The organism is Actinocatenispora comari (genome assembly GCF_017312725.1).
GTDB lineage: Bacteria > Actinomycetota > Actinomycetes > Mycobacteriales > Micromonosporaceae > Actinocatenispora > Actinocatenispora comari.
In genome coordinates, this window is the sequence record NZ_BOPO01000016.1 from 1 (window position 1) to 57,671 (window position 57,671).

Sequence of the window (57,671 nt, forward strand, 5' to 3'; positions counted from 1 at the left end):
CGACCGGCCGCACCGCCTCGACCGGCGGCACCGGCGCGCCCGGCGCTGTCGGCGCTGCCGTCCCGGCCGACGCTGTCGGCGCTGCCGCCCCGGCCGACGCTGCCGGCGTGACCGGTGCTGCCAGCGTGACCGTCGCTGCCGGCGGGGTCGAGCTCCACCGGCCCGAGCAGGCTGATCTGCACGGCACCTCCTCCCGGCCGTCGATTCTCCCCCGCCGGGGCGGCCGGCGGCGGCACCGGGGCGGAACGGACGGCCGGGCCGGGCGCGAAAACGCTCGATGTCCCGTCATATCGAACAGATCTTGACATCTCCGGCGGTACGTGAGCTGATGGGACCCGACCCGGCGTCGATGCCGCGCGTACGTTGTGTCGCATCGCCCCTCGCGCCGGGCGCCGCTGTCGCAGGAGGTCCCATGCGTGTGTTCCGCGCCCTGCCCGCTGCCGCCGCGATCCTGCTCGCCGCGGCGACCCTCTCGGCGTCGGTGGCCGGCACGTCCGCCAGCGCGGCACCGGCCGCGGTCCCCCGGATCGCGCCGACGCCGCAGCAGGTGACACCCGGCCGCGGCACGCTCGCGGTGCCGTCGACGGTGACCGTGGTCGCCGGTACCGGCACCGACTCCGCGGCCCGCACCGCGTTGCGCGCGACGCTGCGGTCCGCCGGGGTGCGGCACGTGCGTACCGTGTCGCCGGCGCAGGCCGCGCCGGCCGGCGCGCTGACGGTGTACCTGGGTGGGCCGGCGGAGAACCCGGCGACCGCCGGCGCGCTGGCCGGGCTGCACGCCGACGGCCCGGCCGGGCTGGCCGCCGAGGGGTACGTGCTGGCCAGCGGGCTGGAGCGCGGGCACGGCGTGGTGGCACTGTCCGGTGTGGACGGTGCCGGCACGTTCTACGCGGTGCAGACGCTGCGGCAGCTGATCGGCCACCACGCGCTGCCGGCGGTGACGGTGCGCGACTGGCCGGCGATGCCGATCCGCGGCACCATCGAGGGCTTCTACGGCACGCCGTGGTCGCACGCCGACCGGCTCGACCAGCTCGACTACTACGGCGCGCACAAGCTCAACACGTACGAGTACTCCCCCAAGGACGACCCGTACCTGCGGGCGCAGTGGCGGGACGAGTACCCGGACGCGCAGCTGGCGGAGCTGTCCGAGCTGGTGGACCGGGCGAAGGTCAACCACGTGCGGTTCACCTACGCGCTGTCGCCGGGGCTGTCGGTGTGCTACTCGTCGGCCGACGACCTGGCGAAGCTGGTGGCGAAGTTCGAGCAGGTGTACGCGATCGGGGTGCGCTCGTTCAACATCCCGCTGGACGACATCAGCTACACGAAGTGGAACTGCGACGCCGACGCGCAGAAGTTCGGTACCGGCGCGGCCGCCGCGGGCGCCGCCCAGTCGTACCTGCTCGACGCGGTGAAAGACGCGTTCATCGGCAAGCACGCCGACGTGACGCCGCTGCAGACGGTCGCCACCGAGTACTACGACGTCACCGAGTCGCCGTACAAGAAGGCGCTGCGCGAGCAGCTCGATCCCGACGTGGTCGTGATGTGGACCGGCATCGGGGTGATCGCGCACGAGGTCACCGTCGAGCAGGCGCAGCAGGCCAAGCAGGTGTTCGGCCACGACATCCTGCTGTGGGACAACTACCCGGTCAACGACTACCTGCGCGGCCGGCTGGAGATGGCGCCGTACCTGCACCGGCAGGCCGGGCTGTCCGGCGTGCTGGCCGGCGACACCGCGAACCCGATGAACCAGGCCGCGGCGAGCAAGATCGCCCTGTACACGGTGGCCGACTTCTGCTGGAACGACAGCGGCTACGACCCGCAGCGCTCCTGGGCCGCCGGCATCGACGAGTACGCCGGGGGCAACCATCGGCTCGCCGCGGCGCTGCGCGCGTTCGCCGACGTGGAGTACCAGGTCCCGAAGATCACCGGGGAGCAGGCGCCGGAGCTGTCCGCGGCGATCAAGGACTTCTGGACGGCCTGGGCGGCGCACGACGCGCACGGCATCGCGACGTTCGAGCGGCGGGTGGCCGGGTTCGCGGCGGCGCCGGGGGTGATCCGGCAGCACGCCGAGCCGTCGTTCGTCACCGAGACCGACCCGTGGCTGACCTCGATGGCCGCCTGGGGTCGGGCGATGACCACCGCGCTGGACCTGCTGCAGGCGCAGCGCGACGGCGACACCGACCGGGCGGCCGCCGACCGGGCCGCGATCGCCGACCAGGTGGCGGCCGCGACCGCACCGGTCGACCCGATCGACGGCAAGACCCCGGTCAAGGTCGGTGACGGTGTCGTCGACCAGTTCGTCACCGACGCCCTCGCCACGAACTGACCAGGCGGACGGGGCCGCCCGGAGCGGCCCCATCCGCTTACGCCGCAACGGTTTCGCGACCGGGTACGCCGCGCCCGATGCTCCGCCGGGCTACTGCGACGACACCGTGAACCCGGTGAACCGCACCGTGGCGGGGCTGCCGGTGGCGTGCGAGGTGACGAACATGCCGGCGTCCTGGACGGCACCCTGACCGGGCACCGTCGCGGTGCCGACCGGATGCCAGCTGGTCCCGTCCAGCGAGTAGTAGCCGGCGTAGGTGTCGGCCGCGGTACGCACCAGCCGCAGGTGCACCGGCAGCGTGTACGGGATGGTGCCGTTGGGCGGCGTCACCGCGTTGATCCGGGTACCGCCGGTGGAGTTCCACTCCAGCTGGATGCCGCCGGACGGGGAGACGAGCAGGATCACGCCCTCCGGGCCGGTGTCGGAGGCGGTGGCGTCGTCGCGTACCAGGATCCCGGCCTTGCCGAACCCGGACAGCCGGTCGGCGCCCGTCACGGTGGTCTCGACCGTGGCCGAGCCGGTGACGGCGCCCGGCCGGTAGACCGTGGTGTACGCGTCGGCGTTCTTGTACAGGTCCGACCCCGCGCCGGAGATCCCGAACGTGTCGTCCAGCTGGGCGTACCGGGCGGGTGCGTCGGTCGCCGACGAGTACGTCCGGTACGGCGCGCGCACCGGCGGGCTGGTCATCGGGACCGTGACCGTGGTCGAGGTGCTCCACCGCAGCCGACCGTGCCAGCGGCCCTCGGCGGTCGCGGTGAGCTCGTCGACCGGGAACAGCCGGTCCGGTTCCGGTGGGGTGAGGCGGAACGTCGCCTGCACGCTCCGGCCGCTCGCGACGGCGGGGAACGAGGTCGGCGAGGTCGCCCGCACCTGCCAGCCCTGCGGTGCCGACACCCCCAGCTCGGCGCTCTGCACGGGCAGCACCCCGTGGTTGGTGAACGTGGCGGTCGCCGTCACCGGCTCGCCGCCGGTCACCGTGCCGAGGCCGGTGAGTTGCAGCCCGGTGTGCGGCGGCTCCTGCGTCGGGTTGTCGATCGGGGTCACCCGGTACAGCGCGACGCCGTGCGCCGGCACGTTCGCGCCGACCACCCCGGCGGTCTCGGTGCTGTCGTGCGCCCACAGGTCGCGGACCCGGTACCCGGTGGTGTCGCCGGCCAGTCCGACCGCGGCGGCGGTGGTCGACATCGATCGGCTGGTCGCCGAACGGTTCAGCAGCGCCACCGCGACGCTCCCGTCGGCCAGCGGCTTCGCCCACACCTCCTGGTCGCCGTCGTCGCGGATCCTGCTGCCCTCGATCCCGGCAGGATCCTGGTCGACCGCGATCACCTCGCGGTTGGCGAGGATGTCCCGCGAGGTGGCGTCCAGGTCACGGATGTCGGCGCCGGCGATCAGCGGCGCGGCCAGCATCGCCCACATGCCGAAGTGGGCACGCGCCTCGGTGTCGGTCAGCCCCGGATACCCGGCGGTGTAGCCGCCGGGTACGACGCCGACCTCCAGCATGTCCGGGTCGTTCCAGTGCCCCGGGCCGGCGAACCGAGCGAGCCCGACCTGCTTGTCGAGGATGTTCACCACTCCGGCGGCACCCTGGTCCCACACCGGCTTGATGTCACCGGTGGTGCGCCACTGGGTGGCCACGTCGCCCCAGTACCCCGTCGCGCCCAGCGCGTTGCCGTCGGAGGGGTTGATGCTGTACACGATGTCGCGTCCGGTGGCCCGCAACGCGTCCCGCATCTGGGCGAAGGCGGTGGCGCGGTCCACGCCGTACTCGTTGGCGCCGCACCAGTCGTACTTGAGGTAGTCCACGCCCCAGGAGGCGAAGGTGTCGGCGTCCTGCTGCACGTGGCCCAGCGACCCGGACAGCCCGGGGTATCCGCGGTTGCGCTGGGCGCAGCTGCGCTTGCCGGGGTTGCCGTAGATGCCGAGCTTGAGGCCGAGCGAGTGGACGTAGTCGGCGAGCGGCTTGATCCCCTGCGGGAACCGGGTCGGGTCGGCCTGCAGGGCACCCTCGGCGCTCCGTTCCGGCGCCTGCCAGCAGTCGTCGATGTCGACGTAGACGTACCCGGCGTCGCGCAGCCCGGTGGACACCAGCGCCCGGGCCTCCTGCCGGATCACCTGGTCGCTGATGTCGCAGCCGAACTGGTTCCAGCTGTTCCACCCCATCGGCGGGGTGGCGCCGACGACGTCGGTCGCGGTGCCGGCGGCGGGGTCGTCGGCGGTGGCTCGCGCGGGCCCGGCGAACGCCAGGACCAGCAGTACCGACAGCGCGGCGGCCGCGGCGAGTCCCGGGCGGCGCCGTCGGCGCGGGTGTGCAAGGTGCATGGGGTGGCTCCCTCGCAATGTGTGATTGTGTTGAATCACCGAGCCACTGGGCACCGTCGACCCCGACGGTCGCCCGGATGCACAGGTACGCTCACCTCGATGTGCAGGTGGGCCACGGCTCGGGGTAGCTGACACGACGCACGGGCGGAGGGAAGAACATCTCCGCATCGGACAGCTTCAAACTCAAGCACACAGAACACGACAGGTCAACGGCCGGCCGGACACACGAACCGACCGGCCGACCACGACCGGGCGCCACCGACCGAGAGAACGACGCCGGCGTGGCCGGCGGCCGGGACGTCCGTCACCGGCACGGCCGGCGGCCGGGCGTCAGTTGCCGACGCGGCGCAGGAGGCCCTCCTGCACGACGGTGGCGACGTGGTGGCCGTCGATGGTGAAGATGCGGCCGGTGGCGAGGCCGCGGCCGCCGGACGCCGACGGGCTGGAGCAGTCGTACAGGAACCACTCGTCGGCGTGGAACGGGCGGTGCAGCCACAGCGCATGGTCCAGGCTGGCGCCGGCGAACCCGTCCGGGCCCCACACCTCGCCGTGCCAGGACAGGACGGAATCGAGCAGGGTCAGGTCGGAGGCGTAGGTCAGCGCGCAGGCGTGCAGCAGCGGGGTGTCCGGCAGCCGGCCGGCGACCCGCAACCAGGCCCGCTGGTGTACCTCGGCGGGCCGGTCACCGCTGCGCACCCACCCGGGCTCGCCGACGTAGCGCACGTCGACCGACTGCGGCACCCGGGACCAGATGCCGAGCCGCTCGGGGTAGCGCGCCATCCGCTCGGCCAGCGTCGGCACCGACTCCGGTGGCGGCACGTCGGCCGGCGGCTGCGCCTGGTGGTCCAGGCCCGCCTCGGCGCGCTGGAACGACGCCGACATGAAGAAGATCGGCCGGCCGTGCTGGATCGCGGTCACCCGGCGCACCGAGAACGACCGGCCGTCCCGGATGACCTCCACCGAGTACACGATCGGGATCGACGAGTCGCCGGCCCGCACGAAGTAGCCGTGCAGTGAGTGCACGGTGCGGTCGGCGTCGACGGTACGGCCGGCGCCGACCAGTGCCTGCGCCGCGACCTGGCCGCCGAACACCCGCTGCGGGGCCACCGCGGGGCTGCGTCCCCGGTACAGGTTGACCTCGATCGTCTCCAGGTCGAGCACGTCGAGCAGGTCGTCGACCGCGGCCTGCCCGGTCAGCTGCCCGCCGCCCGGATCCGACCGGCCCGCCGGACCGGTCGGGTCGTCCGGGTCGTGCTGGTCGGGCACGACGCTCAGACGGTGTCGGCGAGCGAACCGAGCCGGTGCACCCGGACCGTGTTGGTGGAGCCCGGGGTACCGGGCGGGCTGCCCGCCACGATCACCACCGAGTCACCGGACTGGCCCCGGCCGACCTCCTGCAGCGCCTGGTCGACCTGCCGGAACATGTCGTCGGTGTGGTGCACGAACGGCACCAGGAACGTCTCCACGCCCCAGGTCAGCGCGAGCTGCCGGCGGACCTTGTCGTCCGGGGTGAAGGCGAGCAGCGGCAGCGACGAGTGCAGCCGGGACAGCCGCCGCACCGTGTCGCCGGTCTGGCTGAACGCCACCAGCGCCTTCGCGCCGATCACCTCGGCGGTGTGCGCCGCCGCGGCGGTGATCGCGCCGCCCTGGGTACGCGGGTCGTGCTGCAGGCCGGGGCAGCAGAACTCGCCGGACTCGGCGTACTCGACGATGCGGGCCATGGTGCGCACCGTCAGCACCGGGTACCGGCCGACCGAGGTCTCGGCCGACAGCATCACCGCGTCGGCGCCGTCGAGCACCGCGTTCGCCACGTCGGAGGTCTCCGCACGGGTGGGACGCGAGTTCTCGATCATCGAGTCGAGCATCTGGGTGGCGACGATGACCGGCTTGGCGTTCTCCCGGCACAGCTGCACCGCGTGCTTCTGCACCATCGGCACGCGCTCCAGCGGCAGCTCGACGCCCAGGTCGCCACGGGCCACCATCAGCCCGTCGAACGCGTCCACGATCGCGTCGAGCCGGTCGACCGCCTCCGGCTTCTCGATCTTGGCGATCACCGGGACCCGGCCGCCGAGCTCGTCCATGATCTCGTGCGCCGGCTTGATGTCGTCGGCCGAGCGGACGAACGACAGCGCCACCAGGTCGACCCCGAGGCCCATCGCGAACCGCAGGTCGTCGGCGTCCTTGGCGGACAGCGCCGGAACGCTGATCGCCACGTTCGGCAGCGACAGACCCTTGTGGTCGGACACCGGGCCGCCCTCGACCACCAGGCAGCGGATGTCCCGGCCGTCGACGTCGGTGACCTCCAGCGCGATCTTGCCGTCGTCGACCAGCAGCCGGTCGCCGAAGTGCACCTCGGCCGGCAGCTTCTTGTACGACACGGAGACCCGCTCGGCGGTGCCCTCGACGTCCTCGGCGGTGATGACCACCGAGTCGCCGGTCTTCCACTCGACCTTGCCGTCGGCGAAGGTGCCGAGCCGGATCTTCGGGCCCTGGAAGTCGGCGAGGATGCCCACCGCCCGACCCGCCTCGTCGGCGGCCTGCCGGACCATGTGGTAGACGGCCTCGTGGTCGGCGTGGGTGCCGTGGCTGAAGTTCAGCCGGGCAACGTCCATGCCGGCCTCGACCAGGCCACGCATCCGGTCGGGCGTCGCCGTCGCTGGCCCGATGGTACAAACGATCTTCGCTCGACGTGTCACGGCAGCCAGGCTATACCCGACGCCGGATCCACTGTGGCGCCCGTCCCACCCTGTCCGATCAGCGGAAAGAGGCATCCGCGGGACTTCGCAGCGAGGACCGGAAATCGTTTGGCGACAGCGCCGAAACGGCGAAGATCCCACAGTCTGGGGCGGCCCACGGCGACGGATCACGGGTAGGTCACCGGTACGCCCGGGACTTGTCCGCCATGGCTACCGTTGCGACGTCGGTACCGGAACCGCCTGACGATCCCCGGGACGGTGCGCATGCCCAGCGAGTACGACTACGCCAGCCAGTCGAGCGGCTCCAACCCGGGCACCTGGCTGGGGCTGTCGATCGCCTCGACGGTGTGCTGCTGCACCCCGTTCGGCATCGTCGGCATCGTCTTCTCCGCGCTGGCGATGGGCGCCCGCGACCGCAACGACATGGACGAGATGGAGCGCCAGCTCTCCCGAGCCCGCGGCTGGACCATCGCCGCCATCGTCTGCGGCATCATCGGCGGGATCATCGTCTTCGCCGTCCGCGGCACCTCCGACCTCAACTGACCACGGCTTCTCGTCCGGGCGACCGGGCGGCTCGCAACCGGCGGTCGTGATTGCACCATTGCGCTACGTTCCTCCCCGTACCTGATCTCCGGGGAGGAAACGTCGATGGGCGACCACACCGCCACGGTCGGTCCCGCCCACCGCCACGAGGACCCACCCGGCGGTCCGTCGCACGCCCCGGACGAGGCGGGATGGGTGCGGGCGTGAGCTACGAGGTGCCGGAGTGGCTGGAGTGGCTCAGCTGGGTCGTGGGGGCGGACTGGCCGGGCGGCGACGAGGACGCGATGCGCCGGCTGTCCGACGCGTGGACCGCGATGGGTACCGCCCTCGGCGACGCCTCCGACAACGGTGACCAGGCGGCCGACCTGGTCGTGACGGCGCTGGACGCCGCCGACGGACGCGCGTTCGACAGGACCTGGTCGGCCTACTCCGGCGACGACGAGGCGTACCTGTCGAAGCTCAGGGAGGCGTGCGACGGGCTCGCGAAGCTGTGCGAGGGCTGCGCCGAGGACATCGAGTACGCCAAGTACACGTTCATCGTCATGCTGATCCTGCTGGCGATCGACATCGCCATCATGATCTCCGCGGCGGCCGCCACGTTCGGCGGCTCGCTCGTCGAGATCGCCGTCGAGGAGGGTCTGACCCAGCTCGCCGCCCGCCGCGTCGCCACCATGGTGGTCGAGAAGATCGCCGAACGCACCGCCGAGAAGGCCGCCGAGTTCTCGGTCAAGCAGCTGGTCAAGGAGGGCGTCAAGAGCACTCTCAAGGGCGAGCTGCCCGACTTCGGCGCGCAGCTGCTGATGACCGCACAGGGCGACGAGAAGGGCGGCTGGAACTTCGCGCGTACCGGCAACAGCGTGCTCAACGCGGGAGCCGGCGCCGTGCTGGGTGGTGGCGCCGATCTCTTGGGCAACAAGACCGGGCTCGGTCGCGTCGTCTTCGGCGACAACCTGTTCGGGCAGACGGTCAAGGGCGCGGTGGTCGGCGGTGCGACACCGTTCGCGGTCGGCGCGGTGACCGGTGAGCCGGCGTCCTGGCACGACGTCGCGGAAGGCGCGACCGGTGGCGCGGCGGGCGGCGCGATCGGCTTCGCCAGGGGCAAGGCGGAGGAATGGGCCAGTTCCCCGCCGCACGGCGACCACGTCGCGATCCCCGACGCCGATCCGCCCGAGACGCTCCTCGCCTCCTCGTCCCGACCGGCCACCGACACGTCCACAGTGGACACGTCCGCGACGGTGGATGCGGCAAGGCCCCCGGGAACACCGGACACCGGCACGACGTCGGCGACGGGCGTCGTCGCGCACGGCAGTGCCGCCGCCCAGGTGGATTCCGGTGCGACCACCACTGGACGAACGGAGTCCGCGCGGTCGACCACCCACGCGGCGCCGGATCGTACCCGCACCGCCGCCGAGCCCACCCGGCACGCGGGCGGCGATTCCTCCGCCGCCGAGCGTCCACGCCGGACCATCGAACGCCCCCTCGCACCGAACCCGGACGAGACGCACGCGGGCGCAACGCACGACGACCGGGACAGGCAACGCGCGGTCGGTGGCGCCGCCGACCGCACTCGGCCCGGCGGAGCCGAACAGCCCGCCGTACGACACGGTGGGGGTGACCACGCTGGTTCGCGGCAGGGCGGCGATGGCGGCGCCTCAGTCGACCGCTCCCGGCCGGCGGCCGACGATGGCGGCGCCGCGGCCGATGGTTCGCGACAAGCCGGTGGCCCCACCACCGATCACTCACGGCAGTCGGGCCCGGACGACACTCGTCATGCGGCCGACCGTGTTCGGACAGCGAACGAAACGCAGGCCTCGCCGGCACGCGAGGAGGTGCACGACCGCACCGGACGAGGCTCGACCACCGCCGTCAACCGCATCGATGCCGTACTCAACCCGCCCGCACGCCCTACCAGCAACGCACCCGCCGCCGACTCCGACACGACCGACACGACCGGCACGACGGCACGCCGCGCCGACGCTGACACGCCGGGCCCGGACAGGACAGCCGTACCAGCCGGCCCGGAATCAACTCAAGACGCCGCTCGCACCTCGACTCCAGCGCACGTCGATCGGCGCTCCACGCCAGGCCGCGACGCGGCTGAAGGGCCTCGCGACGACAGCGACGCCGGTCGGACTTCTGTTGAGGACCGTGCGGCCCCCGAGGATCGTGACACGGCGAGTGCCCAGCGGCCGACGACCTCACCGGAGACGATCGAGAAGCTCGGCTACGACCCGCACCGCCCCGGCTTCCCCGACCCCGGCGACGGGATCAACACCGTTCACCACGAGGGCCGTGAGTGGGTTCGTCTCGAGGACGATGCTGGCTGGCACCGCGTCGAGTTCCGCTCAACCGACGAGCGTTACGCCGGCAAGGGTTTCGCGGCACGCCTCAAGACGTTCGTCGACAAGTACTTTCATGGCCATGACGGCCGCACCGCCGAGGACCTCTTCAACGAGGCCCGCGGCAAGGTCGACACCCCGATCCCGGATGGACGGAAGTCGGAGTTCGAGTCCATGAGCGATGCCGATCGCGCGCCGCTCGATGCCATACGCAACGAGTCACGACTCATCGAGCCCGACGACACCAACGGCACCCACCGCGTCATCCAGAAGGTCTTCCCGAAAGAGGACATCCCTCAATACGTGAGCGGCCTGTTCGGTGGCATTACGGGATTTATCACCAAGCTCGTCGATGTCACGCACCTGAGGACACCGCGAGACATCGTCGAAGGACTGCGCCTTGATTATGAGGAGACGCCGTATTCTCCGGACCAAGGCGAAATATATGCAATCCGCATGAGAGTCACCGAACAACAAGCGCAACACGAGATCGTCATACCCAGCAGTCAAGGAATGATGAGGGTCGCGGGCGAGCGCGGCGACGCTACTCCCAGAAAGCTCTACGACGGCAAAGCCCCCTTCTCTGGCAGCGGGTTCAGCGCCGAGGCCAGAAAAGGAGCACCGGAGCTGCTGACCGACAACCAGAACGACACGCACCACGCCGTGGCGCTACAGGAAGGCGCCGAGATGTGGCGCATCACGAGCGATGGGCATGAAGAGCTTTTCGCGGTCTATCATTCGGGCACGTGGCAGAGCACCGCGCCCTCCGCTTGACGGTCGCCGGATGTGCCGCTTCAGACGATCAAGAAGAGCCCGTTGCCCATCTGCGCAGGGCCGCCGGATCGACAGGCTCGCGTGCGTCATCGCCCATCGGGTGTCGCATCGGGAGGAGTACGAACTGCGATCCGTCCGGGTTCTTGAAGATCAGCTCGGTGTACTCGTAACTGATCAGCGCGGTGAGCGACCTATCCTTTCGCAGGCCGAGACGCTCATACGATTCGCGCCAGCTTTCTCGATCCTTCCAGAGGATCGCTGACAGCAGGACGGCACCGGGCGCAGGCTGGACGCCCGGATCTTGCCGCGGCGACATCCTGAGGCCGAGTTCGGTGAAGGGCACCCCGCCATAAAGCATCACCGAGCTGCCGTCGACGGTGCGAAGCTCCAGCTCAACCAACACATGCCCGGACATGTTGTAGTCCATTGCCTTCGACACCGTATCGAAACGAGCCGGTCCCGCATACTTGTCGGGTTCGTTCCACCAATAGATGGCCGTCACGGTCGCACCGATTGGAACTAATCCGTCGACCGGTGGCGATTCGTCGGAACTCACAGCCGGGATCCTCCTCCGTCGGAGAACGTAACGCGTCAGCCTCAGGTCAGGGCAGTTTCGTGGAGGTCGGGGAGGTCGGTGCGGGGGGCCCAGGTCTGGTAGACGCCCTTGTCGACGCGGTCCATGCCGAGGGCTTCGGCGACCGGGGCCTGGCCGCCGGTGTACTCGATGCGGACCTGCTCGCCGTCGTCGTACAGCGCCTTGACCGGGACGCCGCGCCAGGTGCCGACGGTGGAGAGGTAGGCGCCGGCGACGTCGTCCTCGTCGGTGACGTCCCGCTCGTACCGGCCGGGTGCCGTCTCGCGGAAGCCGTCGGTGGCGTGGTCGGTGTAGATGAAGACCCGGTACCCGTCGGTGTTCGCGGGGTACGGCTCACCGTGCCAGATCAGGTAGAGCCCTTCGCGGATCATCGTCCCCCTCCCGCCAGCCGGTTCCAGCGTGCACTCGACGAGCTGTACACGGCGACCAGATCCTGCCGGCCGTCCTGGTCGATGCGGTACAGCTCGGCGCCGGAGGTGATCCGGGTGCTGTCGACCTTCCACTCCGGGATCGGGATCGATGGATGGACGGCGAAGCCGTTGCCGGCGAACGGCGGGTGCTCCACCACCCAGCCACGGTCGCCCCAGGCGCCGAGCGCGGCGGTGTCCGTACCGCCCCACGGCACCCGGAACACGCTCGTGATCACCGGCCGCCAGCGGATCACCCACACGTACTCGTCGTCGCGGCTGAACGGCGATCCCGCGTAGTCGAGGCCGAGCCCGGCGACGAGGTCGGACACGGTGCGCAGCGGTTCCACGTCGGCGAGCTTGTACACGTAGCCGGCCACCAGGTCGTACCCGTCGTCGAGGTAGCGGTCGAGCTGGTCGGGCGGCACCACCTTCTGCATGACGCTCGGCGCCCCGCCGCTCTCCGGCGGAGACGACGCGGCGCTCGCCTCGACGCCGTCCGATGACGAGGGCAAGCCACTCCCCTCGGCGGATGCCGAGCGGGAGGACGTGCCGCGCTCTCCGACAGCCGGGTCGCCGGCGAGGCCGGGCCCAGCGGTCGCGGCCGCAGGTGGCGGGGAGCCGATCGACGGGCCGGCCGCCGACGGGGACGCAGCCACGGACGGGCCGGCCGCGGACGGGGACGCCGTCGCGGACGGGGACGCAGCCGCGGACGGGGACGCCGTCGCGGACGGGGATGCCGCCGCGGAAGGCGCCACTCCGGACGCAGACTCCGTCGCGGAGGGCGTCATGCCGGACGGGGACACGGATGGTGCCGCGATGCCGAGGGCCGCGCGCAGCTGGGTGAGGTCGAAGATCGCGCCGATCGGCAGGCCGACGTCGACGCCGAGCCGCCAGCGCTCGTCCGGCCAGTGCGCGACCAGGTCGGCGAGTGACTGCTTGCGGAACAGGGTGAACCTGCCGTTGGTCCCGGCGGTCAGTGCCGCACCGGAGGTGAACGACGCGATCGCGTGCGTGTCACCGGAAGCGAAGGTGATCCAGTTGTCGTGGCGGACCACGTCGTCGTCCACCGGCAGCACCAGCTCGCCGCCGACCAACACGTCGAGGTAGCCGGCCAGGTCGCGCGCCTCGACGGTGGCGGCGAGGGCACGCTCGAACTCGGTACCGGGGGTCCAGTCGGTCATGTACGTCCTGTCAGGTGGTGAAGGTGTTGGCATCCTCGGTCTGGTCGTAGTTGTCCGCCGCGGTGACCAGGTTCGCCCGCATCTGCCGGATGCCGTGCACGACCTGCTTGATGCTGTGCGCCGTGGACTTCGCCGGCTTGCCGTAGTTCTTGAGGAACGCCTGCCCGTACTTGTCGTCGCCCCACGCGCCGTCGTCGGCGTCGAGCGCCTCCTTCAGGGTGGACAGGGCATCCGCGAGGTCGCTCGCGACGTCGCCGAGCCCCGGCGCGTACCGCCGGACGGCGTGCGTGTCGATCTCCATCCGGCTCATGGCCGACGCTCCTGGTACGGGTCGGGAAACATCCGGGCGAGGTCGAGCCGGCCGTGCTCGTCGCGGACCGCGTCGAGCCGCTCGCGTACCTCGTTCGGGACGGCCGGGGCCAGCAACTCGGCGCGCTGGGTGTCGATCTTGGCGGCCGCGGCGCGGCTGGCGGCGACGATCAAGGCGCCCAGCTCCGCGGCGGGCAGCTTGGTCGCCGCGGGCCCCAGCTCGACGGCGGTGAGCCGGCCCTGGTGGTCGACGGTGACGCCGAGTCGCCCGTCGGCGTCGCGGGCGGTGGCGGTCAGCTCGGCGGTCCGACGTTGCGCCTCGATCAGACCGCTGCGCGCCTGCGCGAACTGTTCGGTCAGTTCCGCGATGTGCTCCCGCCATTCGGGTCGCACCGCCGCTCACCCCCTGCCCACCGGCCGATCGCCGCCGGCACGCAAGCCTACCGACGACTCGCCAGCGCCCGCCGCGGCCACGGTGACGAGCCGAGTCACCACCGGTGCTCGACGCGGGCGATCGGCGCAGGCACGGCACCAGATCGCTGGGCCGGGGCGGGCGCGGTCAGGCCACGACGACCTCGACGCCGGCCGCGCGGAGCCGGTCCAACTCGCCGCGATCGGCCGACGAGTCGGTGACGAGCGTGTGCACGCCGTCGATCGGCACCATCTGGGCCAGCGTCACCCGTCCGACCTTGGAGCCGTCGGCGACCACGATGACGCGCTGCGCGCTGGCGGCCATCGCCCGGTTCGTTCGCGCCTCGGTCTCGTCGTGCGTCGTCACTCCCGCCCCGGCAGCGATGCCGTCGGCGCCGAGGATCGCGGTGCCGACGTTCAGGGCGCCGAACGTGCGCTCGGCCAGGGCGCCGACCATCTCCAGCGACTGGGTGCGCAGCGAGCCGCCGGTCGTGACGATCCGCAGGTCCGGATGCGTGTGTACCAGGTCTGCGATGGTCAGCGAGTTGGTGACGATGGTCAGCAGCGGGTGGCGGGACAGCTCCATGGCGACGCGCGCCGTCGTCGTACCGCCGGACAGCGCGACGGCGTGCCGGTCCCGCGGTACCCGCGCGGCGACCGCCCGGGCGATCGCGAGCTTGGCGACCGGGCACTGGGTGTCGCGCAGATCGACCGGAAGTTCGCCCCCGGAATCGATGGCTCGAACGCCGCCATGGGTGCGCCGGACGAGTCCGTGGTCGGCGAGTTCGGCGAGGTCTCGGCGCGCCGTCGCCGCCGACACGCCGAGCATCGCGACGAGTTCGGGCAACGTCATCGCGCCGCGGTCGGCGACCGCCTCCAGGATGCGTACGAACCGCCGGCCGCGCTTGCGCGACCCGAGATCGGCGAGGGGCATGCCGTCTGTCATGGACCACTCTCCCTTGCCCACGGTCACCGGATTCCGGCGGCCGTGTCCAGCGTGTTCGCCGGTGCGACGCGGGCCGCGCCGCCGCCGGACGTCGGCGGCGACGCGGCCCGATGGCGCCTACCGGCCGGCATTCCCGTGCAGCGCGGACATCAGCATCCCGGTGTCCCGGGTACCGAGCCGGACGAACATCGGGATCTGCGAGAGGTCCGCGCCGTACGAGCGCAGCGTGGTGGGGCCGCGCAAGGTGCGGTGGTGCAGCACGTCGTACCACCGGCCGGCGGGGATGTCGATGTCGCGTGCGGTCGTGTCGGTGTCGACCGGCGCGGCCAGCAGCGAGCCGCCGAGCATCCACTCGTTGGCGAGGGTGTAGCTGGCCCGATCTGCCGGGAAGTCGAAGAAGACCGGCCGCATGATCGGATCACCGGTGTGCACCGCCGCGTGCACCTGCCGCAGGATGTAGGGCGTCAGCCGCTCGTGCAGCAGCATCGCGTCCCGGTACGCGCCGATGGTCTGCTGGTCGTAGCGCGGGTTGACCGGCGAGGTCGAGGCGTACTCCAGCGGCATGAGCGCGGCGGCCTGCGCCCACCGGATCAGTACCTGCTTGCTCGGCGGATCCTCCGGCGCGCCGGACGAGCCCCCGATCATGTCCGTCTCGACGAACGGGTAGCCGATGGTGCTCAGCGACAGCACCTGGGACAGGGACGCCTGGAAGGAGTGCCAGTCGGTGCCCTTGTCGTTGTCGCGCATGGCAAAGCCGTACTTCTGGGTGCCGGTCCAGGCGGCGGTGAGCCCGAGGCCCTCCATGTCGAAGTCGTCGGCGTACTCGTGGGCGAGCTCCAGGTAGTCCCGCGTGCTGTACCCGGCGTCGGGCGCGCAGGAGGGGTCGTAGAACCGGGTGTCGAACTTGAACCCCTGCACGTCGTAGGTGTCCATCAGGTGGTGCATGATGCCGCTGAACCAGGCGCGGGCCTGCGGGTTGGCCAGATCGACGATCCCGGCACCCTGTTCACCGTTCCACCACGGCACCAGGCACACCTGGTCGGGGTCGGCCTTGGACCTGAAGAAGTAGCCGTGCTGCTTCGCGTAGTCGAAGTTCTTCGTGCCCTTGTTGATCCACATCGTCATCCACAGCCCGAGGTCGTAGCCGAGCTGGTGGACCTGCGCCGACATCGCCTTCGGGTCGGGAAACCGGACCGGGTCGAACGTGTAGTCGCCGTAGTTGCTGTTCCACCCGTCGTCGATCTGCACGGCGTGGCCGGGGATGCCGTTGGCCCGCAGCTTCCGCACGTAGTCGAGGAAGCTCGCCTGGGTGACGTCGGTGTTGAACTCGGCCCAGCTGTTCCAGGTCGGGGTGGCGAAGGCGGAGTCGGGGTCGTCGACGGTCTGCGGCGTGCCGGCGATGGCGACGTAGTCCTCGTACACCGCGCGCGGCGTCGACTCGACGAACACCGTACTGGCGAAGCGGTCGGTGCGGGTGACGGTGAAGCTGCCGAGCCCGCTGCGCTCGTGGTTGATCTGGACGTTCATGTCGTCGTTGGTGTCGACCCACAGCCCGCTCGCGCTGGAGGTGTACCAGAACGGGTTGTTGCGGTCGTGCGACGAGGGGCCCATCGCCGTGTTGTCGACGTCGCCGGCGTTGAGCGGCCACGGCTGGTCGTGGATCGGACCGCCCTGCGGCGTGCTGGTGAGCCCCTGCCCGTACCAGTAGCCGGCCGAGGACAGGTCGAAGTTCTCTGCAACGGTGTCCACCGGGCCGGCGCCGGTCCCGGTGACCGTCCACGCCATGTCGTACTGGCCGGCGTGTGGGGTGAGCCGCAGCGTGATCAGGTCGCCGGGGCTGGTCGTCGCCATGGTGAGGGTGAGCGTGCCGGCGGCCCACTCGGCGCCGGTGACCCGGCTCGCCGCGTACGTCGAGCCCCCGGCGGTGAACGTCAGCGGCGCGGTCGCCGGCGACGCGGACCGACCGGTCGTGGCGAGCACGGTACGGCCGCCGCGGCTGGTCGTGATCTGGACCGGATCCTTGCGGATGGTCACCGTGTAGGCCGGCGCACCGGCGGCGGCCGGTTCGGTGAGCGTGACGGCGGCGCCGCCGGTCGTGGTCCGGGCAGTACCGGCGGCGACGACCGTGGTCGGGACGAGTGCAGTGGCCAGCAACGCGGCACCGAGCCCGGCGATGGCGGCACGGGCGATGCGCGCGGATGCGTGGGACATGGATCACCACTTCCTGTGCGAACGGGAGAGCGGGGAATCGGGCGCAATGCGTCTCGGCACCCGACATCGAGCAGCGTAAACAATTGTTGCGCGACTGGTCCATGCATTCTTGGGATCAGGCATCGGCACTGATCGAATGCACAAGCATATTGATCGACCGACTCGACCACTCTTATTCCTGCACACAAATATGGGCACGTCGGGAAGCCGGGCGACCATTGCTCGATCAGCCTACCGGCGGATTGGAGGAATCAGGACTGGTGGAGTTTGATCGCCTCGACAGAATGGTGGACGTGTTCGAGCATTCGCCGGTACGCGAGATCGGCGTCGGAATCGGCCAGCGCATGCAGAATCGCCCGGTGCTCCACCCAGGAATCGGGCGCGCGGTCCACCACGATCTGGGTCAGATGCCAGGCGATCCGCCGCTGGAGCCGCTCGAGGAGTTCGAACGCGGCGTTGTTGCCGCCGATGCGGGTGATGGCCCCGTGGAACGTGCCGTTGAGATCGATCAGCCGCCGCGTGTCCCGGTCGGCGAGCGCCGCCTCCCCGTCCGCGCAGATCGCGTCCAGCCACTCGACGCCCGCCTCGTCGATGGTACGGGCCGCGAGGGCGCAGCTGTCCGCCTCCAGGATCGCGCGCACGTGGAAGACCTCGCGGATCTCTCGCATGGTCGGCGCGTGCACGGTCGCGCTTCGCCCCGGCGACAGGTCGACGAAACCGTCCGACGCCAGCGCCCGAAGCGCCTCCCGTACCGGTTGCCGGCTGACGCCGAGACGGGCCGCGAGCGCTCCCTCGGCAAGCCGCTCACCGGGCGCGAGCACGCCGAAGACGATCATCTCCTCCACCGCGTCTCGCACCTGCTCCTGCAGGCTGGAGCGCTGAATGGTAGGGATCGCAGGGGAAGCGGACGATCCGGCGTCGCCTCGGTCAACCGCCACGGCGCGTCCTCCTCAGTCAGCCAGCTGCGCAACGAGCTTCCCCAGATCGGTCCGCGTCTGCCCCGGCAGCCAGAGCGCCTCGAGCTGCACGCCCTCCGCCGCAAGCTCCCGCCAGATCGCGATCTCCTCGTCGGTGGCGTGCACCTCCTTGGTCAGCCGCCGGCGCCCCGGACCGGTGTGCACGTTGCCGACGTTGACCTCCGTCATCGGCACACCCGCCCGCTTGAGGGTCTGGAGTTCACGGGGACCCTTGACCAGAACCATGGTAGGGATGCGCGAGGTCGACGCTGCGATCACCTTCGCCGCGTCGTCGATCGACAGCACATCGGCGACCACCCCGGTCGGTACGGCAAGCAACAACAGATCGCGTTGGGTCGGATTGGCGGCGGTGGCATCGTCGGCCACCAGAATCTGTTCGATGCCCAACGCCTGCGTCCAGCCGAAGACGACCTGACCGTGGATGAGACGGTCGTCGACCCGGATCACGGTGATGTCCATGTGACTAGCTCTCCTCACGCCGCACGACCCCGTGCAGAATCGTCGTTTCGATGTCGAGTGTCTCGGTGAGCACCAGCAGGTCGGCCCACTGGCCGGGGGCGATCCGGCCACGGTCGGTCAGCCCGAGCGAGTCGGCGGGGACGTGCGAACCGGCCGCGAGCGCCACCTCGACCGGCACCCCTTGGTCGACCGCCAGCCGGACGCCGTCCAGCACGGTGCCGGTGCCGCCCGCCACGGCGCCGGCCAGCGTCGTCGCGGCTCCGCCCCTGATCACCACCGGGGTACCCTCCCACCGCCGGTGCGGGCCGTCCGCAAGCCCTGCCACGTCCGTACCGTCGGAGACGAACATGACCCGGCCGCGCAGGTCCGGTGCCCGCAGCAGGACGCCGACCAGCTCCGGCGCGACGTGTACCCCATCCGCGACCAGCTCCACCCGTACCCGCGGATCGGCGAGCAGCGCCGGCACCGGCCCCGGCTTGCGGTGGTGGACCGGGGGCATCCCGTTGAACAGGTGAGTGGCCCGCGTGACCCCCTCCGCCACCGCCTCGGCGGTGCGCGCGTAGCTCGCATCGGTGTGCCCCGCCGCCACTCGTACCCCGGCGGCGACCAGCCGCTTGATCGCCTCGCTCGCCCCGTCCAGCTCCGGGGCGAGCGTACAGATGCGCAGGGCGGCACCGGCCGCCTCGAGCAGCGCATCCAGCCGCTCCGGTGTCGGCGCGACCAGATGCGCCAGCGGATGGACCCCGCGGCGCACCGGGCTCAGGAACGGGCCCTCGAGGTGGATGCCCAGCAGTTCCGCACCGGCCTCGACCGGGCCGACGAGCCCGGCGAGACCGGTGACCGCGCCGAGCAGCCGCCCGTACTCGACGGTGGCGGTTGCGGCGACGAACGACGTGGTGCCGTGCGCGAGCAGGGCGCGGCCGATCACGTCGACGGACGCTCGCGTCGCGCTCATGACGTGGTGGCCGAGCCGGCCGTGCACGTGCGTGTCGATCATCCCGGGTGCCACGATCCGCCCGGCAAGGTCGTACCGGATCCGGCCCGCCGTCGCCTCGGCGCCCTCGACGACCCGGGCGATCCGGCCATCCTCGATCTCGATCGACGCGGGTTCGAGCCGGCCGTCGGAGCGCAGCACGCGCGCGCCGACCAGCGCCACGCCGTCCAGGTTCTGCACCGCCACCTCCCCTCCCCCACACCTCAGCCGAGCACGCCGAGGTAGCCCAGGACCAGGCCGACCACGAGCGTGCCGAGCAGCACCCAGACCGGGGAGACCCGGCGGCGCAGCAGGACGAACACGAGGAGGGTGACGGCCAGCGGCAGCATCGCCGGCAGTACCGCATCGAGCTGGTCCTGCAGCTTGATCTTCTGGTGACCGTTGGTGTAGGTCCACGGCGTCTGCACCTTGAGCAGCGTTGCCACCAGCGCACCCGCCACCGCCAGCCCGACCATCGTGGCGCCGCGCCGGATCCGGTCGATCGTCTCCGGCGAGATCCGGTCGAAGAACCGCACCCCGGTGTGGTAGCCGGCGGACGTGGTCCAGAACCGGATACCGAACTGGATGGCCAGCAGCCCGAAGAAGAAGATCAGGGCGCCGGCGATGTTGCCGGTGACGGCCATCGCCGCGCACACCGCGCCCAGGATGGGGCGCAGGGTGCCGAACACCAGCGAGTCGCCGATGCCGGCCAGCGGGGCCATCAGGCCGATCTTGACCGAACTGATCGTCTCGTCGTCGATGTTCTCCGCGCGGTTGGCGCGCTGCCGTTCCATCACGGCGGTCACGCCGGCGATCGGGCCGATCAGCCACGGGTGGGTGTTGAAGTAGACCAGGTGTCGTTGGTACGCGGCGGCCCGCTCCGCCTTGCCCGGGTACAGCTTGTCCAGCAGCGGGCGCATCATCCACCAGAAGCCGAGGTTCTGGTATCGCTCGTAGTTGAAGCCGGCCTGCACCAGCAGGCCACGGAAGGTGAGCCGGCGGATTTCCCGCCTGGTCTCGGCGGTGTCCGGCTGCGACGCCGGGGTGGCCTTGGGGTCGCTCATGGTTTCCTACCCTCCGCTCAGACGAGCCGTGTGGTGACCGGGGCCGGGGCACTGTCGGCGTCCTTCTCGGCCGGCGCGGGCGGCGCCGTCGGTGCCGGTGGCGGTGCGGCAGCCGACGAGGAGGGACGGCGCATGATGACGGCGACCAGCGCCGTCGCGAGGATCGCGATGCCGATGACGCTGAAGTCGGTGTAGGCGGCGACCGCGAAGCCGACGAAGAACAGCGGGAAGAGCATCTTGTTGTAGAGCACCGAGAGCAGGATCGCGAAGCCCACCGCCGGCAGCAGCGCCGCCGCGGTGTTGAGCGCGGCCTGGACGTGCTCGTTCAGGCCGGACAGCAGCGACTGGATCGCGCTCTCCCCGAACCGCAGCACCAGGAACGTCGGGATCGCGTACGCGAGGAAGTGCACCGCGTTTCCGGCCCAGACGACGGCCATGATCGATCTTCCGCGTGCCTCCGCGGCGGCCCGGTCGGCGCGGTGCACCAAGAACGAGCAGACCGTCTTCGCGAACAGTTCGAAGAACGTACCCACCACGGCAGCCGGGATGGCCGCCACCAGCGCCGCCTGCACGCCGTGCCCGCTGCCCACCGCGAGGGCGGTACCGATCGCCGCGCCGATGGCGACGTTGGGCGGGACGGATCCGCCGATCGGCGACGCGCCGATGAAGACGAGTTCGAGCGAGCCGCCGACGATGATCCCGGTCTGCAGATCACCCAGGATCAGGCCGACGATCGGGCCCAGGACGATGGGACGTTCGAGGCCGGGATCGCCACCGATCCGGCGCGCGAGATAGGCCAGGGCGACCACGACGGCGATCAGCGCGGCTTGGGCCAAGCTCATGCGGGCACACCTCCTTCACGAATCTGCGAACCCAGGTTCCGGATCCCGGCCTGGGCTGACGCGGCTACTCGGCGGGCGAGTTCGGCGGCCGGCGTGGTCTCGGCGCCGAACAGCGCATCGATCAGCATCGGCAGGTTGGCCCCGGTGACGACCTCGGCCCGCCCGGCCAGCGCTTCGCCGAGCGCGACGCGGGCCGGGGAACCGCCGGCGACGTCCGCCAGCACCAGCACGCGCTCCGGGTCGTCGCCCGCGCCGCCCGCGGCGACGAGCGTGTCGAGGGCCGCGGACACCTGCGCGGTCAGTTCGTCGACGCCGGTACCGACGGGGAACGGTACGGCGACTGCTCGGCCGGCGGTACCGGTGAGCATCCTTGCGGTCTCTACGAGGGTCGTCGCGAAGTCACCGTGCCCGACGACGAGGATCTGCGTCATGCGAAACGGTATACAGTATGGTGTCGACCACCACAAGCCCTGACCTTCGGTCCGGGCCGCGGATCCAACCCTGTTCAAGGAGGGAAATGCCCACCCAGCGCGCCGTAGTCCAGTCCCCCGACGGCCTGCACGCCCGGCCGGCCGCCGCGCTCGCGCAGCGCGTCGCCGCCGCCGGTCTCCCGGTATCTCTTGCCCGCGCCGGCGACGACGGCATGCCGGTCGACGCCGCCTCGATGCTCGCGATGATGGGGCTCGGGCTCAGCCGCGGCGACGTGGTCGTCCTCAGCAGCGACGCACCGGACAGCGCCGCGTTGCTCGCCGAGCTCGGCGCCCTGATCGAGGCCACCGAATGAGCGCGACCCAGCGCGACACCGCGGCACCACTGCGCGGCCTCGGGGTCGTGCCCGGTCTGGTGTCGGGGCAGGCGATCCGGATGAGCCCCACGGTGTCCGAACCGCCCCGAACGCAGCTGCCGCCGGGCACCTCGACCGACCCGGCAGCGGCCCGCATCGCCGAGGCCGCGACCGAGGTGGGGCGCGAGCTGTCGACGGCCGCCGACCGCACCAGCGGCACCAGCGCCGAGCTGTTGCGCACCACGGCGGTGATGGCGGCCGACCCCGCACTGGTCGCCGCCGCGCAGGCGCTGGTGCGCAACGAGCGGCTGACCCCGGAGTCCGCCGTGTGGTCCGCCGGTACCGCGCTGGCCGACCAGCTCGCCGGGCTCGGCGGGGTGCTCGCCGAGCGCGCCCGCGACGTGCGCGACGTGCGGGACCGCATCGTCGCCGTCCTGCTCGGCCGGCCGGCGCCCGGCATCCCCGAACCCGGTCACCCGTTCGTCCTCGTCGCGCACGACCTCGCCCCCGCCGACACCGCCCGGCTCGACGCCGGGCGGGTCCTCGCGCTGGTGCTCAGCGGCGGCGGCGCGACCTCGCACACCGCGATCCTCGCCCGGGCGCTGGGCATCCCGACCGTGCTGGGCGTGGCCGGCGCCGACGACATTCCGACCGGCACCGCGCTGGTCGTCGACGCCGGCGCGGGCGCGGTGCACCTCGATCCGGGCCCCGATCTCGTGGCCCGGGCCGGGTCCGTGACGCGGCGGCGGCGTACGTTCTCGGGCCGGTGCACCACGCGCGACGGGCGGCCGGTCCCGTTGCTGGCCAACGTCGGCGCGCCGGGCGACGCCGCCGCCGCCGCGCAGGCGGGCGCCGAGGGCGTCGGCCTGTTCCGTACCGAGTTCTGCTTCCTCGACCGGACCGAGGCGCCCCGCCGCTGCGAACAGGTCGCGAGCTACCGCGAGGTGTTCGCCGCGTTCCCGGATCGCAAGGTCGTCGTGCGCACCCTGGATGCGGGCGCCGACAAGCCGCTGCCCTTCCTCGGGGTGCCGGACGAGCCGAACCCCGCGCTGGGCGTGCGCGGGCTGCGGGTCGCCACGTACGCGCCCGAGATCCTCGACGAGCAGCTCGCGGCGATCGCCGAGGCGGCCGCGGCGGAGCGGGCCGAGGTGTGGGTGATGGCGCCGATGGTGTCGACCGCCGCGGAGGCCGACGCGTTCGTCGACCGCTGCGGCCGGTACGGGCTGACCTCGGCCGGGGTGATGATCGAGGTGCCGTCGGCGGCCATCCTCAGCCGGCACCTGCTGCGCACGGCCACGTTCGCGAGCATCGGCACCAACGACCTGACGCAGTACGCGATGGCGGCGGACCGGATGCTGCCGCAGCTCGCGTCGCTCGGCAGCGCCTGGCAGCCCGCCGTACTGGCGCTCGTCGCGCAGACCTGCCAGGGCGCCGCGCCGCGGGGCCGCCCGGTCGGCGTGTGCGGGGAGGCGGCCGCTGATCCGGCGCTCGCGGCGGTGCTGGTCGGGCTCGGCGTCTCGTCGCTGTCGATGAGCGCGTCCGCGCTGGCCGACGTCGAGGCGGTACTCGCCCGCGTCGACCAGGACGACTGTGTCCGGCTCGCCCAGCAGGCCCTGGACGCCGACGGTGCCGACCAGGCACGACAGATCGTTCGGCAGAACCTGCCCGCGCTGTCCGAACTGGGGCTCTAGCGTGGGCTCGTCGGTACCCGCGGCGCCCGGTCGCGGTGCGGGCCGGCCACCGCCCGGCGTCCGGTGAGCCGCCGGTACCCGATCGCGGCCGCGGCGATCGCGACCGGCAACAGCACCAGCCACCCGGTGGCGAGAAGCACCACGGTGGTGCCGGCCGCGCCGGCCGCGGCGCCCCGGCGCACCGCCGAGCGGCGCGGCAGCAGTACCACCGCGGCGGCGAGACCGGCGACGACCACCGCGGCGAGGCAGCTGCTGGTGGCCCGCAGCAACAGTTCCAGCGGCAGCCCGGCGCCGGCGACGACCGCCAGCAGGCCCCCGGTCGGTACGGCGACCAGGGTCAGCGAGCGCCGCGGTGTGCGAGCGAGCGTGCCCGGCAGCGCGCGGCTCTCGGCGAGGGCGGTGCCGAGCCGCCCGGCGCTCGCGAGGTACGTGTTGATCGCGCCGAACGACAGCAGCACCGCGACGGCCGCGGTGACCGGTCCGGCAACGCCGCCCAGCCCCCGGGCCAGCAGATCTGCCAGCGGTACGGCGCTGCGGCCGCCGGCGGAGCCGAGCACCGCGACGGTCGCCGACGCCACGCCCAGGTAGAGCGCGGAGACCACGACCAGCGTCACGCCGGTGACCCGGGGCAGTGCCCGGCGCGGCTGCGCGAAGTCGGCGGACAGGTGGGTGCCCGCCTCCCACCCGGCGAAGCCGAAGTAGAGCGTGCTGGTGGCGGCGAGCACCGAGCCCGGTCCGTGCGGGGCGAACGGGACGAACCGCGCCGGGTGCGCCTGCGGTACGGCGGCGACGATTCCGGCGACCAGCAACGCCACCAGCAGCCCGACCAGCGCCAGCTGGATGCGGCCGGTGGCGCGCAGCCCGGCATGGTTCGCGGCCAACGCGGCGGCAAGCAGCAGCGCGGCGACCGGTACCGTGCCGGCGCCGCCGGCCACGTAGCGGGCCCCGGCGAGCGCCCCAGCGACCACCCCGACGGGTACGGCGAGGTAGAACCACCAGCCGACCACGGCCCGAGCTGCGGGCCCGAACGCGAGGCCGACGAAGCTCGCCACCCCGCCCCGTCCCGGGTGCCGCGCGCCGAGCGCCGCGAAGGCGGCCGCGACCGGTACCGACATCGCGCACAGCAACGCCCAGGACAGGACCGACGCCGGCCCGGCGGTACGGACGGCGAGCGCCGGCAGCGCCAGTACGCCGGGGCCAAGCACCGCGCCCACATACAGCGCCACGCCGGTACCGATACCGAGTCGTCGCTCGGGCATGGCCGCCTCCCCAATCCGAAAGTCGGACCGAACGCTAGCCAGTTGCCCGGAACGAAAAGCCTCCCACCGAACTTCGTTCGGAAACGAGGGGATACTGAGCGCCATGGACGAACTTGATTCGGCGCTGGTGCAGCTGCTGCAGCGCGATGCCCGGCAGACCAACCGCGAGCTGGCCCGCCAGCTCGGCATCGCGCCGTCGACCTGCCTGGAACGGGTTCGCTCGCTGGAGCGGCGCGGTGTGATCCGCGGCTACCACGCCGAGATCGACACCGCCGCGCTCAACCGGGGCGTGCAGGCGTTCGTCGCGGTGCAGATCCGGCCGCTGAGCCGTACGGTGATCGACAGCTTCACCGAGTTCGTCGCCGGCCTGCCGCAGGTGGTGTCGGCGTTCGTGGTGGCCGGCGGCGACGACTTCCTCATCCACGTGGCGGTACAGGATCTCGACCACCTGCACGCGTTCCTGGTCGATCGGCTCAGCCGGCGCCGGGAGATCATCAGCTACCGCAGCTCGGTGATCTACCAGCAGGCCCACAACACCGTGCTGGCCGCCCTCGACGAGCCGTGAGGATCGGGCCGGCGACCAGCCGCCGCGGCCGTTCCCGACGCGCCGCAGCCGTGCCCGCGACGCGGTCGTAGCCCGGCGAGCCGGGCCCGCGGCCGGGCCCGGCTCGTGCGTCAGCGGGGCAGGGCGAGCGGCTGGGCGGCGGCGTCGACCGGTGCCGGCAGGTCGCCGGGGACACCGAGGTAGCGGTGGATCGCGGCGGCGGCCGCCCGGCCCTCGGCGATCGCCCACACGATCAGCGCGGCGCCGCGGTGCGCGTCGCCGGCGGTGAACACGCCCTCGGCGTCGGTCTGCCAGTCGGCGCCGCAGTCCAACGTGCCGCGCGGGGAACGGGTCAGCCCGAGACCGGACAGCAGCGGCGACGGTTCGGTACCGGCGAAGCCGATCGCGAGCAGCACCAGGTCGGCGGGCAGTTCGCGCTCGCTGCCGGGTACCGGCGTGACGACCCGCCGGCCGTCCACCCGTGACACGTCGACCTGGTGGATCCGGATGGCCCGGACCGCGCCGGTCCCGTCGTCGACGAACTCGTACGCGCCGGCGGCGAACTCGCGTGCGCCGCCCTCCTCGTGCGCCGGGTACATCCGCAGGATCGTCGGCCAGGTCGGCCACGGGTCGCGGGCGCCGTCCCGGCTCGCCGGCGGCTCCGGGTACAGGTCGAGCTGGGTGACGCTGGCCGCGCCCTGCCGGTGCGCGACCCCGAGGCAGTCGGCCGCGGTGTCGCCGCCGCCGATGATGACCACGTGCCGGCCGGCCGCGGACAGGGTCGAGATCTGTCCACTGTGGACTGCGCGGTTGGAGGCGACCAGGTGCTCCATCGCCAGGTGCACGCCACGCAGCTCGCGACCGGGAGTGTCCACGTCGCGGCCGGCGAGCGCGCCGGTGGCGAGCAGCACCGCGTCGTACTCGGCGCGCAGGTCGGCGGCGGCCACGTCGACGCCCACCTCGCAGCCGGTCACGAACCGGACGCCCTCGGCGGTCAGCTGCTCCAGCCGCCGGTCGATGTGCGTCTTCTCCAGCTTGAAGTCGGGGATGCCGAAGCGCAGCAGGCCGCCGACGCGCTCGTCCCGCTCGTACACGACGACCTCGTGGCCGGCCCGGGCCAGCTGCTGCGCGGCGGCGAGGCCCGCCGGCCCGGACCCGACGATCGCCACCCGCTTGCCGGACGGGGCCGGCGCGGGTTGCGGCGTCACCAGCCCGGAGTCGTACGCCTGGTCGATGATCTGGACCTCGATCTGCTTGATCGTGACCGGATCGTCAGCGATGCCGAGTACGCAGGCGGCCTCGCACGGCGCGGGGCACAGCCGGCCGGTGAACTCGGGGAAGTTGTTCGTCGCGTGCAGCTGCTCGATCGCGGCGGCCTCGGCGCCGGTACGGGTCGCCTCGTTCCACTCCGGGATCCGGTTGCCGAGCGGGCAGCCGTTGTGGCAGAACGGTACGCCGCAGTCCATGCAGCGGGCCGCCTGGTCGCGCAACGCGGCCGGGTCGTGGTTGGTGTACACCTCGTGCCAGTCGGCGATGCGCACCGGCACCGGTCGCCTGGCCGGCAGCGACCGGCCGTGCGCCAGGAATCCCCTCGGGTCAGGCATCGGACCTCCCTGCACCGGTGGCTGCCGGGACCGGCTTGCCGGCCACCGCCATCACCGCGGCGTCGACGTCGGCGCCGGAGAGCTGCGCCTCGGCCATGATGCGGCGCACCCGCGCGTACTCGCGGGGCAGCACCGTGCTGAACTGCTCGACCGCGCTGGGCCAGTCGGCGAGCAGCTCGGCGGCCCGGGCCGAGCCGGTCTGCGCGTGGTGCGCCTCGACCAGTTCGCGCAGCCGCTGCCGGTCCTCGGGCGCGAGCGGACCGAGGTCGACCAGCTCCCGGTTGACCAGCCCGGGATCGAGCCGGTACACGTACGCGGTGCCGCCGGACATGCCGGCGGCGAAGTTGCGCCCGGTGGGCCCCAGCACGGCGACGGTGCCGCCGGTCATGTACTCGCAGCCGTGGTCGCCGCAGCCGTCGACCACGGCGACCGCACCGGAGTTGCGGACCGCGAACCGCTCCCCCACGATGCCGTCGGCGTACAGTTCGCCGCCGGTCGCCCCGTACAGCACGGTGTTGCCGGCGATGATGTTGTCGGCGGCGGCGAACGGCGCGGTGGCGTCCGGGCGGATCACCAGCCGGCCGCCGGACAGCCCCTTTCCGACGTAGTCGTTCGCGTCGCCGTGCAGCCGCAGCGTGATGCCGCGCGGCAGGAACGCGCCGAACGACTGGCCGGCGGTACCGGTGAAGGTGATGTCGACGGAGTCGTCGGCGAGGCCGCCGCGGTGCCGGCGGGTCAGCTCGGAGCCGAGCATGGTGCCGACCGCACGGTCGGTGTTGCGGATCGGCAGCGACGCGGTGACCGGCTCACCGGTGTCCAACGTGGACCGGGCGAGTTCGATCAGCTTGACGTCGAGCACCGACTCCAGGCCGTGCTCCTGGTCCCGGATCGCCCGGCGGGCGCCGGTGTCGGGGCCGGGCGCGGTCAGGATCGGCGTCAGGTCCAGCCCGGCCGCCTTCCAGTGCTCGACGGCCGGCGCGACGTCCAGCAGCTCGACCTGACCGATCGCCTCGTCCAGGGTGCGGAAACCCAACTGCGCCAGGTACTCCCGGACCTGCTCGGCGAGGAAGGTGAAGAACGTCTCGACGAACTCCGGCTTGCCGGTGTAGCGCTCGCGCAGCGCCGGGTTCTGGGTGGCGATACCGACCGGGCAGGTGTCCAGGTGGCACACCCGCATCATCACGCAGCCCTGCACGATCAGCGGCGCGGTGGCGAAGCCGAACTCCTCGGCGCCCAGCAGCGCCGCGACCACCACGTCGCGGCCGGTCTTGAGCTGCCCGTCGACCTGCACCCGGACCCGGTCGCGCAGTCCGTTGGCGAGCAGCGTCTGCTGTGCCTCGGCCAACCCCAGCTCCCAGGGCGCGCCGGCGTGCTTGAGCGAGTTGAGCGGGGAGGCGCCCGTCCCGCCGTCGTGGCCGGAGATCAGCACCACGTCGGCGTGCGCCTTCGCGACCCCGGCGGCGACGGTACCGACGCCGACCTCGCTGACCAGCTTGACGTGGATGCGGGCGGCCGGGTTGGCGTTCTTCAGGTCGAAGATCAGCTGCGCCAGGTCCTCGATGGAGTAGATGTCGTGGTGCGGCGGCGGCGAGATGAGCCCGACGCCGGGCGTGGAGTGCCGGGTGCGGGCGACCCACGGGTACACCTTGTTGCCGGGCAGCTGGCCGCCCTCGCCGGGCTTCGCGCCCTGCGCCATCTTGATCTGGATGTCGTCGGCGTTGACCAGGTACTCGCTGGTCACGCCGAACCGGCCGGACGCCACCTGCTTGACCGCGCTGCGCCGTTCGGCGTCGTACAGCCGGTCGACGTCCTCGCCGCCCTCGCCGGTGTTGGACCGGCCGCCGAGCCGGTTCATCGCGATGGCGAGGTCGGTGTGCGACTCGGCCGAGATCGAGCCGTAGCTCATCGCGCCGGTCGCGAACCGCCGCACGATCGCCTCGACCGGCTCCACTTCGGACAGTGGTACCGGGGTGCGCTGCTCGGTGCGCAGCCGGAACAGTCCGCGCAGCGAACCCGACTCGGCGCTCAGAGCGTCCACAGTGGACGTGTACCGGCCGAAGATGTCGTACTGCCGGGACCGGGTGGAGTGCTGCAGCAGGAACACCGTCTCCGGGTTGAACAGGTGCACCTCCCCCTCGCGCCGCCACTGGTACTCGCCGCCCACGTCCAGCACCCGGTGCGTCGCCTCGGCCGGGTTCCGCGGGTACGCGCGGGCGTGCCGGTCGGCGATCTCGGCGGCGATCTCCGCCAGCCCGATACCGCCGATCCGCGACGTGGTCCCGGTGAAGTAGCGGGCCACCAGGTCGTCGGCCAGCCCGATCGCCTCGAACACCTGCGCACCGGTGTACGAGGCGACCGTGGAGATGCCCATCTTCGACATGATCTTCAGGACGCCCTTGCCGAGCGCCTTGGCGTACCGGCCGACCGCCGCGCGCGGGGCCAGGTCGGTGATGGTGCCGGCGGCGATCAGGTCCTCGATCGACTCGAACGCCAGGTACGGGTTGACCGCGGCGGCACCGTAGCCCAGCAGCAGCGCCACGTGGTGCACCTCGCGGCAGTCACCGGACTCCACGATCAGCGACACCTGGGTACGGGTCTGCTCGCCCACCAGGTGCTGGTGCACCGCGGCGGTCAGCAGCAGCGACGGGATCGGCGCGAGATCGGCGGTGGTGTCCCGGTCGGACAGCACCAGGATGCGCACCCCGTCCTCGATCGCCTCGGACACGTGCCGGCAGATCTGCGTGATCCGGGCCTTGATGCCCTCGCCGCCGTCGGCTACCCGGTACAGCCCGGAGACCCGGACGGCCTTGAAGCCCGGCATGTCGCCGTCCTCGTCGACCGACAGGATCTTCGCCAGCTCGTCGTTGTCCAGTACCGGGTGCGGCAGCACGATCTGCCGGCAGCTGGCCGGCGAGGCCTCCAGCAGGTTGTGCTCCGGCCCGATCGTGGTGGCGACGCTGGTGACCAGCTCCTCCCGGATCGCGTCCAGCGGCGGGTTCGTCACCTGCGCGAACAGCTGGGTGAAGTAGTCGTACAGCAGCCGGGACCGCTTCGACAGCACCGCGATCGGGGTGTCGGTACCCATCGAGCCGAGCGGCTCGGCGCCGGTCGTGGCCATCGGCCCGAGCAGGATCTTCAGCTCCTCGGCGGTGTAGCCGAACGTCTGCTGCCGGCGCGCCACGCTGTCGTGGGTGTAGACGATGTGCTCGCGGGCGGGCAGGTCGGCGAGCTGGACGAGCCCGGCGGCCAGCCACTCGTCGTACGGCTCGGCGGCGGCCAGCTCGTCCTTGATCTCGTCGTCGTCGACGATCCGGCCGGCCTGCGTGTCGACCAGGAACATCCGGCCGGGCTTCAACCGGCCCTTGGCCACCACGCTCGCCGGGTCCAGGTCGACCACGCCGGCCTCGGAGGCGAACACGACCGTACCGTCGTCGATGCGCCACCACCGGGCGGGCCGCAGCCCGTTGCGGTCCAGTACCGCGCCGATCCGGGTTCCGTCGGTGAACGCCACGCAGGCCGGGCCGTCCCACGGCTCCATCAGGCAGGCGTGGAACTGGTAGAACGCGCGGTGCGCAGGGTTCATCCGCGGGTCGTTCTCCCACGCCTCCGGGATCATCATCAGCACCGAGTGCGGCAGGCTGCGGCCGGTCAGCGCGAGCAGCTCCAGCACCTCGTCGAAGCTCGCCGAGTCCGACGCGCCCGGCGTGCACACCGGGAACAGCCGCCGGATCCGGCCGGGCAGCAGCGTCGAGGACAGCAGCGCCTCGCGGGCGGCCATCCAGTTCCGGTTGCCGCGGATGGTGTTGATCTCGCCGTTGTGCGCCACCAGCCGGAACGGCTGCGCCAGCGGCCAGGACGGGAACGTGTTGGTGGAGAACCGGCTGTGCACCAGCGCGATCGCCGAGGTCACCCGCGGATCGGACAGGTCGGGGTAGAACGCGGCGAGCTGGCGCGGTGTCAGCATGCCCTTGTAGACCATGGTGCGTGCGGACAGCGACGGGAAGTACGCGCCGATGCCCCGCTCCCGGGTCTCCCGCTCGGTCTGCCGACGCACGCAGTAGGCGACCCGCTCCAGCGCCAGGCCGGCCAGCGGCGTGCCGTCGGCGATGTCGGCGGCGGCGAGGAACACCTGCCGGATCCGGGGCATCGCGGCCCGCGCGGTCGCGCCCAGCCCGGCCGGGTCGGTCGGGACGTCGCGGAAGCCGAGCACCTCGGCGCCCTCGGCCAGCGCGTACTTGGTGAGGATCTTCTCGGCGTGCGCCGCCTGGGCCGGCTCGGCCGGCAGGAACACCAGCCCGGTGGCGTAGCGCGGGCTGCCGTCCGGCGCCGCGGCCGGCAGGGCCACCGGTGCCACCGCGCGGCAGAACTCGTCCGGTACGCCGATCAGCAGGCCGGCGCCGTCACCGGTGTTGGGCTCCGCCCCGGCCGCGCCCCGGTGCTCCATCCGGATCAGCGCGGACAGGCCCCGCTCGATCGTGCGGTGCGAGCGCCGGCCGTGCGCGTCGACGACGAACGCGACCCCGCAGGCGTCGTGCTCGTACGCCGGGTCGTACAGCCCGGCGCGGGCGCGGTCCGGACCGTGCGGCGGGCCGATCGCGGGGACACCGGTGGCGGGCAGCGTCATCGGGCCTCCATGCTGGTGAGGACGCCGGTGCGACGTGCCGCCCGGCGGAAATGTGCATAAGGGGCGGGACGCCATCGGCCCGATGCTGACATTGGAGTGTACGAGACCGACCGGCGTTGCGCCCGGGTCACCTCGTCGTGAACGACCTCACCACTCCGTCGTTTCCGACGGTATCAACCCGGCCGGGCACACGAGCGGTCGGCGGGCATATTTCACACGCGTCCGCCGCGGTCGCACCGTCGGCTGGCCAGGCCCGAGACCTCCCCCGTAGTGTCGGCTCCCGTGACCGATTCCGACACCCTGTTCGGCGAGCTCGAAACGTTCTGTGACGCGGTACCGCGGGACCGCTGCCGGGTCGAGCGCATCGCCGGTTTCGACCTGTTTGTCCGAGACGGTGTCCCGGGACACCCGTTCTACGCGCGCCCGGCGCTCGGCGCACCCGCCGGTACCCCCGCGGACATCGCCGCGGTGCGCGCCCGGCAGCGCGAGCTGGGCCTGCCGGAGGCGTTCGAGTGGGTGGACGAGACCACCCCCGGGCTGATCGAACCCGCCCGTGCCGCCGGGCTCGCCGTGCAGCTCGCGCCGCTGATGGTGCTGACCACCGACGATCCCCCGCCGGTACGGGTGCCGATCGGTGCCGCGCTGCGGCTGCTGGACCCGGACGACGAGACGTTCGCCGCCGACCTGGCCGCCAGCAGCGCGGTGGCCGACCTGGCGTTCGCCGACGGCGGTACCGCGGTCGGCGCCGCCGGCCCGGCCGAACGGGACGAGAAGACCGGCATGCTCGACGCCGCGCGGGTGGCCGCCGAGGCCGAGCTGATCCGTACCGGCCGGCACGTCCGGGCGCTGGCGGAGAGCCCGCTGGGGCTGGAGGGCGCCGAGGCGCTGCGCGGCGTGGTCGCGGCCGGCAGCGCGCAGCGCGTCGGCCCGGTCGCCGAGGTCGTCGGCGTCGGTACGCTGCCGGTCGCGCGGCGGCGCGGGCTGGGGCTCGCGGTCACCGCGACCGTGGTGCGCGCGGTGCTCGCCGCCGGCGTCCGGGTGGTGTTCCTGTCCGCCGACAACGAGGACGTCGCCGCGCTGTACGCCCGGCTCGGCTTCACCCGGATCGGCACCTCCTGCATCGCCGAACCCGCCTGAACTCTCGGGCCGGGCCGGGCGATGGCCCCCCGGCCCGGCCGGCCAGCCGATCGGCACCGCGCCGACTCCGACCACGCCGGCCCGACGGTCGTGGCACCGGCCGCCGCCCGATCGGTGCCGCCGTCGCGCATCGCGCAACGCCCTTCCCGCCGCCCGCCGGCCCGGCCAGGCTGTGGCCGCACCAGGCTGGGCCGCCACGGGTGTGGCGGCCGGGAAGGAGAAGCCCAGATGCGACCACGGGTGAGAGCCCTGTTGACGGTGCCGCTGCTGGTGGCGGCGCTGGTGGCGGGCGGAACGGCGCCGGCCGCCGCGCAGCAGCCGGCGGCCACCGGGTACGTGCCGAGCACCGGCGCGGTGTTCAACGACCCGCTGGGCACCGCGGCACAGCAGAACGCCATCAAGGACCGCATCATCGCCACCATCGACGCCACCGCGCCGGGCGCCACGATCCGCTCGTCGATGTACGCGCTGACCGACCAGGACTACACCGACGCGCTGGTCGCCGCGCACGACCGGGGCGTGACGGTGCGGGTGGTGCTGGACGCCAAGTACACCAGCGCCGCGGCCAGCCAGAACCTGATCGCCGCGCTCGGCGACTACCCGTCCCCCGGCTCCTGGGTACGGGTCTGCATGACCGGCGGCGCCTGCATCGCGCACGGCGGCGTCAACCCGATCAACCACAACAAGTTCTTCACCTTCTCCTCGGTGGGCCGGGTGCCGTACGTGGTCATCCAGGCGTCGGCCAACCAGACCGCGCTCAACGTGGAGAAGTACTTCAACAACGCCTACACGATCGTGCGCAACCGCCGGCTGTACGACGCGTACAACCGGTACTTCGCCGATCTGGCCGCGATGGTGCCGAACAACGACTACTTCACCACCGGGCGGGCCGGCGCGGAACGCTACTGGTTCCTGCCCGAGGAGACCGGCGACGTGGTCGTCGACATCCTGGACCGGGTGCGCTGCACCGGAAACCACCGCCGCGGTACGCCCGGCGACCACCGGTCGATCGTCCGGGTGTCGGCGTTCGCGCTGCACCGGGCCGAGGTGGCGGACGCGCTGACCGGTCTCGCCGACGCCGGCTGCCGGGTCGAGGTCGTCTACACCGACAGCAACCAGGTGGCCAACCTGACCGGCCACCCCGGCCTGACGCTGCGCCGGCTGAAGAACGCCGACGGCTACCTGGTGCACTCGAAGTACTTCCTGATCGAGGGCAACTATGCCGGACGGCCGGACCGGACGCTGACCTTCGCCGGATCGGCGAACCTCGACTTCTCCTCACTGCGGGAGAACGACGAGACGATCCTGGAGATCGACGGCGCCGCCGCGCACGACGCGTACCGGGGCAACTTCGACCGGCTCTGGCAGGTGTCGACCCCGACCGCGTGACCGGGTCGCGGTCGGCCCGGGCTCGTCGGCGGCACGACCGCCGGCGAGCCACGGCGTGCGGCGCGATACCCGCTGCGGCGCGATGCCCGGTCAGCCGAGCTGGCCGGGCAGTTCGGTCAGGATGCGTTCGAACAGCGTCTCGTCCAGCGCGAACGGCGAGTCGGGCACCGGCCAGTGCACCACGATCTCGTCGATGCCGAGCCGCGCGGCGGCGCCGGCCAGCTCGACCGCCTGGTCGAACGAGCCGAACGGCTCGCCGGGCAGGAAGCCGGTCAGCAGCACCCGGTGCAGCGTCGCCGGATCCCGGCCGACCGCGGCGCAGGCTTCGGCAAGCCGACGCAGCTGGTCGCCGACCGCGGCCAGCGCGTCGGTGAGGTCCTCGGCCGGCCGGCCGGCCGGACCGGTGGTGATCCACCCGTCGCCCAGCTCGGCCGCGAGCCGGAGCCCCCGGGGGCCGGTGCCGGCGAGGTAGCAGGGCAGCCGCGGCCGCTGCACGCAGCCCGGGATCATCTTCGCCGCGTGCGCCGAGTAGTACCGCCCGGTCGAGGTGGTGTCCGGCTCGCGCAGCAGGGCATCGAGCAGCCGCACGAACTCCGCGTACCGGTCGGCCCGCTCACCGGCCGACCAGGCCGGCCCGCCCAGGACCGTCGCGTCGAACCCGGTGGCCGAGCCGGCGCCGACGCCGGCGGTGATCCGGCCGCCGGACAGCTCGTCGAGGGTCATCAGGTCCTTCGCCAGCGGAACCGGATCGCGGAAGTTCGGCGACGTGACCATGGTGCCCAGCCGCAGCCGGTCGGTCACCAGCGCCGCGGCGGACAGCATCGGGACCGTCCCGTACCAGGGGCCGTCGGCGAACGAGCGCCAGGACAGGTGGTCGTAGCTGTAGCCGGCGTGCGCGCCGAGCCGTTCGGCGCGCTGCCAGACCTCGCGCGCCTCGGGCCAGCGGTGGATGGGCAGGATCACGGTACTCACCAACATGCCCGTACGGTACGCGGCGGCACCGACGATCCGGCCGCCACCGGAACCGTCCGTGTCCACAGTGGAACGATGCGCTGTCGGCGCGCTGGGTGTCGGACCGTACCCTGCACCGAGGGGCAATGACGTCAAGGAGAAGCCACATGCGCATCAGGTACGTTGCCGTGTCCGCCGCCGCCGTCGCGGTGCTGGGCCTCGCCGCTGGCTGCAACCCGGGCGGCTCGTCCGCCTCAGGCGGTGGTGGCGAGCACGCCGCCGCGTCCAGCTCGCCGAGCACCGCCGGCTCGACCGGTACCGGCGCGGACCTGCAGGTCGCGCTGCAGCGGGCGTACGGCAAGACCACCGACGCGAAGACCGCGAAGATCTCGTCCACCACCAAGATCACCGGTGGTTCGGCGGCCGGCACCACCACGATGTCCGGGGTGGTGCGGTTCGACCCGCCGGCCGAGCAGGTCACCGTGCAGACCGGCGGCCGACAGATCGAGGCGATCATGGTCGACGGGTACGAGTACCTCAAGATGGGCTCGTCCTGGCGCAAGATCGACATCTCGTCGCTGACCAGCGGCGCGCCGATGGACCCGACCCAGGCGTTGACCTACCTGCAGGGCGCGTCGTCCTCGGTGACCAACCTCGGCACCAGCACGATCCGCGGCGTCAAGGTAACCGGTTACAAGGCGACCGTCGACCTGAAGAAGGCGGCGGCCAAGCAGGGCGCCAAGGCGCAGAAGGCACTGACGACGCTGTCCGAACACGGTGTCGACAGCATCCCGGTCGAGGTGTGGCTCGACTCGGCCGGTCGGGTGGTGCGCGAGCACAGCACCCTGACCATGACCGGCGTCGGCAGCGGGTCGATGACCGTGGACAGCACCACCGACCTGTCCGACTACGGCACGCCGGTGCACATCAGCGCGCCGACCGGCGCCTGAGCGCGGTGGGAGGCCCCGGGCCGGGCCTCCCGCACTGGCTACTTCCCCGAGTCGGACTTCTCCGCCTCGGCGACCTCCCCGTCGGGCCGCTCGCCCGGCGAGTCCCCGTCGGGCTGCTCGCCCGTCGAACCGGTGGCTGGCCGCTCGGTGTCCGAGCCCTCGGCGGCGCCGGGATCCGGATCCTCGGCGGCGGGGTCGCCCGGGTCCGGGTCCTCCCGTGCGGACCCGCCGCCGTCGGGTTCGGCGTCCCCGGGCGGCGCGGTCGCCTCCGCCCCGCCGTCGGTCGAGGGCACCAGGGTCTCGGCGCCGGCGGCGGCCGCGGCGCCCTCCGGCACCACGGTGAGCTTGCCGTTGGAGTCGGCCACCACGTTGAGCCGGGGTCCGCGCACCAGCGCCACGTACAGCACGGCGGCGACGAACACCGCGATGCTGACCCAGTCGTTGAGCCGCAGCCCGAAGAACGTGTTGGCATGGTCGATGCGCAGCGACTCCACCCAGAACCGGCCGAACACGTACAGCGCGACGTACAGCGCGAAGGCGCGGCCCCGGCCGAACCGGAACTTGCGGTCCAGCAGCCACACCGCGAGCGCGACGAGCAGGTCCCAGACGCACTCGTACAGGAAGGTGGGGTGATACGTCGCGTACTGCTCGTAGCCGATGGTGCGGTGCGCCGGGTCGATCTGCACCGCCCACGGCAGGTTCGACGGACGGCCGAACAGCTCCTGGTTGAACCAGTTGCCCCAGCGGCCGACCGCCTGCGCCACCGGCAACCCGGGGGCCAGCGCGTCGGCCACGACCGACAGCGGCAGGCCGCGGCGCCGGCAGGCGATCCAGGCGCCCAGGGCACCGCCGGCCACCGCACCCCAGATGCCGAGGCCGCCGTCCCAGATCTTGAACGCGCCGACCCAGTCCTTGCCGGCCGCGAAGTACAGCTCGGGGTCGGTGATCACGTGGTAGATCCGGGCCCCGACGATGCCGAACGGCACCGCCCAGACCGCGATGTCCAGCACCGTCCACACCGGGGCGCCCCGCGCCCGCAGCCGGCGCTCGGTGATCACGCAGGCCAGCACGATGCCCACGACGATGCACAAGGCGTAGGCCCGCAACGGCAGCGGACCGAGATGCACCACCGACTGGCTCGGGCTCGGAATGGAGGCAAGGTTCACAGTTGGCCAACGTACCGGGCGTGCGCAGCCGCGTCAGCACAGCCCTCCGCGCGGGCGATCACGTACCGGAACCGACCGGTGACTGTGCATCGAAACTGGCCTACGATCGGCGAAATGGACTCCCTTACCTACGCGGTCGCGGCGGTCGTCACCGACCCGAACGGCCGCGTCCTGCTCTGCCGGCAGAGCCAGGGGCACCGGCTCTGGGGCCTGCCGAACGGGCGCATCGAGCACTGCGAACACCCGGCGCACGCCGCCGTCCGCGACATCCGGGCCCAGACCGGGTTGGAGGTCGCCGTCGACGAGCTGATCGGGCTGTACCGGCTGACCGGCCCCGCCGATGCCGCCGAGCCGCTGCCGGACCTGCTGGTACACGCCTTCCGGGCGCACGCCGTCGGCGGTGAACCGTGCGTCAACGCGCCGGCGATGATCTGCCGCGTCGGCTGGTACGACCCGGACGACGTGCCGAGCCCGCACACCGCCACCGTGACCGCGGTACTGGCCGACCTCGCCGCCGGACGCCGTGGTGTGGTCGCCGACGTCCACCGCAGCGCGCCGGCCGCCGTTCCGCTCCCCGCCTGAACCCGCGCCCACCGCCGGCGCGAGCCGGCACCCCGGCCGGCCCGAACCAGGTCCGCCACGGGCAACCGACCGCCCTACCGGCCGCAACCGGTCAGGTCGGGTAGCACCGGGTCAGCGCTTGCGCACACCCTCGGCGAGTTCGGTGGCCAGCGCACCGAGCCGCCGACGCGCCGCGGCCGGGTCCGGCTCGTCCAGCAGGCAGCGCACCAGCGCACTGCCCACGATCACGCCGTCGGCGTATCCGGCGACCTCCGCCGCCTGCCCGCCGGTACTGACGCCGAGGCCGACCCCGACCGGCACCGTGGTGGCCCGCCGTACCCGTTCGACCAGGGCCGGGGCCGCCTGACCGGTCTGTTCGCGAGCCCCGGTCACGCCCATCACGCTGGCCGCGTAGACGAAGCCGCGGCACACCGCCGTGGTCGTCGCGATCCGCTGCGCGGTGGAGCTCGGCGCCACCAGGAACACCCGGTCCAGGTCGTGCTGCTCGGCTGCGGCGATCCAGTCGCCCGCCTCCTCCGGCGTCAGGTCCGGGGTGATCAGCCCGGCACCGCCGGCGGCGGCGAGGTCGCGCGCGAACGCGGACACCCCGTACCGCTCGATCGGGTTCCAGTAGGTCATCACCAGCGCCGGCACGCCGGCGGCCGCGACCGCCTCGGCGGTGCGGAACACGTCCGCGACCCGGAAGCCGTTCGCCAGCGCCCGCTCCGCGGCGCGCTGGATGACCGGCCCGTCCATCACCGGATCCGAGTACGGCAGGCCGATCTCGATCACGTCGACACCCGAGTCGACCAGCACCCGGCAGCCCTCGATCGCCTCGGCCACCGTCGGGAACCCGGCCGGCAGGTAGCCCACCAGCGTGGCCCGGCCCTGCTCGCGGGCCGTACCGAAGGCCGACCCCGCCCGCCGCCCGACCACCGGCTCGGCCACCTGCGGCTCGTTCACGACCGGACCTCCGCCCCGTCCAGCAGGCCGAACCAGTTGCCGGCCGTCTCCATGTCCTTGTCGCCGCGGCCGGACAGGTTCACCAGGATCGTCGGCTCGCGGCCGAGCTCGGCGGCCAGCTGCGGCGCCACCCGCAACGCGCCGGCCAGCGCGTGCGCGCTCTCGATCGCCGGGATGATCCCCTCGGTACGGCACAGCAGCTGGAAGGCGGCCATCGCCTCGGCGTCGGTGACCGGCTGGTAGCTCGCCCGGCCGGTCTCCGCCAGCCACGCGTGCTCCGGCCCGACCGCCGGGTAGTCCAGGCCGGCCGAGATCGAGTGCGACTCGACCGTCTGCCCGTCGGCGTCCTGCAGCAGGAAGGTGCGGGCACCGTGCAGCACCCCCACCGCGCCGCCGGTGATCGACGCCGCGTGCCGGCCGGTCTCGACGCCGTCGCCGCCCGCCTCGAAGCCGTACAGCCGGACGTCGGCGTCGGGCACGAACGCGTGGAAGGCGCCGATCGCGTTCGAGCCGCCACCGACGCAGGCGGCGACCGCGTCCGGCAACCCACCGGTCAGCTCCAGAGCCTGCGCCCGTGCCTCGTCGCCGATGCCACGGACGAACTCGCGGACCAGCACCGGGAACGGGTGCGGACCGGCCGCGGTGCCGAGCAGGTAGTGGGTGGTGTCGACGTTGGCCACCCAGTCGCGCAACGCCTCGTTGATGGCGTCCTTGAGGGTGCGGCTGCCGGTCTCGACCGGGATCACCTCGGCGCCGAGCATCCGCATCCGGGCGACGTTGAGCGCCTGCCGGCGGGTGTCCTCGGCGCCCATGTAGACCACGCAGTCGAGATCGAGGTAGGCGCAGGCGGTCGCGGTCGCGACACCGTGCTGGCCGGCCCCGGTCTCGGCGATCACCCGCCGCTTGCCCATCCGCTTGACCAGCAACGCCTGCCCCAGCACGTTGCGGATCTTGTGCGCGCCGGTGTGGTTCAGGTCTTCACGCTTGAGCAGGATCCGGGCGCCGGCCCGCGCGGACAACCGCTGGGCGAGATACAGCGGACTGGGCAGGTTCGCGTACTCGCGCAGCATCCGGTCGAACTCGGCGACGAAGGACGGATCGGCGATCGCCTTGTCGAACTCCGCGCCCAGCTCGTCCAGCGCGGCGGTCAGCGCCTCCGGCATGAACCGGCCGCCGAACCGGCCGAAGTGGCCGGCGGCGTCCGGGCCGGCACGCCGGTCGTCCGGCCGGCCGGCCGCGCCCCGCGCGGTGGAGCCGTCGGTGGTCGGGTGGTGACCGGACTCGCCCGGTCCGTGCTGCGGTGCCATGGTCGCCACCGTCTCCTTTGCGATGCGCCGTACGGGCTCAGCGCGCCGGGCGCGGCGTCGCCGGATGCGACCCGGCGGTGACCAGCTCGGCGACCGCGTCCCGCGGACTCTTCTGGGTGACCAGCCCCTCGCCGACCAGGACGGCGTCGGCGCCGGCCGAGGCGTACCGGATCAGGTCGTGGGTACCGCGCACGCCGGACTCGGCCACCTTGACCACCGTCGACGGCAGGCCGGGCGCGATCCGCTCGAACACCGACGGATCGACCTCCAGGGTGCGCAGGTCGCGGGCGTTGACGCCGATCACCTTCGCGCCGGCCTCCAGCGCGCGGTCGGCCTCCGCCTCGTTGTGCACCTCGACCAGCGCGGTCATGCCCAGCGACTCGGTCCGCTCCAGCAACCCGACCAGCGCGTTCTGCTCCAGCGCGGCGACGATCAGCAGGATCAGGTCGGCGCCGTGCGCCCGCGCCTCGTGCACCTGGTAGCTGGACACCACGAAGTCCTTGCGCAGGATCGGCACCTGGATCGCGGCCCGCACCGCGATCAGGTCCTCGATGCTGCCGCCGAAGAACCGCTTCTCGGTCAGCACGCTCACGCACCGGGCGCCGCCCGCGGCGTACTCCCCCGCCAGTTCGGCCGGGTCGGGGATCTCGGCGAGCTGACCGCGGGACGGCGAGGACCGCTTCACCTCGGCGATCACCCCGACACCCGGCGCGCGCAGCGAGGCGAACGCGTCCAGGGCCGGCGGGGCGGCCGCGGCGAGCGCTCTCACCTGCTCCAACGGGGTCTGCTGTTCGCGCTCGGCGACGTCGGCGCGGACCGCGGCGAGGATCTCGGTCAGCACGTCGCCGGAGGGCGACGGACCCGATGTCTGCGGCCGGCTCGCGTCTGCGTTCACCGCGGACTCCCCTCGTCGGCTGTAGTACGGCAACCGCCGTGACCTGCCGCACCCAGCGGGACGGCGGGCATACCCGGCGGATCCTCGGCCGATGTTATGCGCCGCCATCGATGCTGGCCCAGCCGGGGTGTCGGCGGGTTCACACAGCGGTACGACCAGCCACCGCGCACGCGGAGCCCGGGACCGCCGGGCCGAGCAGGACAGGTCGAGCCGAGCGGGACCGGTCGGGCCGAGCGGGACCGGTCGGGCCGGAGGAGCACGACGGGTCGGGGCCGGCCGAGCAGGACCGGCCGTCCGGGCGAGCAGGACGGGCCGGGGCCGGGCGAGCCGGAGCGGTCGGGTCAGCGCACGAGGCGCGCGCGGGTCGATCGGTCGCCGGCGACCGACCCGGCGCGCCTGACCTTGACGCGGCCGACCTTGACGCGGCCGACCGTGACGCGGCCGAGCGTGACCTGGCCCGGGTCAGCGCACTGTCGGGTCGTGGCCGTCGTCGATCGCGTCCCAGATCTTCGCGGCGTCGTCGTCGGCGCCGACCCGGGCGGCCCGGCCGGCGGGACGCTCGTACCGGGAGCCCATCGTCGGCCAGTTGCGGCCCCGGCGCACCGTGCCGAAGCCGACGACGGCGACGAGCAGGCCGCCGACCAGCGCGGTGATCGCCCAACCGGCGGTCACGCTGCCCGGGTCGTGCGTGGCGACCGACAGCCCGTATCCGGCGCCGGCGGCCACCCCGAACCCGGTCAGGATCAGCAGTACGCCGACGAGCAACCGGCCGATCCGCCGGGTGGCGACCAGGGCACCCGCCCCGGCCAGCGAGATCAGGGCCAGGGTCGGTACGACCGGGGTGATCTCGGTGCCGGTCCGGCCGGTCTGCTGCAGGTGCAGCGGGCCCAGCGGCCGGCCGGCCTGCACCGACCAGTTCTTGGACGCCGCGTACAGCGCGATGCCGGCGCCCAGCGTGCAGGCGACGACCGCGAGCACCAGCTGTCCCCGGGTCGACGGACGCCGCGCCCCCGACCGACCCGGTACCGACCGACCCGGTACCGACCGGTCCCGGGCGGCGGAGGTCGTGGCGTCGGGGCCCGGCGCGTCGTCCGGTTCCGGGGTCTCCCGGCCGAGCACCGGCCCGGCCACCTCCGTCGTGCCCGTCGACTCGTCCGAGCTGCCCGCACCGGGCGCCGAGGCGCCGCCGGAACCGACGCGATCCGACCCGGGATGGTCGGATTCCGTGCGGTAAGGCTCCGCGCGGTCGGATTCGGCGCGGCCCGTCTCGACGCGGTCCGACTCGACGCGGTCCGACTCGGCGCGGTCCGACTCGACGCGGCCCGGCTCGGCGTCGTCGGATCCAGCGCGGTCCGGGTCGGCGTCGTCGGATCCGGCGCGCTCGGCTGCCAGCTGGTCCGACTCCGGGCGGTCGGGTTCGGGGTTGTCAGGCGCCGGCTGGTCGGCGGCGGTGGGATCGGTGCCGGGGTGGGTGTCGGCGCGGCGGTCGGACATCAGCGGGCCTGCCGCAGCGTCTCGGCGGAGGCGATCGCGGCCAGTACCGCCGCGGACTTGTTGCGGGTCTCGGTGTCCTCGGCGTCCGGATCGGAGTCGGCCACGATGCCGCCGCCGGCCTGCACGTACGCCCGGCCGTCCCGGATCAGCGCGGTGCGGATCGCGATCGCCATGTCCAGATCGCCGGCGAAGTCGAGGTAGCCGACCGTCCCGCCGTACAGGCCGCGGCGCACCGGCTCCAGCTCCTCGATGATCTCCATCGCCCGTACCTTCGGCGCACCCGACAGCGTGCCGGCGGGGAACGTGGCCCGCAGCGCGTCGAACGCGGTCCGCCCCTCGGCCAGCTCACCGACCACGGTGGACACGATGTGCATGACGTGGCTGTACCGCTCGATGGTGAAGAACTCGGGCACCTCGACCGTGCCCGGCACGCACACCCGGCCGAGGTCGTTGCGGGCGAGGTCGACCAGCATCACGTGCTCGGCGCGTTCCTTCGGGTCGGTGAGCAGGTCCTCGGCCAGCCGGCGCTCCTCCTCCGGGGTGGCGCCGCGCGGCCGGGTGCCGGCGATCGGGTGCATCAGGGCGCGGCGCCCGGTCACCTTCACGTGCACCTCGGGGCTGGAGCCGACGATGTCGAACGCCTCGTGCCCGCCGGCGCCGTCGACGCCACCGAACCGCAGCAGGTACATGTACGGGGACGGGTTGGTCGCCCGCAGCACCCGGTACACGTCGAGCGGGTCGGCCGCGGTGTCGGCCTCGAACCGCTGCGACGGGACGATCTGGAAGCACTCGCCGGCCCGGATCGCCTCCTTCGCCGCCTCCACCGCCTTCTGGTACCCGCCGGCCGGGGTGCGGCCGGCCAGGTGCACCGGCGGTACCTTCTCGACCGTCGACACCATCGGCGGCGTGGGCCGGCTCAGCGCGGTGGTCATCGCGTCCAGCCGGCCGACCGCCTGGTGGTACTGCGCGGTCAGCTCGGCGGGGCCGGCGTCGGGTGGCAGCACCGCGTTGGCGATCAGCAGCACCGAGCCGTCCACGTGGTCGAGCACGGCCAGGTCGGTGGCGAGCAGGAAACCCAGGTCGGGGAAGCCGAGCTCGTCGGCGGCCAGCTCCGGCAGCTTCTCGAACCGGCGCACCACGTCGTAGCCGAAGAACCCGACCAGCCCGCCGGTCAGCGGCGGCAGCGCCGGCTCGCCGGCCACCGGCGGCGAGGACAGCGCGGCGACGGTGGCGGTCAGCGCCTCGATCGGGTCGCCGTCGGTCGGCACCCCGGCCGGCGGCTCACCCAGCCAGTGCGCCCGGCCGTCCCGGACGGTCAGCGCGGCGGCGCTGCGCACCCCGACGAACGAGTACCGGGACCAGGTACCAGTCGCCTCCGCCGACTCCAGCAGGAACGTGCCGGGGCCGCCGGCCAGCTTGCGGTACACCCCGATCGGCGTCTCGCAGTCGGCCAGCAGCCGCCGGGTCACCGGGACCACCCGGCGTTGCGCGGCCAGCTCGGCGAACGTGGCCTCGTCCGGGCTCACGGCTCCGGTCGTCACCGGATGCTCCCTTCCGCGGGATCGGTCTGCGTGCCGGCCTCGGCCGGCGAGGCGGATTCGGACGCTACGACGTCGGACGGCACGGCGTCGGCGGTCAGTGGCAGGTCACGGCCGTCGAAGCAGGTGCGGGTACCGGTGTGGCAGGCGGCGCCGACCTGGTCGACCCGGACCAGCAGGGTGTCGCCGTCGCAGTCCAGGGCGACCGACCGGACATGCTGGACATGCCCGGAGGTGTCGCCCTTGACCCAGTACTCGCCCCGGCTGCGCGACCAGTAGGTGGCCCGGCCGGTGGTCAGCGTGCGGTGCAGCGCCTCGTCGTCCATCCAGGCGAGCATCAGCACCTCACCGGTGTCGTACTGCTGGGCGACGGCCGGCACCAGGCCGTCCGGGCCACGCTTGAGCCGGGCCGCGATCGCGGGGTCGAGACTGCTCACAGTCACCGATTGTCGCGCGCCGGGCCGCGGTACCGCCGGGCGCCCCAGCGGGCCCGGTACGGCCGCACCCCGCTCGCCGGCCGCCACCCCGGCCGGCCGAGCAGATCCCGGGTGGCCCGGCGCAGGGTCTCGGCCGCGCCGCGACCGGCCAGCCCGGGCGAGCAGCGCAGCTCGAAGCGGGTCTCGCCGGCGTCCACCCGCAGCCACCGGGCCCGGCCGTACGGGTCGGCGAACACCGTCACCGAGCGGATCTCCTCCAGCGGCGCCCGGCGCACCCGCCAGCGCCCGTCCGGGCCCAGGAAACGCAGCTCCACCTCGTCGTCGGACAGCCGCAGCGCGACGTCGCGCATCCACCGGGCCCGCAGCATCCCCGCCGGGACCAGGACCACCACCACCGCCGCGACCAGCGCCACCAGCGGGGCACCGACGAACTCCCGGCGCAGCACCACGAAGGCGACCAGCACCAGCAGCCCGAGCAGGCCGCCGGCGGCACCGAGGCCGGCGGCGAGCCCGGCCACCGAGGCGCCGGGCAGCAGGACGGTGCGCAGCCGGTACTCGCGGGCGACGGCCGGCGCGTTGCGGGGCAGCGCCGTGCCGCGCAGGCCGCGCCGGCGCAGCAGGTCGAACAGCCAGCCGGCGGTGTGCGCCACCAGGTAGCCGAGCACCGCGCCGGCCACCATCGGCACCGGCTGCGGCCCGTACGGCAGGGCGTAGCCGGCGGCGCCACCGGCAAGCAGCAGCGCCACCGTGGTCACCAGCCGCAGCGGTGCGCTCGCCGCCGGCCGACCCCGTACCGCGACGAGCAGCCACCCGGCCAGGCACACCACCGCGATCCCGACCGCAATCCCGACGCTTGCTGCTGGCATGGTCCGGGATGGTACGGGCAACGGCGCCCCACCCGCCTCCCACCCGCGGCTCGAACCACCGGCGCCGCGGCCGCCGACCCGGCGCCGGCCGGTCCGTCGTCGCCCACCGGTACCGGGGCGTCACTAGAGTGATCGGGGTGACGGCATATGCGCACGGTGAGCGGCTGCAACTGGTGTCGCTGCTGCGGCAGGTGGGCCCGGACGCACCGACCCTGTGCGAGGGGTGGGACGCCCGGGATCTGGTCGCGCACCTGCTGGCCCGGGAGCGGCGCCCCGACTCCGGTGTCGGCCTGCTGGTCCGGCCGCTCGCCGGCTGGTCCGAGCGGGTCCGGCACGGCTACGCCGAGCAGGACTGGGACGTCCTGCTGGATCTGCTCGCCGCGCCGCCGTGGTGGAGCCCGGTGTCCAACCCGCTCACCGACGAGCTGGTCAACACGATGGAGATGTTCCTGCACCACGAGGACGTCCGCCGGGCCCGGCCGGAGTGGCAGCCGCGCGACCTGCCGATCGAGCTGAACGAGCTGCTCTGGCGCCGGCTGTCGATGCTGACCACCGTGTCGATGCGTCGGCTGCCGGTCCGGGTCACCCTGGCCGCGCCGGAGTACGGCGAGCGCACCGTCGGCGCCGGCCCGCACGTGCGGCTGACCGGCCCGCCCGGTGAGCTGCTGGTGTTCGCGTCCGGGCGGCAGGACGCCGCCCGGCTGTCGGCCGAGGGCCCGAGCGAGTCGGTGCAGGCGCTGCGCGAGGCCCGCTTCGCCATGTGAGCCCGCGCCACCCGCCAGGTCGTGCACACCGGCTCGGCGCGCCGACCTCGACCAGCGCCCGCGCCGTGCACGGTGAGCGTCGCGCCCCGTGGTCGGCGAGCGCCCCGGGCCTCACGGCCGAGTAAAGGCGACGCCGGCGGTCAGCGGGTCTGTTCCAACCAGGAGGCGTGCAGCCGCTCGTACACCGAGTCGGTCACGGCGACCAGCTGCTCGTGCGGGCCGCGCTGCACGATCCGCCCGCCGTCGAACACCAGCACCTCGTCCGCCGCCTCGGCGGTGGACAGCCGGTGCGCGATCGTCACCGTCGTCCGGCCACGGGTCACCGCGTCCAGCGCGCGCTGCAGCCGTACCTCGGTCGCCGGATCCACGGCGCTCGTCGCCTCGTCCAGGATCAGCAGGTCGGGATCGGCCACGTACGCCCGGACCAGGGCGACCAGCTGCCGCTCGCCCACCGACAGGTGCTCGCCGCGCTCGCCGACCGGCGTGTCCAGCCCGGCCGGCAGGCCGGCCAACCAGTCGGCCAGCCCCAGCTCGGCGAACGCCGCGGTCAGCTCCGCATCCGACAGGTCGGGGCGGACGAACGCCGCGTTGCGACCGACGGTGCTGTCGAACAGGAACCCGTCCTGCGGCACCATCACCACCCGCCGGCGCAACTCGGCGAACCCGACCCGGGAGAGGGGTGTCCCGGACAGCAGCACCCGGCCGCGGGTCGGGTCCATCAGCCGGGTCAGCAACTTCGCGAAGGTCGTCTTGCCGCTGCCGGTCTCGCCGACCACCGCGACCGCCGTGCCCGGGGCGATCGTCACGGCCACGTCCGACAGCGCCTCCGCGCCGCCGCCCGGGTAGGCGTACCCGACGTCGGCGAACCGCACCGCGAGCGGGCCGGCCGGCAGCGGGCTGGCCTGCTCACCCGGGTCGACGACCTCCGGTTCGGCGTCCAGGATGTCGAGCACCCGGCGCCAGCCGGCGACCGCGTTCTGCGCCTCGGTCAGCGTCTCGGTGAACATCTGGATCGGCTGCACGAACAGCCCGGCGAGGAACACGAACGCGGTCAGCTCGCCGACGCTGAACCCGGCACCCAGTTCGTGCGCGAGGCCGGCGCCGAGCACCACGCCACCGACCACGACCAGGGTGTTGGTCAGCCCGGACGCGCCCTCGCTCAGCGCCGACATCACCACGCTGCTCCGCTGCGCGCCGTACTGGGCGGAGCGGTACCGCTCGATCGCGTCGGACAGCCGGCCGGCGGTGCGGCCGGACACCCCGTAGGCCCGGATCACCGGCGCGCCGACGACGCTCTCCGCGACCGCCGCGTACAGCACGCCGACGCGTTCCCGGACCGCCCGGTAGGCCGTCTGCTGCCAGCGCTGCAGCCGCGGCATCACCAACGCCAGCGGCACGAACACCGCGAGCACCGCGACCGTCAGTGGCCACGAGTACACGACCATCACGACCGTCGCGACCACCACCTGCCCGGCGTTGACCACCAGGCTCACGCCGCTGAACTGCAGGAACCGGGAGATCTGGTCGATGTCGGAGGTGACCCGGCTGACCAGCGCGCCGCGCCGCTCGTCCTGCTGGTGCAGCACCGACAGCGCGTGCACGTGGCCGAAGGTGCGGATTCGCAGCCCGGACAGCGCCGTCTCGGTGCTGCGGTAGAGCCGGTAGTTCATCAGGTAGGCCGAGCCGACCGCGAGCACCAGCAGCACCACGGTCAGCGCGCCGACCGTCGCGACGTAGCCCAGGTTCGGCCCGCCGGTCGCGCGGATGCCGTGGTCGAGGCCCTGCTGCACGGCGATCGGTACCGCCACCTTGCCCAGCGTCGAGGCCAGTGCCAGGGCGAGGGTGCCGGACAGCCCGGCGCGCAGCTCCGGCGACAGCGCCAGCCCGCGGCGCAGCGTGACGAGCGTACCGTCGGGCGCCGCCGGCGCGGTGCGGCGTGGCGCGGGCTCGACCCGTACGTCGGTGCTCACCCGGCCACCTCCACCTCGTCGTCGGCGTCGGCGTCGGCGGCCTCGTAGGCGGTGACGAGCTCGGCGTAGCCGGGGACGGTGGCGAGCAGCTCGCGGTGCGTGCCGCGGGCGGCGACCCGGCCGTCGGCCAGGTAGACCACCTCGTCGGCGAGCGCGATCGTGGCCCGCCGGTACGCGACGACCAGCACCGTGGTGTCGGTGCCGGTGGTGCGCAGGCCGGCGAGGATCGCCTGCTCGACCCGGGGATCGACGGCGCTGGTGGCGTCGTCGAGGATCAGCAGCCGGGGTCGGCCGGCCAGCCCGCGGGCCAGCGTGACGCGCTGCCGCTGGCCGCCGGACAGGCTGGCGCCACGCTCCCCGACGGCGGTGTCCGCACCGTCCGGCAGGGCGGCGACGAACCGGTCGGCCTGGGCCAGCCGCAGCGCCGCGGCGGCGTCGTCGGCGCCGACGCCCGTGCGCTCCAGCGCGACGTTGCCGTGCACCGTGTCGTCGAACACGAACGGCACCTGCGGCACCAGCGCGACCGTCGAGGCCAGCGCGGCGGCGGACAGCTCGCGCACGTCCCGGCCGGCGAGCCGGACCGTGCCGTCGGTCGGGTCGACCAGCCGGGCGGCGAGCTGGGTCAGGGTGGACTTGCCCGAGCCGGTGGCTCCGACCAGCGCGACGGTGCGGCCGGCCGGCACGGTGAAGCTCACGTCGGTCAGCACGTCGGCGCCGTCGCCGTAGCCGAACCGGACCCGGTCGAACGTCAGCTCCACCGCGCCGGTGCCGGGCAGCTCCGCCGCGCCGTGCGCCATCCCGCCCTCGGCCGCCAGTACGCCGTCGACGCGGTCGGCGCCGGCCACCGCGCGCGGCAGGTCGCCCAGCACCCAGCCGATCGCCCGCACCGGGAACGCCAGCACGCTGAACAGGAACGCCGCCGACACCAGCTGCGGCACCGTCAGGTCGCCGGCGGCCAACCGGACCGACCCGACCACCAGCACGGCGAGCGTGCCGACGTTGGGCAGCGCGTCCATCAGCGGGTCGAACAGGCCGCGGACCCGGCCGGCCGCGATCGAGGCGTCCCGCAGCTGGTCGGAGACCACGGCGAACCGGGCGGTCTCGGCCGCCTCCCGGCCGGCGGTCTTGACCACCAGCGCGCCGTCGAAGCTCTCGTGCGCGACCGCGGCGACCTCGCCGCGCAGCCGCTGCGCCGCTGCCTGCAGCGGCGCGGACCGGCGCGAGTAGACCACGTTGATCACGAACACGGTCGGGAACACCGCGACGCCGACCAGCGCGAGCACCCAGTCGGTGACCAGCAGCGCGACGATCGCGGTGACCAGCATGGTGACCGTACCCACGGCGAACGGGAACGGCGCGATCGGCATGAACGCGCTCTCCACGTCGTTGTTGGCGTTCGACAGCAGGGCACCGGTCGGATGCCGCTGGTGCCAGGACATCGGCAGGTCGAGATAGCGCTGCGTCACGGCCCGCCGGTAGCGGGCCTGCAGCCGGTACTGCATCGCCCCGGCACCGAGCCGCCGGCCGAGGATGCCGACGATCTTGAGCACGCTGACGCCGAGGATCGCCGCGCCGCCGAGCGCCAGCGCCCCGGCCGGCACCCGGCCCGCCTCGATCGCCGGCACCGCGACGTCACCGACCACCGCCCCGATCACGTACGCGCTGGCCACGGTCATCACCGCGAACAGCACGCTGCCGAGAGCCCCGATCGCGAACGTCGCCGGCTCGTCCCGGATGGACCGACCCAGCAGCTTCAGCCCGCGCAGCACGACCCCGCGGTCGTACCCGGTGCTGTATCCGGACACCGCCACACCCACCCCTTACCTTCTCCGGGTACGACGATGCCCCATGGCGCCGACATTTCGAGACCGGAGGCGATCTAGGTCACGTCCGGGCCAGCGCCCCGAGCGGCCCGGGACGGGCCGTGCCGCACGGAGCGCCGGCACGCCGAGCGACCCGCCGAACGAGGGCCGGCCCGCTGCCGGGTCAGGCGACGACGGCGGGGACGGCCGGGCGACCGGGCGGCAGCGCGTCCAGGTCGGCGCGGGCGGCCGCGATCCGGCGTACCGCCTCGACCAGCTCGTGCGCCGGCCGCGCGAACGGCAGCCGCAGGTAGCGCTCGAACGTGCCCTCGGTGCCGAAGCGGGGGCCCGGCGCGAGCCGCACCCCGTACGCCTCGGCGGCCCGGGCCAGCGCGCTCGCGACCGGCTCGTCGAGCTCCACCCACAGGCACAGGCCGCCGTCCGGTACCCGGAACCGGGCGCCGGGCAGGTGCTCGCGCACCGCGCCGACCAGCGCGTCGCGCTGGGTGCGCAGCAGTTGGCGCCGGACCGGCAGGATCGTCGCGGCGCGGGCCATCAGCGCCCGGGCGACCAGCTGGTCGAGCACCGCACCACCCATGTCGACGCCGGCCCGGACCGCGGCGAGCCGCTGGATCAGCGCCGGCGTGGCGCGGATCCAGCCGACCCGCAGCCCACCCCAGTACGACTTGGACATGCCGCCCACGGTGATCACCCGCCGGTGCCGGTCCAGCGCGGCCATCGGCGGCGGCGCCGGCCGGTCGGTGAGCGAGAGCTCCGCGAACGTCTCGTCCGCGACGAGCAACCCGCCGCCCCGGTACGCCGCGGCGATCAGTGCGGCGCGCTGCGGCTCGGGCAGGACCGCGCCGGTGGGGTTGTGGAAGTCCGGGATCAGGTACGTCACCCGGTACCGGCCGGCCGTGATCGCCGGCAGCACCGGGTCGAGGTCCCAGCCGCCGTCGGTGACCGGAACCGGGTCGGCGCGCAGCCGGGCCGCGGTGAGCGCGGTCAGCGCGTTCGGGTAGCTCGGCGACTCGACGAGGATCCGCTCCCCCGGCGCGGTCAGCAGCCGCAGCACCAGGTCGAGCCCCTGCTGGGCGCCGCTGGTGACGAGGATCTCGGCGGGCCCGGTCGGCACCCCGCGGGCGGTGAACCGGTCCGCGATCGCGGACCGCAGCTCGGGCAGCCCGGCCGGGTAGTAGCCGTGGCTGGTGGCGTACCCGGCGAGCTCGTCGGCGGCCTGCCGCGCGGCCGCGGTCAGCTCGGCCGGCGGCGGCGGGGCGGCGCAGCCCAGGTCGATCAGCGCCTCGTCGTCCGGGGCCCACAGCCCGCTGGTGGACAGCCGCTGCCCCTCCGGCAGCGCCGTGTCGCTGCCCGCGCCGCGCCGGGACCGCAGGTACCCCTGGTCGCGCAGCAGCCGGTAGGCCGCCGTCACGGTGGTGCGGCTGACCGCGAGCTCGACCGCGAGCGAGCGTTCCGCGGGCAGCCGGACGCCGAGCGCGAGCCGACCGTCCCGGATCAGTCCGCGTACCGCCACGGCGAGCGCCACGTAGTCGCTGCCGCCGGTGCGACGCCAGTCACCGAGCCGGCGGGCCAGCGCCGGCGCCCCCACCCGGGCCACCGCTTCCATGCCACCACCTCAGCACGAGCAGGCCAGTTCCGCAAGATTGGCTCTAGCTGGGGCGCGAACTGGCCTGCATGGTGGACACCGTGCCCCTCTCCGCCACCCGAGCCGCGACGACGCCCACCCGCCGCCTCGCCGCCCGCCTCACCGGCATCCGGCTGCCGCGCCGGCTGATCCAGCTGTACGTGGGCCTCGTCTGCTACGGCGCCAGCTCGGCGCTGATGGTGCGGGCCCGGCTCGGTCTGGACCCGTGGGACGTGTTCCACCAGGGCCTCGCCCGCCGGCTGGGGCTGCCGATCGGCTGGCTGGTGATCGGGGTCGGCGTGCTGGTCCTGCTGCTGTGGATCCCGTTGCGGCAGCGGCCCGGCCTCGGCACGATCAGCAACGCCGTCCTGATCGGACTGGCGCTGGACGCCACCCTGCAGGTGGTACCGGCACCGGACCCGCTCTGGCTGCGCTGGGTGCTGCTGCTGACCGGCGTCGCGCTCAACGGCGTCGCGACCGGAATGTACATCGGTGCCCGGTTCGGCCCCGGCCCGCGGGACGGGTTGATGACCGGGCTCGCCGCCCGCGGCCACTCGGTCCGGGTGGTACGCACCGGCATCGAGCTGATGGTGCTCGCCGCCGGGTTCCTGCTCGGCGGCCAGGTCGGGTTCGGCACCCTGATCTACGCCGTGTCCATCGGCCCGCTGGCGCACCTGATGATTCCGCTGTGGACGGTCCCGGCGCCGGCCGTGGCCGGTCAGCGGACGGGGTGACCCGCGGCGGCGAGCTCCTGCTTGACCCGGGCGATGCTGACCTCGCCGAAGTGGAAGATGCTCGCCGCGAGCACCGCGTCCGCACCGGCCGCCACCGCCGGCGGGAAGTGCTCGGCGGCGCCGGCGCCGCCGCTCGCGACCACCGGAACGTCGACCACCGCCCGTACCGCGGTGATCATCTCCAGGTCGAAGCCGGTCTTGGTGCCGTCCGCGTCCATCGAGTTGAGCAGGATCTCGCCCGCCCCCAGGTCGGCCGCCCTTACCGCCCAGTCGACCGCGTCCAGGTTGGTGCCCCGGCGGCCGCCGTGCGTGGTCACCTCGTACCCGCTGGGGGTCAGCCGGCTGCGCCGGGCGTCCACCGACAGCACCAGCACCTGCCGGCCGAACTGCTCGGTCACCTCGCCGATCAGCTCCGGCCGGGCCACCGCGGCGGTGTTCACGCCGACCTTGTCGGCGCCGGCGCGCAGCAGCGCGTCCACGTCCGCCACGGTGCGCACCCCGCCGCCCACGGTCAGCGGGATGAACACGCTCTCGGCGGTACGCCGCACCACCTCGAACATGGTCGACCGGTCCTCGGCCGAGGCGGTCACGTCGAGGAACGTGATCTCGTCGGCCCCGGCCGCGTCGTAGGCGGCGGCCAGCTCCACCGGATCACCCGCGTCGCGCAGGTTGGTGAAGTTGACGCCCTTCACCACCCGGCCGTCCGCGACGTCCAGGCAGGGGATCACCCGTACCGCGATGGTCACGTCAGCCCTCCTCGCCCAGCCAGGCCTCCAGCTCGATCTCGACCAGCAGGTCGGGGTCGATCAGCCGGGCCACCTGCACCATCGTCGCCGCCGGCGGCGCGGCACCGAACGCCGCGGCGTGCGCGGTGCCGACCGCGTCCGCGTGAGCGTCGATGTCCACCACGTACATCCGGGTGCGGATCACCGCCTCCGGGCCGGCACCGAGCTTCGCCAGCGCGTCCAGCCCGATCGCGATCGCCGTCGCGGTCTGCGCGTACGCATCGCCCGGGTGCGCCACTGCACCGTCCACTGTGGAGGTACAGCCGGCGGTGACGATCCGGTCACCGGCGCGCACCGCCCGGCAGTAGCCGTACCGCTGCTCCCACGGGCCGCCGGAGGACACGCGAGCCGCCGTCACTGCGCCGCCTCGCGCAGCACCGCGAGCGCCTCGTTGACCGTGAACGCCCCGGTGTACAGGGCGGTACCGGCGATCGCGCCCTCCACGCCGTCCGGCGCCAGCGCCGCCAGCGCGCGCAGATCGTCCAGTGTGGACACCCCGCCGGAGGCGATCACCGGCGCGGTGGCGTGCGCGCAGACGTCGCGCAGCAGGTCCAGGTTCGGACCGCGCAGCATGCCGTCGGAGTTGACGTCGGTGACCACGTACCGGGCGCAGCCGGCCGCCTCCAGCCGGGCCAGCACGTCGTACAGCTCGCCGCCGTCACGGGTCCAGCCGCGCGCGGCGAGCCTGGTCCCCCGCACGTCCAGGCCGATCGCGACCCGGTCGCCGTACTCGCCGACCACCCGGTCGCACCAGTCCGGGTCCTCCAGCGCGGCGGTACCGATGTTGACCCGCCGGGCGCCGGTCGACAGCGCCCGGCGCAGCGACTCGTCGTCCCGGATCCCGCCGGACAGCTCGACCTGCACGTCCAGCGAGCCGATCACCTCGGCCAGCAGTTCGGCGTTGGAGCCGCGGCCGAACGCGGCATCCAGGTCGACCAGGTGGATCCAGCTCGCCCCCTGCTGCTGCCAGCGCAGCGCGGCCGCGCGCGGCTCGCCGAACACCCGCTCCGAACCCGCCTTGCCCTGGACCAGTTGGACGGCCCGGCCGTCGGCCACGTCCACCGCCGGCAGCAGCGTCAACATCGTGCAGCGTTTCCCCTCGTCAGGACCGTCCACAGTGGACGGCGTCACAGCCCGGACACCCAGTTCGCCAGCAACGTCGCACCGACGTCACCGGACTTCTCCGGATGGAACTGGGTCGCCGACAGCGCGCCGAGCGACACCGCGGCGACGAACACCTCGCCGTGCACGCTGGTCGCGATCCGGGCACCGGCGGCGCGCAACGACCGGGACGGCCGCGCCGCGTACGAGTGCACGAAGTAGCAGCGCGAGTCGGGGTCCAGGCCAGCGAACAGCGGATCGCCGGGCTGCCAGGTCACCGTGTTCCAGCCCATGTGCGGTACCCGCGGGGCCAGCAGCCGGGTGACCTCGCCCGGCAGCAGACCCAGGCCCTTGGTCAGGATGCCGTGCTCGCGGCCCGCGTCGAACAGGATCTGCAGCCCGACGCAGATGCCGAGCACCGGCCGGCCGGCGGCGACCCGGTCGGCCACCACCGAACGGCCACCGATCGCGTCCAGCTGGTTCACGCAGTGCGTGTACGCCCCGACGCCCGGCACCACCAGGCCGTCGGCGTCGACGCCCTCGGCCGGATCGGTCGCGACCGTCACCTCGGCGCCCACCCGTTGCAGCGCACGGTGCACCGAGTGGATGTTGCCCGAGCCGTAGTCGAGGACCACCACCCGACGCGTCATTGACTCCCTCTCTCCCGACCGGCGGGGCGCTTCAGAACGTCCCCTTGGGCAGCAGCCAGACGACCCCGCCGAGTACCGCGACCGCGGCCAGCACCACGAAGCCCACCAGGACCGCCTTGGACCCGCCCTGCTGCTTCATCGACCATGCGCCGCCGAGCAGGACCCCGCCCAGTGCGAACAGCGCGATGGGCAGAATGCTCTGCACTGCTGTCCCTCCCGCCCGCTCCTCGCGGGCACCTCGGCCCTTCGTGTCCCCGCCACGCGACCCGCGCCGCCGGCCGGACCGTCCCGCCTGTATAGCAGGCCATGCATCCCGTCGGTGGTCCGGCCGCGGCCGGACCCGCGGGCGGTGTGGCGGGCGCCACGCCCTGGCCACCTCGCACCGACCGCCGGTAGGGCACGTCGCGGAACCGCCGGCACGCCGGACTGCACCACACCGCCTAGAGCAGCCCCTTGGTGCTGGGCACACCACCGCCTCGCGGATCGGCGGTGACCGCCTGCCGCAGCGCCCGGGCCACCGCCTTGAACTGCGCCTCCACCACGTGGTGCGCGTCCGGCCGCTGGCCCGGCCGGGCCCCGCGCAGCACGTTGACGTGCAGCGTCATCTTCGCGTTGTTGCCGAACGACTCCCAGATGTGCCGGGTCATGCTGGTCGGGTACTGCGGGCCGATCATCGGCGCCAGGTCGGCCGGCTCGTCGTGCACCACGTACGCCCGGCCGGACAGGTCGACGACCGCCTGCACCAGCGCCTCGTCCAGCGGTACCACCGCGTCGCCGAACCGCTGGATGCCGGCCTTGTCGCCGAGCGCCGCCGCGAACGCCTGCCCCAGCGCGATCGCGGTGTCCTCCAGCGTGTGGTGCGCGTCGATGTCCAGGTCGCCGACGGTGTGCACGACCAGTCCGAAGCCGCCGTGCTTGGCCAGCTGGTTGAGCATGTGGTCGAAGAACCCGACGCCGGTCGCGACGTCGGCGCCACCGGTGCCGTCCAGGTCGATCTCGACCAGCACCTTGGTCTCGCCGGTGGTGCGTTCCACCCGGGCGGTCCTCGTCATGCGCAGCTCCGCGGGTTCGCGTTCGGATCGGGATTCGGGGTCGGCACGCCGGCTCACCCGCTCGGCGCGGCGACACCCACCGGATGCACCGAACGTAACGCAGTGAGAAAGGCGTCGGTCTCGGCGGGGGTGCCGGCGCTGACCCGCAGCCAGCCGGCCAGCCCGACGTCGCGGACCAGCACGCCGGCGTCCAGCAGCGCCTGCCAGACCCGTCGCTGGTCGTCGTCGGCGAAGCCGCCGAACAGGACGAAGTTCGCGTCGCTCGCCGCGACCCGCAGCCCCATCGCGGTCAGCTCGGCGACGATCCGGTCGCGCTGGATCTTCAGCGCATCCACGGTGGTCAGCAGCGCGTCCGCGTGCGCCAGCGCCGCCCGGGCGACCGCCTGGGTCAGCGCCGACAGGTGGTAGGGCAACCGGACCAGCTGCAGCGCGTCCACCACCGCCGGCGTCGCGGCGAGGTAGCCCACCCGCGCACCGGCCAGCGCGAACGCCTTGCTCATGGTGCGCGTCACCACCAGTCGGGGGTACGCGTCCAGCAACTCCAGCGCCGTCGGCGTGCCGGGCCGGGCAAACTCCGCGTACGCCTCGTCGACGATCACCATGCCGGGTGCCGCCGCGGCGATCGCGGCGAGCGTCTCCACCGACACCGCGGTACCGGTGGGGTTGTTCGGCGAGCAGACGAACACCACCTCCGGCCGGCGCGCCTCGATCAGCGCGACCGCGGCGTCGGCGTCGATGCCGAAGTCCGCCGTGCGTGGCCCGTCCAGCCAGCCGGTGCCGGTGCCCAGTGCGATCAGCGGATGCATCGAGTACGCCGGGGTGAAGCCCAGCGCGGTGCGGCCGGCGCCGCCGAACGCCTGCAGCAGCTGCTGCAGGATCTCGTTCGAGCCGTTCGCCGCCCACACCTGCGCCGCATCCACGGACCGGCCGTGCCGGGCGCTCAGGTACGCCGCGAGGTCCGTGCGCAGCGCCACCGCGTCGCGGTCCGGGTACCGGTTGAGATCGCGCAGCTGCGCCCCGATCGCCGCGGCCATCGCCGCCACGACCTCGTCGGGTACCGGGTAGGAGTTCTCGTTGGTGTTGAGCCGGACCGGCACGTCCAGCTGCGGCGCCCCGTACGGTTCGAGGCCGCGCAGGTCGTCGCGCAGCGGCAGGTCGGCCAGCGAGACACCGCTCGCCGCGCCGCCGCTCGACCCGGTACCGGTCACCGCGCCGCCGCTCGACCCGGTGCGGGTCGTCTTGCCGTCGGTCACCCCGCACCGCCGAACCGCGCGGTGACCGCCTGGCCGTGCGCCGGCAGGTCCTCGGCCGCCGACAGCGCCACCACGTGCGGCGCCACCTCGCGCAGCGCCTGCTGCGAGTAGTCGATCACGTGGATGCCGCGCAGGAACGTCTGCACCGACAGCCCGGAGGAGTGTCGCGCGCAGCCACCGGTGGGAAGCACGTGGTTGGAGCCGGCCGCGTAGTCGCCGAGCGACACCGGCGAGTACGCCCCGACGAAGACCGCGCCGGCGTTGCGCACCCGGGCCGCGACCCGCGCCGCGTCCGCGGTCTGGATCTCCAGGTGCTCGGCGGCGTAGGCGTCCACCACCCGCAGCCCGTGGTCCAGGTCGTCCACCAGCACCACCCCGGA

Annotated in this window: 50 protein-coding genes and 2 pseudogenes (1 of these 52 running past the window's edge); 12 read left to right on the forward strand and 40 right to left on the reverse strand. The window is 73.3% G+C overall.

The annotated features are described in order from the left end of the window. Window positions 1-182, reverse strand: a pseudogene (locus NUM_RS06170) (hypothetical protein); the annotation flags it as partial. Between the two features lie 230 nt (window positions 183-412). On the opposite strand from NUM_RS06170, the gene NUM_RS06175 reads away from it, so the two are divergent. Beyond that, window positions 413-2,326 carry a beta-N-acetylglucosaminidase domain-containing protein gene (locus NUM_RS06175; protein ID WP_207123597.1) on the forward strand — a complete coding sequence of 638 codons (1,914 nt, stop codon included), beginning with the start codon at window positions 413-415 and terminating at the stop codon, window positions 2,324-2,326. A 90-nt stretch (window positions 2,327-2,416) separates the two neighbouring features. Here the strand turns inward: NUM_RS06175 and NUM_RS06180 are convergent, their stop codons facing one another. The 3 genes from NUM_RS06180 to pyk form a co-directional block, all read right to left on the reverse strand. Then, window positions 2,417-4,645 (reverse strand): NEW3 domain-containing protein, encoded by a 2,229-nt coding sequence (locus NUM_RS06180; protein WP_207123598.1) that lies wholly within the window; start codon window positions 4,643-4,645, stop codon window positions 2,417-2,419. Window positions 4,646-4,975: 330 nt separating this feature from the next. Beyond that, on the reverse strand, window positions 4,976-5,842 hold the full coding sequence (locus NUM_RS06185) for an acyl-CoA thioesterase (protein WP_225918372.1): 867 nt from the start codon (window positions 5,840-5,842) through the stop codon (window positions 4,976-4,978). 74 nt (window positions 5,843-5,916) lie between these two features. After that, complete coding sequence (pyk, locus tag NUM_RS06190; protein ID WP_225918367.1) at window positions 5,917-7,341, reverse strand: pyruvate kinase; 1,425 nt, start codon at window positions 7,339-7,341, stop codon at window positions 5,917-5,919. 264 nt (window positions 7,342-7,605) lie between these two features. Between pyk and NUM_RS06195 the strand changes: the two genes are divergently transcribed. Beyond that, complete coding sequence (locus NUM_RS06195) at window positions 7,606-7,884, forward strand: CD225/dispanin family protein (RefSeq protein ID WP_207123601.1); 279 nt, start codon at window positions 7,606-7,608, stop codon at window positions 7,882-7,884. Between the two features lie 203 nt (window positions 7,885-8,087). Beyond that, complete coding sequence (locus tag NUM_RS06200) at window positions 8,088-10,997, forward strand: WXG100-like domain-containing protein (protein ID WP_207123602.1); 2,910 nt, start codon at window positions 8,088-8,090, stop codon at window positions 10,995-10,997. 28 nt (window positions 10,998-11,025) lie between these two features. Here the strand turns inward: NUM_RS06200 and NUM_RS06205 are convergent, their stop codons facing one another. The 13 genes from NUM_RS06205 to NUM_RS06265 form a co-directional block, all read right to left on the reverse strand. Further along, window positions 11,026-11,553 carry a hypothetical protein gene (locus NUM_RS06205; protein WP_207123603.1) on the reverse strand — a complete coding sequence of 176 codons (528 nt, stop codon included), beginning with the start codon at window positions 11,551-11,553 and terminating at the stop codon, window positions 11,026-11,028. 41 nt (window positions 11,554-11,594) lie between these two features. Next, a complete protein-coding gene (locus tag NUM_RS06210; protein ID WP_207123604.1) occupies window positions 11,595-11,963 on the reverse strand; it encodes a hypothetical protein in 369 nt (122 codons plus the stop codon). Then, window positions 11,960-13,183, reverse strand: coding sequence for a hypothetical protein (locus NUM_RS06215; protein ID WP_207123605.1), 1,224 nt, complete (start codon window positions 13,181-13,183; stop codon window positions 11,960-11,962). Before NUM_RS06215 ends, NUM_RS06210 begins: the two co-directional genes overlap by 4 nt. A 10-nt stretch (window positions 13,184-13,193) precedes the next feature. Beyond that, window positions 13,194-13,493: a type VII secretion target gene (locus NUM_RS06220; protein ID WP_207123606.1), complete on the reverse strand. Its 300-nt coding sequence runs from the start codon at window positions 13,491-13,493 to the stop codon at window positions 13,194-13,196. Then, window positions 13,490-13,885 (reverse strand): YbaB/EbfC family nucleoid-associated protein, encoded by a 396-nt coding sequence (locus NUM_RS06225; RefSeq protein WP_207123607.1) that lies wholly within the window; start codon window positions 13,883-13,885, stop codon window positions 13,490-13,492. The genes NUM_RS06220 and NUM_RS06225 overlap by 4 nt, the downstream gene beginning before the upstream one ends. 166 nt (window positions 13,886-14,051) lie before the next feature. Next, a complete protein-coding gene (locus tag NUM_RS06230; protein WP_207123608.1) occupies window positions 14,052-14,849 on the reverse strand; it encodes a DeoR/GlpR family DNA-binding transcription regulator in 798 nt (265 codons plus the stop codon). A gap of 117 nt (window positions 14,850-14,966) precedes the next feature. Next, on the reverse strand, window positions 14,967-17,060 hold the full coding sequence (locus NUM_RS06235; protein ID WP_207123609.1) for a glycoside hydrolase family 31 protein: 2,094 nt from the start codon (window positions 17,058-17,060) through the stop codon (window positions 14,967-14,969). Between the two features lie 251 nt (window positions 17,061-17,311). After that, complete coding sequence (locus NUM_RS06240) at window positions 17,312-17,998, reverse strand: GntR family transcriptional regulator (protein ID WP_225918368.1); 687 nt, start codon at window positions 17,996-17,998, stop codon at window positions 17,312-17,314. Between the two features lie 12 nt (window positions 17,999-18,010). After that, window positions 18,011-18,496, reverse strand: coding sequence for a PTS system mannose/fructose/N-acetylgalactosamine-transporter subunit IIB (locus NUM_RS06245; RefSeq protein WP_207123611.1), 486 nt, complete (start codon window positions 18,494-18,496; stop codon window positions 18,011-18,013). A 4-nt stretch (window positions 18,497-18,500) separates the two neighbouring features. Beyond that, window positions 18,501-19,676, reverse strand: coding sequence for an N-acetylglucosamine-6-phosphate deacetylase (gene nagA / locus NUM_RS06250; RefSeq protein WP_207123612.1), 1,176 nt, complete (start codon window positions 19,674-19,676; stop codon window positions 18,501-18,503). A 17-nt stretch (window positions 19,677-19,693) separates the two neighbouring features. Beyond that, window positions 19,694-20,533, reverse strand: coding sequence for a PTS system mannose/fructose/sorbose family transporter subunit IID (locus NUM_RS06255; RefSeq protein ID WP_207123613.1), 840 nt, complete (start codon window positions 20,531-20,533; stop codon window positions 19,694-19,696). A 17-nt stretch (window positions 20,534-20,550) separates the two neighbouring features. Beyond that, window positions 20,551-21,375, reverse strand: a complete 825-nt coding sequence (locus NUM_RS06260; RefSeq protein WP_207123614.1) for a PTS sugar transporter subunit IIC — start codon at window positions 21,373-21,375, stop codon at window positions 20,551-20,553. Then, window positions 21,372-21,842: a PTS sugar transporter subunit IIA gene (locus NUM_RS06265; RefSeq protein ID WP_207123615.1), complete on the reverse strand. Its 471-nt coding sequence runs from the start codon at window positions 21,840-21,842 to the stop codon at window positions 21,372-21,374. Before NUM_RS06265 ends, NUM_RS06260 begins: the two co-directional genes overlap by 4 nt. A gap of 50 nt (window positions 21,843-21,892) precedes the next feature. Here NUM_RS06265 and NUM_RS06270 point away from each other — a divergent pair, with 50 nt between their 5' ends. Next, on the forward strand, window positions 21,893-22,159 hold the full coding sequence (locus tag NUM_RS06270) for an HPr family phosphocarrier protein (protein WP_207123616.1): 267 nt from the start codon (window positions 21,893-21,895) through the stop codon (window positions 22,157-22,159). Further along, a complete protein-coding gene (gene ptsP, locus NUM_RS06275) occupies window positions 22,156-23,850 on the forward strand; it encodes a phosphoenolpyruvate--protein phosphotransferase (protein ID WP_207123617.1) in 1,695 nt (564 codons plus the stop codon). Before NUM_RS06270 ends, ptsP begins: the two co-directional genes overlap by 4 nt. Here the strand turns inward: ptsP and NUM_RS06280 are convergent. Next, window positions 23,847-25,109, reverse strand: coding sequence for an APC family permease (locus NUM_RS06280; protein ID WP_207123618.1), 1,263 nt, complete (start codon window positions 25,107-25,109; stop codon window positions 23,847-23,849). The genes ptsP and NUM_RS06280 overlap by 4 nt on opposite strands. Before the next feature lie 103 nt (window positions 25,110-25,212). Here NUM_RS06280 and NUM_RS06285 point away from each other — a divergent pair, with 103 nt between their 5' ends. Further along, window positions 25,213-25,674 carry an Lrp/AsnC family transcriptional regulator gene (locus NUM_RS06285; RefSeq protein WP_207123619.1) on the forward strand — a complete coding sequence of 154 codons (462 nt, stop codon included), beginning with the start codon at window positions 25,213-25,215 and terminating at the stop codon, window positions 25,672-25,674. A gap of 110 nt (window positions 25,675-25,784) precedes the next feature. On the opposite strand, the gene NUM_RS06290 is transcribed toward NUM_RS06285, so the two are convergent. Together NUM_RS06290 and gltB are read right to left on the reverse strand one after the other, a co-directional pair. Then, a complete protein-coding gene (locus tag NUM_RS06290) occupies window positions 25,785-27,257 on the reverse strand; it encodes a glutamate synthase subunit beta (RefSeq protein ID WP_207123620.1) in 1,473 nt (490 codons plus the stop codon). Then, the gene (gltB, locus tag NUM_RS06295; protein WP_207123621.1) at window positions 27,250-31,881 is read right to left on the reverse strand and encodes a glutamate synthase large subunit; all 4,632 of its coding nucleotides are present in this window, start codon (window positions 31,879-31,881) and stop codon (window positions 27,250-27,252) included. Before gltB ends, NUM_RS06290 begins: the two co-directional genes overlap by 8 nt. Window positions 31,882-32,163: 282 nt before the next feature. Here gltB and NUM_RS06300 point away from each other — a divergent pair, with 282 nt between their 5' ends. Together NUM_RS06300 and NUM_RS06305 are read left to right on the forward strand one after the other, a co-directional pair. Further along, window positions 32,164-33,018, forward strand: a complete 855-nt coding sequence (locus NUM_RS06300) for a GNAT family N-acetyltransferase (RefSeq protein WP_207123622.1) — start codon at window positions 32,164-32,166, stop codon at window positions 33,016-33,018. A gap of 228 nt (window positions 33,019-33,246) precedes the next feature. Continuing rightward, entirely contained in the window at window positions 33,247-34,407 is a 1,161-nt protein-coding gene (locus tag NUM_RS06305) for a phospholipase D-like domain-containing protein (protein WP_207123623.1), read from the forward strand. Between the two features lie 90 nt (window positions 34,408-34,497). On the opposite strand, the gene NUM_RS06310 is transcribed toward NUM_RS06305, so the two are convergent. Continuing rightward, a complete protein-coding gene (locus NUM_RS06310) occupies window positions 34,498-35,385 on the reverse strand; it encodes an LLM class flavin-dependent oxidoreductase (protein ID WP_207123624.1) in 888 nt (295 codons plus the stop codon). A gap of 140 nt (window positions 35,386-35,525) precedes the next feature. On the opposite strand from NUM_RS06310, the gene NUM_RS06315 reads away from it, so the two are divergent. Then, the gene (locus tag NUM_RS06315; RefSeq protein WP_207123625.1) at window positions 35,526-36,308 is read left to right on the forward strand and encodes a hypothetical protein; all 783 of its coding nucleotides are present in this window, start codon (window positions 35,526-35,528) and stop codon (window positions 36,306-36,308) included. A 38-nt stretch (window positions 36,309-36,346) separates the two neighbouring features. On the opposite strand, the gene lgt is transcribed toward NUM_RS06315, so the two are convergent. Further along, the gene (gene lgt, locus NUM_RS06320) at window positions 36,347-37,474 is read right to left on the reverse strand and encodes a prolipoprotein diacylglyceryl transferase (protein ID WP_207123626.1); all 1,128 of its coding nucleotides are present in this window, start codon (window positions 37,472-37,474) and stop codon (window positions 36,347-36,349) included. Window positions 37,475-37,588: 114 nt separating this feature from the next. Between lgt and NUM_RS06325 the strand changes: the two genes are divergently transcribed. Continuing rightward, the gene (locus NUM_RS06325; RefSeq protein WP_207123627.1) at window positions 37,589-38,056 is read left to right on the forward strand and encodes an NUDIX hydrolase; all 468 of its coding nucleotides are present in this window, start codon (window positions 37,589-37,591) and stop codon (window positions 38,054-38,056) included. A gap of 111 nt (window positions 38,057-38,167) precedes the next feature. On the opposite strand, the gene trpA is transcribed toward NUM_RS06325, so the two are convergent. The 7 genes and pseudogenes from trpA to NUM_RS06360 form a co-directional block, all read right to left on the reverse strand. Further along, window positions 38,168-38,998, reverse strand: a complete 831-nt coding sequence (gene trpA / locus NUM_RS06330) for a tryptophan synthase subunit alpha (protein ID WP_225918369.1) — start codon at window positions 38,996-38,998, stop codon at window positions 38,168-38,170. Further along, window positions 38,995-40,305: a tryptophan synthase subunit beta gene (trpB, locus tag NUM_RS06335; RefSeq protein WP_207123628.1), complete on the reverse strand. Its 1,311-nt coding sequence runs from the start codon at window positions 40,303-40,305 to the stop codon at window positions 38,995-38,997. Before trpB ends, trpA begins: the two co-directional genes overlap by 4 nt. Before the next feature lie 37 nt (window positions 40,306-40,342). Continuing rightward, window positions 40,343-41,146, reverse strand: a complete 804-nt coding sequence (gene trpC, locus NUM_RS06340) for an indole-3-glycerol phosphate synthase TrpC (protein ID WP_207123643.1) — start codon at window positions 41,144-41,146, stop codon at window positions 40,343-40,345. 516 nt (window positions 41,147-41,662) lie between these two features. Next, window positions 41,663-42,694: a Trp biosynthesis-associated membrane protein gene (locus tag NUM_RS06345; RefSeq protein WP_207123629.1), complete on the reverse strand. Its 1,032-nt coding sequence runs from the start codon at window positions 42,692-42,694 to the stop codon at window positions 41,663-41,665. Next, window positions 42,694-44,235, reverse strand: a complete 1,542-nt coding sequence (locus NUM_RS06350; RefSeq protein WP_207123630.1) for an anthranilate synthase component I — start codon at window positions 44,233-44,235, stop codon at window positions 42,694-42,696. Before NUM_RS06350 ends, NUM_RS06345 begins: the two co-directional genes overlap by 1 nt. An 83-nt stretch (window positions 44,236-44,318) precedes the next feature. Then, window positions 44,319-44,756 (reverse strand): annotated as a pseudogene (gene hisI / locus NUM_RS06355) (phosphoribosyl-AMP cyclohydrolase); the annotation flags it as partial. Then, window positions 44,672-45,535, reverse strand: coding sequence for a hypothetical protein (locus NUM_RS06360; RefSeq protein ID WP_207123631.1), 864 nt, complete (start codon window positions 45,533-45,535; stop codon window positions 44,672-44,674). The pseudogene hisI and the gene NUM_RS06360, both read right to left, overlap by 85 nt. 137 nt (window positions 45,536-45,672) lie before the next feature. Between NUM_RS06360 and NUM_RS06365 the strand changes: the two genes are divergently transcribed. Beyond that, window positions 45,673-46,299 carry a TIGR03085 family metal-binding protein gene (locus NUM_RS06365; RefSeq protein ID WP_225918370.1) on the forward strand — a complete coding sequence of 209 codons (627 nt, stop codon included), beginning with the start codon at window positions 45,673-45,675 and terminating at the stop codon, window positions 46,297-46,299. 140 nt (window positions 46,300-46,439) lie between these two features. On the opposite strand, the gene NUM_RS06370 is transcribed toward NUM_RS06365, so the two are convergent. From NUM_RS06370 to yczR, 3 genes are all read right to left on the reverse strand, one after another. Continuing rightward, window positions 46,440-48,269 (reverse strand): ABC transporter ATP-binding protein, encoded by a 1,830-nt coding sequence (locus tag NUM_RS06370; protein WP_207123633.1) that lies wholly within the window; start codon window positions 48,267-48,269, stop codon window positions 46,440-46,442. Then, window positions 48,266-50,074 (reverse strand): ABC transporter ATP-binding protein, encoded by a 1,809-nt coding sequence (locus NUM_RS06375; RefSeq protein WP_225918371.1) that lies wholly within the window; start codon window positions 50,072-50,074, stop codon window positions 48,266-48,268. Before NUM_RS06375 ends, NUM_RS06370 begins: the two co-directional genes overlap by 4 nt. Window positions 50,075-50,255: 181 nt before the next feature. After that, window positions 50,256-51,698 (reverse strand): MocR-like transcription factor YczR, encoded by a 1,443-nt coding sequence (gene yczR, locus NUM_RS06380; RefSeq protein ID WP_207123634.1) that lies wholly within the window; start codon window positions 51,696-51,698, stop codon window positions 50,256-50,258. Window positions 51,699-51,844: 146 nt separating this feature from the next. Here yczR and yczE point away from each other — a divergent pair, with 146 nt between their 5' ends. Beyond that, window positions 51,845-52,450, forward strand: a complete 606-nt coding sequence (gene yczE, locus NUM_RS06385) for a membrane protein YczE (RefSeq protein ID WP_207123646.1) — start codon at window positions 51,845-51,847, stop codon at window positions 52,448-52,450. Here yczE and hisF read toward each other — a convergent pair. From hisF to hisD, 8 genes are all read right to left on the reverse strand, one after another. Beyond that, on the reverse strand, window positions 52,435-53,196 hold the full coding sequence (gene hisF / locus NUM_RS06390) for an imidazole glycerol phosphate synthase subunit HisF (protein ID WP_207123635.1): 762 nt from the start codon (window positions 53,194-53,196) through the stop codon (window positions 52,435-52,437). The two genes, yczE and hisF, sit on opposite strands and share 16 nt — an antisense overlap. A 1-nt stretch (window position 53,197) precedes the next feature. Further along, window positions 53,198-53,593 (reverse strand): Rid family hydrolase, encoded by a 396-nt coding sequence (locus tag NUM_RS06395; protein WP_207123636.1) that lies wholly within the window; start codon window positions 53,591-53,593, stop codon window positions 53,198-53,200. After that, window positions 53,590-54,318, reverse strand: a complete 729-nt coding sequence (gene priA, locus NUM_RS06400) for a bifunctional 1-(5-phosphoribosyl)-5-((5-phosphoribosylamino)methylideneamino)imidazole-4-carboxamide isomerase/phosphoribosylanthranilate isomerase PriA (protein WP_207123637.1) — start codon at window positions 54,316-54,318, stop codon at window positions 53,590-53,592. Before priA ends, NUM_RS06395 begins: the two co-directional genes overlap by 4 nt. Before the next feature lie 44 nt (window positions 54,319-54,362). Beyond that, a complete protein-coding gene (gene hisH, locus NUM_RS06405) occupies window positions 54,363-54,986 on the reverse strand; it encodes an imidazole glycerol phosphate synthase subunit HisH (RefSeq protein ID WP_207123638.1) in 624 nt (207 codons plus the stop codon). 31 nt (window positions 54,987-55,017) lie between these two features. After that, complete coding sequence (locus NUM_RS06410) at window positions 55,018-55,191, reverse strand: hypothetical protein (protein WP_207123648.1); 174 nt, start codon at window positions 55,189-55,191, stop codon at window positions 55,018-55,020. A gap of 235 nt (window positions 55,192-55,426) precedes the next feature. Continuing rightward, window positions 55,427-56,038: an imidazoleglycerol-phosphate dehydratase HisB gene (gene hisB, locus NUM_RS06415; protein ID WP_207123639.1), complete on the reverse strand. Its 612-nt coding sequence runs from the start codon at window positions 56,036-56,038 to the stop codon at window positions 55,427-55,429. Window positions 56,039-56,091: 53 nt separating this feature from the next. Then, window positions 56,092-57,246 (reverse strand): histidinol-phosphate transaminase, encoded by a 1,155-nt coding sequence (locus NUM_RS06420; protein ID WP_207123647.1) that lies wholly within the window; start codon window positions 57,244-57,246, stop codon window positions 56,092-56,094. A 41-nt stretch (window positions 57,247-57,287) separates the two neighbouring features. Further along, window positions 57,288-57,671: the final stretch of a histidinol dehydrogenase gene (hisD, locus tag NUM_RS06425; RefSeq protein ID WP_207123640.1), read on the reverse strand. It continues 966 nt past the right edge of the window; only the last 384 of its 1,350 coding nucleotides appear in the window; the start codon falls outside the window, past its right edge; it ends in the stop codon at window positions 57,288-57,290.

Bases quoted from the DNA above. Each gene is read 5' to 3' on its own strand.
- NUM_RS06175 (WP_207123597.1), top strand. From the start codon at position 413: ATGCGTGTGTTCCGCGCCCTGCCCGCTGCCGCCGCGATCCTGCTCGCC.
- NUM_RS06180 (WP_207123598.1), bottom strand. From the start codon at position 4,645: ATGCACCTTGCACACCCGCGCCGACGGCGCCGCCCGGGACTCGCCGCG.
- NUM_RS06195 (WP_207123601.1), top strand. From the start codon at position 7,606: ATGCCCAGCGAGTACGACTACGCCAGCCAGTCGAGCGGCTCCAACCCG.
- NUM_RS06210 (WP_207123604.1), bottom strand. From the start codon at position 11,963: ATGATCCGCGAAGGGCTCTACCTGATCTGGCACGGTGAGCCGTACCCC.
- NUM_RS06215 (WP_207123605.1), bottom strand. From the start codon at position 13,183: ATGACCGACTGGACCCCCGGTACCGAGTTCGAGCGTGCCCTCGCCGCC.
- NUM_RS06220 (WP_207123606.1), bottom strand. From the start codon at position 13,493: ATGAGCCGGATGGAGATCGACACGCACGCCGTCCGGCGGTACGCGCCG.
- NUM_RS06230 (WP_207123608.1), bottom strand. From the start codon at position 14,849: ATGACAGACGGCATGCCCCTCGCCGATCTCGGGTCGCGCAAGCGCGGC.
- NUM_RS06235 (WP_207123609.1), bottom strand. From the start codon at position 17,060: ATGTCCCACGCATCCGCGCGCATCGCCCGTGCCGCCATCGCCGGGCTC.
- NUM_RS06245 (WP_207123611.1), bottom strand. From the start codon at position 18,496: ATGGACATCACCGTGATCCGGGTCGACGACCGTCTCATCCACGGTCAG.
- NUM_RS06255 (WP_207123613.1), bottom strand. From the start codon at position 20,533: ATGAGCGACCCCAAGGCCACCCCGGCGTCGCAGCCGGACACCGCCGAG.
- NUM_RS06260 (WP_207123614.1), bottom strand. From the start codon at position 21,375: ATGAGCTTGGCCCAAGCCGCGCTGATCGCCGTCGTGGTCGCCCTGGCC.
- NUM_RS06270 (WP_207123616.1), top strand. From the start codon at position 21,893: ATGCCCACCCAGCGCGCCGTAGTCCAGTCCCCCGACGGCCTGCACGCC.
- ptsP (WP_207123617.1), top strand. From the start codon at position 22,156: ATGAGCGCGACCCAGCGCGACACCGCGGCACCACTGCGCGGCCTCGGG.
- NUM_RS06280 (WP_207123618.1), bottom strand. From the start codon at position 25,109: ATGCCCGAGCGACGACTCGGTATCGGTACCGGCGTGGCGCTGTATGTG.
- NUM_RS06285 (WP_207123619.1), top strand. From the start codon at position 25,213: ATGGACGAACTTGATTCGGCGCTGGTGCAGCTGCTGCAGCGCGATGCC.
- NUM_RS06290 (WP_207123620.1), bottom strand. From the start codon at position 27,257: ATGCCTGACCCGAGGGGATTCCTGGCGCACGGCCGGTCGCTGCCGGCC.
- gltB (WP_207123621.1), bottom strand. From the start codon at position 31,881: ATGACGCTGCCCGCCACCGGTGTCCCCGCGATCGGCCCGCCGCACGGT.
- NUM_RS06305 (WP_207123623.1), top strand. From the start codon at position 33,247: ATGCGACCACGGGTGAGAGCCCTGTTGACGGTGCCGCTGCTGGTGGCG.
- NUM_RS06310 (WP_207123624.1), bottom strand. From the start codon at position 35,385: ATGTTGGTGAGTACCGTGATCCTGCCCATCCACCGCTGGCCCGAGGCG.
- NUM_RS06315 (WP_207123625.1), top strand. From the start codon at position 35,526: ATGCGCATCAGGTACGTTGCCGTGTCCGCCGCCGCCGTCGCGGTGCTG.
- NUM_RS06325 (WP_207123627.1), top strand. From the start codon at position 37,589: ATGGACTCCCTTACCTACGCGGTCGCGGCGGTCGTCACCGACCCGAAC.
- trpB (WP_207123628.1), bottom strand. From the start codon at position 40,305: ATGGCACCGCAGCACGGACCGGGCGAGTCCGGTCACCACCCGACCACC.
- NUM_RS06345 (WP_207123629.1), bottom strand. From the start codon at position 42,694: ATGTCCGACCGCCGCGCCGACACCCACCCCGGCACCGATCCCACCGCC.
- NUM_RS06360 (WP_207123631.1), bottom strand. From the start codon at position 45,535: ATGCCAGCAGCAAGCGTCGGGATTGCGGTCGGGATCGCGGTGGTGTGC.
- yczR (WP_207123634.1), bottom strand. From the start codon at position 51,698: ATGGAAGCGGTGGCCCGGGTGGGGGCGCCGGCGCTGGCCCGCCGGCTC.
- priA (WP_207123637.1), bottom strand. From the start codon at position 54,318: ATGTTGACGCTGCTGCCGGCGGTGGACGTGGCCGACGGCCGGGCCGTC.
- hisH (WP_207123638.1), bottom strand. From the start codon at position 54,986: ATGACGCGTCGGGTGGTGGTCCTCGACTACGGCTCGGGCAACATCCAC.
- hisB (WP_207123639.1), bottom strand. From the start codon at position 56,038: ATGACGAGGACCGCCCGGGTGGAACGCACCACCGGCGAGACCAAGGTG.